Here is a 41179-nt window from a genome sequence, read left to right on the forward strand (position 1 = left end):
GCGTGGGCGTTCCAGGAGGCGATGACCTCGCTCGCCGGGGCGGCGGGCGGGACCGGTCCGGCCGGCTCCTCGCCGGGCCCGCCGAGCGGCACCGGAGCGAGGCCCAGGCCGTCGTCGAGGCCGTCGCCGTCGGCGATGGCGGTGAGCCGGGCCGAGGTGTCCATGAAGGACGGGTCGACGCGGTGCACGGCCCGGTACAGGGGGAGCGCGGCGGCGCTGCGGCCGGTGCCCTCGTGGGCGCGCGCGAGCCAGTAGCGCAGCTCCTTGCGCTGGGGCTGCTCGCTGCGACACCGCATCAGCGCCGCGGCCAGCAGCGGCTCGGCCTGGCCGAACATCTCCAGGCGCACCCGGGCCATGCCGCCGAACAGCCCGGCCTCGATGCCGAGCAGGGGATCGTCCAGCAGGGGCTCGGTGTGCCGGACGAGCTGCTCCCAGTCCTTGACGAGGTAGGCGCGGCAGGCGTGCAGGAAGCGGGCCTGGGGGTCGGTCTCGACGGGCGGGCAGCCGGCCAGCGCCCGGTCCAGCTCGGCGACGTGCCGGCCGTCGAGCCAGTGCGAGGCGTGCGCGAGCAGCAGGTCGCGGCCGGTCTCCAGGACAGGCTGGACCCACCAGCCCAGCCAGTACCAGGAGTTCAGGGTGCGCCGGTGGCGCGTGCGCTGCTCGCCGAAGCGGTCCCGGTGGCGGTACATGCGCAGCAGCGCGGTGGTGGTGTCCGCACGCAGCGCGTGCAGGCCCAGCCATGCGTCGGCCATGCCGGGGTCCACCCGGACCGCCGCCCGGAACTCCTCCTCGGCCTGTGCGTACGCGCCCATGGTGTAGGCGTCGACGGCGCGCAGCCAGGCGAGATCGGCCGGGGCGGGTGGGCCCTGCATGCCGAAATCCATCACGTCCCCCACAAACCGTGCCCCCGTAGCGTGCTGCCCGGCGAGTGCCAGGCGCGCCTTGCCGAACCGCTGTGCTGTGGACGGGAGTTGACCAGTGTGTGCCGGCACACCCGCCGATAGGTGCACCGAGTCGCATCGTACCTGCGCTGTTGGCCCCGGCCGAAGGGTGCCGCACTGCCCTTCGCGGCGGAAAAGCGATCCCCGGTCGCCACCGGCCCGCTCCGGGGGATGGTCACCCAGGGTGAGGGGGTCGGTGGGGTAAAGAGCCCAAAAGGAGAATAGCGGGTGGTACGAAGCCCCCGATCACGGGGGAACAACCGGGGGCTTCGCGTCCGCAGGCGGCCTCCATCGGCCGCACAATGAGAACGTAAGTCCTGTACGCCCCGTCGGTCAAGCGGAGTTGGCGCAGTCGGCGGGGATCGGACGGCGAGATCCGGCGGACCGCCGGGCGGCGATCACGGAGCGTGATGATCAGGTACGCCGGGGCGGGGTTGTGGTCGTTTTGTGCGGCCCCGGCAGCACCTCGTACCCCCCGCCGCACTGAAGAATCAGCAGTTCTGCGTACGGGCGCGTCGGATCGGCGGCGAAGTGCGCGCGCTCCGCCCGCATCCAGCCGTCCCAGAAATCGGACAGCTCCGTGCCGTCACGGAGTTGACCCCTTTCCCAGGAGTGCTCATGAGGCAACTCCATCCACAGCAGACACGCGAGATGGGGCCGCAGCGCGCGGCGACCCGCCCCGACGCCCTCCACCAGGACGACCGGCTCCGGCCCGATCTCCCGCTCGTCGGCGAACCGCCGGGCCACCCAGTCGTACGCCCGGAAGCGCGCCGTCCCGCCGCGGCCCAGGGGGGCGAGCACCTGCTCGCTCAGCCGCCCGGTCCACTCGAACAGCTCCTCGTGCGTCGCGAGGTCGTCCAGATGCAGTACGGGCGCTCCGCCGAGCGCCGCCGCGAGCCGTCCGCTGAAGGTGGTCTTCCCGGACCCCGCGTGCCCGTCGACGGCCACCAGGCGGACCGGGCCGAGGGACGGAGGCTGCGCCAGCAGCCAGGGGGCGAGGTCGTCGAAGGAGGCCGGGCCGTTGCGGAGCGGAGCATTCACCGGACCAGCGTAGGCGGGACGCGAACCGATCACCCCATGGTGGGAGGGGGTGGCCGCAGGTTGACACCCTTGCCCCCTCGCCCCCTGCCCCCTTCCCTGACTTTCCCCTGGCTTCCCCCGGCTTCCCCCGTCCTGCCGGTATCGGGAGCCGCAGGACGGGGAATCACTGGCACACCCCGGCGCGCGGCATCCCGCGTGCGCCCCATCCGCAACCCGCAGACGACTGGGGGACCAGCACCATGTCCAGCAGCATGCCCGGCAGACCCGCCACGCGCCGTACCGTGCTCGCCGCCGCCCTGGGCGCCGCGGCGGCCGCGTCCCTCCCGGCCTCGTCCGGGGCGGCTTCGTCAGGGACGTCCTTGTCCCGGGCGGCCTCGACCGGGGCGGCCTCGGGGCCGCCCGGATCCGTATCCTCCGGCTCCGTGGCCCTCTCTTCCTCCTCTTCCTCCTCCTCTTCCTCCTCTTCCTCGCCGTCCTCCCCTTCCTCGCCCGTTTCCTCCGTCTCCGGGAGCGCAGCCGTCGACTACTCCGCCTGGACCACGGCCGCCGACTGGCGGCAGGGCACCGCCGACGGCACCCGCATCCGCGCCGGGCGGCGCGACGGCCTGGTCCTCGACCGGCCGGCGGGCACGCTGGAGTACACCGACCCGCACACCGGCACCAAGGCCTCGTGGGAGTACGCCACCTGGACGGCACCGGTCCGTACCCCGCCCGCCCCGGCGAGCGAGGTCATCGCCTCCTGGAACGCCCACGCGCCCGCCGGCACCTGGATCCAGACGGAGGTGCGCGGCACGTACACCGACCGCACCCGGACCCCCTGGTACGTCATGGGCCGCTGGACGGCCGGCGACGGCCCGGGCGACATCCGCCGCACCTCCGTCGACGGCCAGGGCGACGGCCGCAGCAACGTCTCCACCGACACCCTCGCCGTCGACGACCCGGCCTCGGGCCTGCGCATCGCCTCGTACGAACTGCGCCTGACGCTCTGCCGCAGGGCCGGGAGCCGCCTCACGCCCACCGTGTGGCGGCTCGGCGTCATGGGCTCGGACGTCCCCGACCGCTTCACCGTGCCCGCCTCCGTCCCGGGGACCGGCGCGGGACACGAACTGCGCGTGCCGCGCTACTCGCAGGAGATCCACAAGGGGCAGTACCCGGAGTACGACAACGGCGGGGAGGCGTGGTGCAGCCCGACCTCCTCGCAGATGGTCCTCGAACACTGGGGCCGCGTGCCCACCGCCGAGGAGCTCGCGTGGGTCGACCCCGCCTACGCCGACCCCCAGGTCTGCCACGCCGCCCGCTTCACCTACGACTACCAGTACAAGGGGTGCGGCAACTGGCCCTTCAACGCGGCCTACGCGGCGACGTACCGCGACGTGCAGGCAGTGGTCACCCGGCTGCGCTCCCTCGGCGACGTCGAGAAGCTGATCCGCGCGCGGATCCCCGTCATCACCTCCCAGTCCTTCCTCGCCTCCGAGCTCGACGGGGCGGGGTACGGCACCGCCGGCCACCTGATGTGCGTCGTCGGCTTCACCCAGCGGGGGGACGTGATCGCCAACGACCCGGCGAGCCCGTCGAACGCGGCCGTCCGGCGGGTCTACAAGCGTCGTCAGTTCGAAACCATCTGGCTCCGGACCAAGCGTCACAACGCCCAGGGGCAGGTCAAGAGCGGTTCCGGCGGCGTCTGCTACCTCTACTTCCCCGTGCGGCCGGAGGAGCGGCAGCGGCGGGTGCTGCGGGAGCTGGGGATCCGCTGAGGGCGGAGGAAGGGGTGGAGGAGGTGCCTCCGTACGATCGGGCGCGGACAGACGTGAGCGTCGTACGCCGTACGGAAGGAACCATGACTGTGCATCGGAGAACCGCCACCGCCGCTTCCCCCTCGACCCCCACCGCCGTAGCGGAGATACGGCGGGCCCGGCCGGAGGAGCGGGACGCGATAAGCCTGCTGCTGGGGGAGTCCTTCATGGAGGACCCCGTCAGCGGCTGGGTCTTCCCTGACGAGGCGCACCGCCGCGTCGTCCACCCCGCGTTCTTCGGGGTGTTCCTGGACGCGGCGCTGCGCGACGGGTGGGTCGACGTGATGGACGACCTCTCGGCGGCGGCCCTGTGGATACCGATACAGGCGGACGGCGGTGACGAGGGTGACGACGAGCTCGGCGAGCTGCTGGCGACGGCGGATCCGGGGAACGACCGCGCCCGGATCGTCGCCGAGCTCACCGAGGCCGCCCACCCCGCGGACCGGGCGCACTACTATCTGCCGACCATCGTCGCCGCCCCCGGCCGGCGCGGCGAGGGCCGGGGCAGGGCGCTCCTGACGACCGTCCTCGACCGGTGCGACGAGGAGGGGATGCCCGCCTACCTGGAGGCGAGCAACGCCCGGAGCAGGGCGCTGTACGAGCGCCTCGGCTTCGTCCTCACCGGGACGCCCGTCGACCTGCCGGACGGCGGGCCGCGGATGTGGCCGATGTGGCGGGAGCCGCGGGAGCCGCAGGGGCCGCGGCAGCCGCAGGGCTGACGGGGCGCCGGCGCAGAGCCGACGCGGGGCCGGAGCGGCCGTCCCGGGAGCGATGCCCGGGACGGCATCCGGACATATTTCCCCTCTGGGTCATTTATTGGCATGATCGGCTCTCGGCACGATCGAAGCCGGTGCGGACGAGGATGAATGACAGCTGAATGCGGATCGCCGATTTCCGCTTGCCGCTTCCATTCGAACGAACGATCAGTAGCCTCTGCTCACATGTCCCCGAGGCGAGCTGGAGCAAGAGACTGATGGAGCGTCCCACCTGGGCACCCCAGGGCATCGACCTTTCCGTGCCGAGCGTGTCCCGGATCTACGACTACTACCTGGGCGGCTCGCACAACTTCGAGGTCGACCGGGAGGCCGCCCGCCGGGCCATGGAGGCCTTTCCCGGGCTGCCGAAGATCATGCAGTCGAACCGGGCCTTCATGCGGCGCGCCGTACGCCACGCCGTGGGGGAGGGCATCACCCAGTTCCTCGACATCGGTTCGGGCATTCCGACCTTCGGCAACGTCCACGAGATAGCGCAGGCCGCGGACCCGCGCTCGCACGTCGTCTACGTCGACCACGACCCGGTCGCCGTCGCCCACGGCCGGGCCGTCCTGGAGGGCGACCCGCGCTCCGCCGTCCTGCCCGCCGACCTCCGCAAGCCCCATGACATCCTGACCAGTGACGAGGTGGGCAGGCTCCTCGACCTGGACCGGCCGGTCGCACTGCTGCTCGTGGCCGTCCTCCACTTCGTGGAGGACCAGGACGACCCGTGGGCGGCGGTGGCCGAGCTGCGCGACGCGCTCGCGCCGGGGAGCCTGCTCGTCCTCACGCACGCGACGACCGACACCGGTCCGATCAAGCCCGAGGAGGGGCGTGGAGTGAGTGGCGTCTACCGCAACGTGGGCTCGCCGCTGCTGATGCGCTCGCGCCCGGACGTGGCGCGCTTCTTCGACGGCTTCGAGATGGTCGAGCCGGGGCTCGTGGCCATGCCCGACTGGCGGCCCGACCCGGTGGAGGGCACCGGCGGAGCGGACGACGACCCCGCCACGTACGTCGGCTTCGCGGGCGTGGGGCGCAAGCCATGACCCGAAAGCCGCGCGGCAGAAAGCCGAGCGGATCCGGAGACGGAACGGCGGGGCCGGTTACCGGTGGCCCTGCAGGGGCAGAAGTCACAAGGCCTTGCAGGGGGAGCGGGGCCGGGACCGAGGGCACAAGCGGAATCAGAAACGGAATCGAAAGCGGAAGCGGAACCGAGGTCGGGGTGGGTATCGGGAGCGGGGCGTTGTCGCCACTGGACACGGCTGCCGTGGGCCGGGTGGCGGGCCGTTGCGGGCGGGACGGCGACGCCGACGGTGACGTCGAGGGCGACGGGGACCGCGATCAGGACCGGGGCCGGGGCCAGGGCTGGGATCGAGGCCGGGTCCGAGGCCGGGACCGGAGCCCGGGCGTGCTTCCGGGCGGCCCCTCGGGGACGGACGGTCCGTCAGGGGCGGGCGGCCCGCGGGCACGCAACGCCCACGCCCAGATGGACCGCGACGTACGCGGACCGGGCGCGGGGGGAGAGGGCGTCCCGGCCGCTGCGGCAGGGGACTCCTCCGTCCCCTCCGCCGTCCCCTCCGCGCCCGGGCGGGCGCCCGCCGGGCCCCTGTCCGGGCAGGGTCCCGGCGGGCCCGTGCCGGCCGGTCAGGCGCCCGCCGGCCCCCCGCCCGGCGGGCACGACGCCCTCCGCCGCTTCGCCGCCGTCTGGAGCCGGTCCGTCTATCCCGCGACGGCCACCTCCATGACCCGCGCCGAGTTCGAGGACTACCTCGTCCCGCTCGCCGCCCTCCTCCGCACCGCGCTCCACTCGCAGCCCTTCGACCCCGAGCCCGCCGCCGAAGTCGGCGTCGCGCTCGTCCGGGCCCACTGCACCGACCCGGACGCCCTGTCGCTGATCCTGGGCGCGATCGACTCGTACCTCGTCCTGTACTGCCCGCCGGACCCGGGCCTGCCGGAGGAGGAGGGCCGCGCCCGCTGCTCACGCCTGCAGCACACCGTCGCCGCCGGCTTCGCGCGCGCCCTGCGCGAGCGGACCCTCGCCGAGCAGGAGGCCCTCTCCCGCGCCGCCCTCGCCGCACAGGCCGAGACCGAGCGGGCGCTGCACACCAGCGAGGAGCGGTTCCGCGCCGTGTTCGAGGGCGCCGCCATCGGCGTCGGCATAGCGGACGTCGAGGGCCGCATCATGGACGTCAACGACGCCCTCAGCCGCATGTTCGGCACCCACCCGGCGGAGGTCACCGGCCGGAACGTCGGCGAAATGGTGCACCCCGACGACTCGCCCGACGTCTGGGGCCTCTACAGCGAGCTCGTCCGCGGCGAGCGCGACTACTACCGCGTCGAGAAGGCGTACTACCGCGGCGACGGCAGCGTGCTGTGGACCGACCTGTCCGTCGCCCTGCTGCGCGACGCCCACGGCCGCCCCCAGTACCAGCTCGCGCTCATGGAGGACATCACCGAGCGCCGCCTGCTGCACGAGCAGCTGCGCTACGAGGCCACGCACGACGCCCTCACCGGCCTGCCCAACCGCACGCTCTTCTTCGAACGGCTCGACCGCGCCCTCGCCCCCGGCGGGGACCGCTTCGGCGTCTGCTACCTCGACCTCGACGGCTTCAAGGCCGTCAACGACAGCCTGGGCCACGCCGTGGGCGACCGGCTGCTCGTCGCCGTGGCCGAGCGGCTGCGCTCGTGCGCCGAGGAACCCGCGGAGCTCGTCGCCCGCCTCGGCGGCGACGAGTTCGTGGCCCTGCTGACCGGCCCCACCGCGCAGGAGGACGCCGCCGCCCTCGCCCGCCGCATGCTGGCCGCGCTCGCCGCACCCGTACGCCTCGACGGCCGGGACCTGTCCGTACGGGCCAGCATCGGCATCGTCGACGGCGCCTCCGGCGAGAGCGGCGCCGCGGAGGTGCTGCGCAGCGCCGACATCACCATGTACCGCGCGAAGGCCGCGGGCGGCAACCGCTACGAGCTCGCCGACGCGGACTCCGACGCGCGCGCCATCGCCCGGCACGACCTGACCAACTGCCTGCCGGCGGCGCTCGAGAACGGCGAGTTCTTCATCGAGTACCAGCCGCTCGTCCGGCTCACCGACGGCACCGTGCGGGGCGCGGAGGCGCTCGTGCGCTGGCTGCACCCCGTCCACGGCGTCCTCGGACCGGACCAGTTCATCCCGCTCGCCGAGAACACCGGCCTGATCGTGCCCCTGGGCCGCTGGGTGCTGCAGGAGGCCGCACGGCAGGCGCGCGCCTGGCGGGCCGAGGGCACGTGCGAGGGCCCCCTGCGGGTCAACGTCAACCTCTCGCCCTCGCAGCTGCGCCACCCCACCCTCGTCGCCGACACGGTGGCCGTCCTCGACAGCTCCGGCCTGGACCCCTCGGCCCTGTGCCTGGAGGTCACCGAGAACGCCCTCATCGGGGCCGACGAGGAGGAGCTCCGGCCGCTGCGCCAACTCGCCGACCTGGGCGTGGACATCGCCCTGGACGACTTCGGAACCGGCTACTCCAACCTGTCCTACCTGCGCAGGCTCCCCGTCAGCACGCTCAAGCTGGACCGCTCCTTCACCCGCGGCATGCAGTGCGCGCCCGCCGACCCCGTCGACGTGAAGATCGTCGAGGGGATCGTCTCGCTCGCCCACACCCTCGACCTGTCGGTGACGGTCGAAGGGGTGGAGACGGGCACGCAGGCGGAGCACCTGAGGGTGCTGGGGTGCGACACCGCCCAGGGCTGGTACTACGCGCGGCCCGGGCCGCCGGAGCGGCTGCACACGCTGTCGCTGGTGGACGCGGCGTCGTAGGGCTTGCTGCCCTCTGTGAGCTCCCGTGAGCTCCGTGAGCTCTGTGGGCCCGGTTGCGGCGGTCGTCGGCTCCGTCAGCCGAGTCGGCGCGCCTCGTCGTCCGTCAGGAGCCGCGACCGCAGCAGGAACCGCTGCCCTTCCGGGGCCTCGAGGGAGAAGCCGCTGCCGCGCCCGGGCACCACGTCCACCGTGAGGTGGGTGTGGCGCCAGCGCTCGAACTGGTCGGCGGACATCCAGAAGCCGACGGGTTCCGCGACGCCCTCCACCCTCAGCTCCGCGAGCAGGACGTCCGAGGCGCCCGTACGGAACTCGCCGTCCGGATAGCACATCGGCGAACTGCCGTCGCAGCAGCCGCCGGACTGATGGAACATCAGGGGACCGTGCCGCTCGCGCAGCAGCCGGAGGAGGCGCGCCGCGGCGGGGGTCAGGGCGACGCGCGAGAGGGGGGCTTCGGGACGGCCGGTCTGCTGCGGACTCGCTGGACTCACCGTTGATCTCCCTTTCCGCAGGATCGTCTCTGCCGGACTGCACAGCCTGCCGCGATCCGCGGCCGCGGGCCAGAGGTCTGCGCGGCCGCGCTCACGGGCGGCGGTCGTGGCCGGGGCGTCGCTCGGGGCATGGCGGGGGTCACGGGCAGGGCCACGAGCGGGGCCCGGGGAAACGGGGGATCTCCAGCATGACCGGATCCACCCACCGGCCCGCTCGCGCCCCACCGCGACGGCGTACTCGCGCCTCAACGCGCGCTCATGGCGCCCACGGCGAGGGAAGCGACGGGCCACCTCTCTGTTCCGGAAGGTGCCCGATGAACCTCCTGCTCCAGGCCTTACCGATCGCCGCCCCCACCCTCGGCTGGGCCGCCCACGCCCTGCTCCTCGTCCGTCGCCTGCGCACCGCCCGCACCGACCCGCTCACCGGCCTCATGCGTCGCGAGGAGTTCACCCACCGGGCGCAGCGGGCGGTCAAGCGGCCGCACGCCGCCGTCCTGCTGCTCGACCTCAACGGCTTCAAGCAGATCAACGACACGCACGGCCACGCCGTGGGCGACCAGGTCATCGCGGCGGTCGGCCGTCGCCTGTCCGTCTGGTGCCGGGAGCGGGGCGGATTCGCGGCGCGGCTGGGCGGCGACGAGTTCACCGCCGTGGTGCGCCTCGCGCCGGACGCCGACCTGGACTCCGAGCTGACGTACAGCCTCTCCGCGCGCCTCTCGGCGCCGCTGGAGACCGGCAGCGTCACCCTCTCCCCGCGCGCCTCCATAGGCATCTGCTGCACCGGTCACCGGCCGGGCGCCGGCCTGCCGGACCTGCTCCGGGGCGCTGACGAGGCGATGTACACCGCCAAGCGACTCGGCGAACACTGGCGCCCCGCCGGTCCGGTCGATGTCTACCGCACCACCAACGGCCGCCGCGACGGCCGTTCCGGAACGCGCGTGGGCGGCGTTCGTTCCGGCGCCCACCTGACGCTGCTCGCACCGATGCGCAGGAACGCGTCGTAGCCCGGCCCTTCCCTCCTCCCACCACCCGGCGCCCGCACCCCGCCCGGCGGGCCGCCGGGGAATCCGACTTGGTATGACTGGTCCCTTACGAGGGAGAGAAGGAGATTCGAGGCCCAATGGGCGAGTCCTTGAACGAGAACGGCGGGGACGACTACGTCATCGCGCCGCCGGAAGCGCCGCGACCGCCGACGCCGGCACCCGCGGGCGAACCGCCGCAGTACGGCGGGGCACCGGCGTACGGAGCAGCGCCCGGGTACGGGTCGGCACCGCCGTACGGCGCGGCACCGGCATACGGCGCGGCACCGGCGTACGGATCGGCGCCCCCCTACGGTGGGTTGCCGCCCTACGGCGCCTCGCCGCCCTACGGAGCGGCCCCGGTCCCTCCGCCCGTGTTCCCGGCACCCGCCCGCCCCCGGCGGAGGGGATTGATCGCCCTCGCGGTGGCCGTCGGCCTGGTCCTCGTCGCCGCACTCGGAGCGGGCGTCTGGATGCTGCTGCCCGGTGAGGGAAACGGAGCCAGGGGCAAATCGGGTGACGGCACGTCAGGCGGCAGCCGGGCGACCGTGTCGTGGAGCCTTCCGTACACCAGGTCCGGGCTCGACCACCCCACGATGATCCGTGGCGTGTGGTTCACCGGCAAGAGCGTGGTCAAGGCGCTGCCGGACCGTATCGTCGGACTCGACCCGAAGACCGGAAGGCAGCAGTGGGAGGCGCCCGCCCCCGGCTCGGGCAGCTTCCTGTGCCAGGCGTCGGCCGACTCCACGGCGAACGTCGCGATCCTCGCCCGCGGTTCCGGGCGGGAGTGCCACACCTTCTACGCCGTCGACCTGACGTCGGGCAAGACGCTGTGGGAGCACTCGACCGACTCCGACGAGTGGGCTCCCTCCGGCGGCCCCCGGATCGCCCGCAGCGGCGACGTGGTCGTCGTCTCCGCGGACAACCGCCTCACCACGGCGTTCCGGGTGAGCGACGGCAAGCAGCTGTGGAAGGACGGCGACAAGGGCCTGTACGAGGGCGCCGAGGCCAAGGACACCTGCCGGGGCGAGGGTTACACGGGTGGCAGGCAGCTGCTGCGCATCCAGCACTGCCTCTTCGGCAGCAGCGACCCGGGCACGTACCTCGCCGCGGTCGACCCGGCCACCGGCCACGAGAAGTGGAAGTACCGCCTCGGCGAGTACGGCAGGCACGGGCAGGTCCTCGCGACCTCTCCGATCGTCGTCGACGATCCCGACCAGCCCTACGAAGGCCGCATGCGCGTGAGCGTCCTCGGTGACGACGGCAAGCCCCGCGCCCGCCTCGAAGGCACCCCCAAGCGCCGCTTCGGCCTCGCGCGCGGCGACGGCAGCGCCCCGGCTCCGGACGTGCGGATCGCGGGCGACACGCTGGTCATGGCGGCGGACCGGGACGAGAAGGACTCCGACGACAACAACCAGCTGACGGCTTGGTCCCTGACCAGTGGGAAGCGTTTGTGGGAGCAGCGTGCGACCGGGTACCTGCAGACTTATCGCTTGGTGACGACTTCGAACGCCGGCACTGACACTGACACTGACACAGACACCGGCACCGCTTCCGCCGCCGTACTGGCCTACTCGGCGGGCAACATCCACGACCCGGCCACCCTCGTCCGCTTCGACCCGGCGACGGGGTCCCGGAAGGTCCTCCGCACCTACCGCCCGACCCCCACCAAGGCCTGGATCGGCTCGGACCCCTACCCCGTCGCCCACGGCAAGTCGCTCTACCTCTCGGCGGGTTACGTCTCCGAGGCCAAGGGCACGCCGGTGGAACGCCGCCAGAAGTCCCTGATCTCCCTGCCGGGCGCTGACGGCAACTGACCCCCGGAGACCCTTCCCTCGGCGCTGTACGCACCCGCGCGTTGTCCCTCCTCAGGAGGAACAACACATCGCTGCTGACCACACGTTCGCGGGAGCGCGACGCCACCAGGGGTACGCACATGCCCTGTTGGGGACGTTTCTTCCCGCACGCCCCCCAACCCACACCAACTCCCCATAGAGGCGGCAATCAACCATGATGTCACCGAAAGGCCGGGAAAGATCCCGTACCTACCGCAACACCCACCACTCGGAGGAGAACGTGACGTTCCTGAGGAACGCCGCAGCTGCCGCAGCGATCGCGGTCACCGCGCTCGCCGGCCTCGCCGCCCCTGCCGGTGCCGATCCGGTGCCCAACACCGCCGAAGCCCAGGCGACCAGCACCGACGGACAGAGCAAGACCAGCACCGCGGGTCTGGCGCCGATCTCGGCGAACACCCCGGTCCAGCGCGCGTCGAGCGCCACCGAGCGTGAACTGGCCGCGAACTGCTGGAACGGGCGCACGGACGGGGGCCGCAACTTCTTCATGACGTGCAACGGCACCTCGTACCACGTCTACGTGGACTGCACGGACGGCCGCCACTTCTTCCCGGAGACCTTCTCGGGACAGTGGGACTTCCGCCTGACCTGCCCGGTGGGAACGCGAGCCGTCTGGGGCGGCAGCTGGTAGCACGGAGCACGCACCGCATCGGCCGGGCGTCGCGCTCCGGCGCCCGGCCGATGGCATGACGCCCCCCTCCTGACGTCCAGGAGAGGGGCGCGAGTTCACTTCTTCCGGCGCTTGCGGGGCGCGGGCAGGAGCGGGGCCTCGGTTTCGCGGGCGGCGGCGAAGAAGGGCGCCATGACCTCCTCGTACTGCTTGAGGGACTCGGGCCCCAGGTCGACCTCCAGCCACTTGGGCACCTGGATTTCCTTGATTTCCGTGACCGGGGAACCGTCCTCGTCCACCTCCCCCGTCAGGTCCTCCATTTCCTCGGCCACCGTCACGGCGAACTTGACCGTGGTCAGATTATCGGTCACCTCGGGGGCGAGATCATCGAAGTCGATCCGCTGCACGTAAATCGTCGTCGTGATCGTCTGACCACCGACCTCGATCGTCTTTACCCCTTCTTCCACGCCGGGCTGACCCTTGTGGGATTCGTCTACCTCAATGAATTTGGTGCCCATGGACGGCGCCTCTCCTTTTCGTCGGTACGCACCCAAAGTCTAGTGCAGCGCGGGGTGTTGACGCCAATTCAGGGAAGCGCTCCTCGATGGTTTGTCCGAGGCCCTTTCCGACCGGAAAGCCGAATGGCCGCTAGAAGAAGCCGAGCTTCTTCGGGGAGTACGAGACGAGGAGGTTTTTGGTCTGCTGGTAGTGGGTCAGCATCATTTTGTGGGTTTCCCGGCCTATGCCCGATTGCTTGTAGCCGCCGAATGCCGCGTGGGCCGGGTAGGCGTGGTAGCAGTTCGTCCAGACCCGGCCGGCCTGGATGGCCCGGCCGGCTCGGTAGGCCGTGGTGCCGTTGCGGGTCCAGACGCCGGCGCCGAGGCCGTAGAGGGTGTCGTTGGCCAGGGTGATCGCTTCGTCGAAGTCCTTGAAGGGGGCCACTGCCACCACCGGGCCGAAGATTTCCTCCTGGAAGACGCGCATGTTGTTGCGGCCTTCGAGGATGGTGGGCCGGACGTAGTAGCCGCCCGCGAGTTCGCCGCCGAGGTCGGCCCGGGCGCCGCCGGTGAGGGTGCGGGCGCCTTCCTGGCGGCCGATGTCCAGGTAGGAGAGGATCTTTTCGAGCTGGTCGTTGGAGGCCTGGGCGCCGATCATCGTGGCCGTGTCGAGGGGGTGGCCGGGGAGGATCGCCTCGGTGCGGGCGACGGCGGCTTCCATGAAGGGCGCGTAGTGGCCCTGCTGGACCAGGGCCCGGGACGGGCAGGTGCAGACCTCGCCCTGGTTGAGGGCGAACATGGTGAAGCCTTCGAGGGCCTTGTCGAGGAAGTCGTCGTCCGCCGCCGAGACGTCGTCGAAGAAGATGTTCGGGCTCTTGCCACCGAGTTCGAGGGTGACGGGCTTCAGGTTCTCCGAGGCGTACTGCATGATCAGCCGGCCCGTGGTGGTCTCCCCGGTGAAGGAGATCTTGGCCACGCGCGGGCTGGCCGCCAGCGGTTTGCCCGCCTCCACGCCGAAGCCGTTGACGATGTTCACCACGCCCGGCGGAATGAGGTCGGCCACCAGATCCAGCCAGACGTGGATCGAGGCCGGGGTCTGCTCCGCCGGCTTCAGCACCACCGCGTTGCCCGCCGCCAGGGCCGGCGCCAGCTTCCACGCCGCCATCAGGATCGGGAAGTTCCACGGGATGATCTGGGCGACCACGCCCAGGGGCTCGTGGAAGTGGTACGCGACGGTGTCCTCGTCGATTTCCGAGAGGCTGCCCTCCTGGGCGCGGATCGCGCCCGCGAAGTAGCGGAAGTGGTCGATCGCGAGCGGGATGTCCGCGGCGAGGGTCTCGCGGACCGGCTTGCCGTTCTCCCAGGACTCGGCGACCGCCAGCGCCTCCAGGTGCTGCTCCATGCGGTCCGCTATGCGGTTCAGCACGCCCGCCCGCTCCGCGGGGGACGTGCGGCCCCACGCCGGGGCCGCCGCGTGGGCCGCGTCCAGCGCGCGCTCCACGTCCTCCGCCGTGCCCCGAGCGATCTCGGTGAAGGGCGTGCCGTCCACCGGCGTCGGGTTCTCGAAGTAACGCCCCTGCTTCGGCGGTACGTACTCGCCGCCGATCCAGTGGTCGTACCGCGGACGGTAGGAGACCAGCGCGTTCGGCGTGCCGGGGTTCGCGTAACGAGGCATGGGGGACAGCCTTCCCTTCCGGTTTCGGGACTTCCGGGTTGCGGCTCGGGGAGATTAGGGCCGTCGGCGTTGCGCGAACGTTGCCCCGTACGGGCGCGGGCCCGGCGCGTACGCCTCCCGTAGCCTCCTCGCCTCCTCCGCCACCCCCGCCCGCTGCGGCGCACTCGCCGGCAGGGCCGCCAGCAGCCTCTCCCACACCTCCAGGTCCTCCTCGCCCCACCGGCTGTCCGCCCACAGCTGCAGCGCCCACGCGTCCCCGCCGCTCAGCACCGCCCGCCGCAGCCGCCCCTCCACGAGCCGTCTCGTCCGGCACACCCCCGGCGCCTCCGACGAGGGCAGCAGCGGACCGCCGTACGCGCGCAGCGCGCCGCGCACGTCGCCCGCCTCCAGCGCGTGCTCCACCCGCGCGAAGTCCGTCTCGACGGGCGCGCACAGCCGGTACGGACGGGAGGCGAGCAGCGGTCCCACCAGCCGCCGCAGCCGCGACAGCTCGGCCCGCAGCGTCACCGGCGGCACGGGGCGGTCCCCGTACAGCGCCGTCGTCAGCTGGTCCCCCGTCAGCCCTTCGGGGCGTGCGGCCAGCAGGACCAGGATCTCGCTGTGCCGTCGTCCCAGGCGTATCCGGCGGCCGCCGGGCCTCGTCAGCAGTGCTTCCTCCCGGCCCAGGGCCGTCAGGGCGTGGCCGGAGCGGCTCCCTTCCGCCGTCGTCGTCCCCGCGAGCCGCGCCTCCGCCGCCAGCGCCGTCGCCCGCACCAGCGCCAGGCTGTGCGGCGCCGCCAGGTGGTCGCCGCCCGTCAGGTCCACCGCGCCCAGCAGCCGGCCGGTCCGCGGGTCGTGCACGGGCGCGGCCGCGCACGTCCAGGGCTGGACCGCGCGGTTGTAGTGCTCGGTGGAGAAGATCTGCACGGCGTGGTCCAGCGCGAGCGCCGTGCCGGGCGCGTTCGTGCCCGCGTGCCGTTCGTCCCAGCGGGCGCCGGCGACGAAATTCATGGCCTCGGCCCGGCTCCGCACCCCGCGGTGGCCCTCGACCCACAGCATCCGGCCCGACGCGTCACACACCGCCAGCAGATGCGCCCCGTCGTCCGCGATCGTGCCCAGCAGCTCCCTGAAGAGCGGCATCACCAAGGCCAGCGGATGCGCCTGGCGGTACTCCTCCAGCTCCGCGTCGGTCAGCTCGACCGGCGCGAGGAAGTCCGCCGTGGGCAGCGCCGCCGCCGACCGCCGCCACGAGTCGGCGACCACCGCCCTCACCCGCGGGTGCACCGTCCCTCCGGTCACGAACTCCTCGTGCGCCCCGCGGAGCGTACGACTCCGCTCGGCCGGGTCGTCGCCGCCCGCCATCGCCGGCCAGGGACTGACCGCATCGACCACGTGGATCCTCCGCCCTTCGGGTCCGTGCGAGTCCGTGCGAGTCCGTGCGGGTCGTGAGGGAGCTGCCGGAGCGTCCGGAGGCCTTCCGAGCCCTCCGGGCCTTGCGGTGCGGGCCGTACCGCCACGACGCTTCCCTTACCCATCGGACACGAACGGAAGAGACGAAGAAACAGTCATGCCCAAAGTTCTGCTCGATATCCTCGAGCGCACCGCCGCCGCCTACGTCACCACCTTCCTCGGTCTCCTCCTCGCCGACGGGTTCGACCTCACGGACGTCTCGGCACTCAAGGCCGCGGCCATCGCCTCCCTCCCCGCCGCCCTCTCCGTCATCAAGGGCGCGATAGGCACCCGCTTCGGCGAGAAGGGCAGCGCCGCCTGGCTGCCGGAGCGCGGAGGCAAGCGCACCCGCAAGCCGCGCGCCGGAGGCTGATCGTTCACACGGGGTGTGCGCCGCGCACACGCGATCGCCCCCGCACACACGCTCCCGCGCCCGGCCCCCGCGCGCTTGACTCGTTCCTGCGAGTCCCAATGGAGCGACGGGACCCGGGCCGCCGGTCCTTCCCCCGAGCCGGCGACCCACCGCCTCGTACCGCCGGGCGGACGGTACGGGGCGGGCCCGTGCGCCCGAGCGGATGGTCGTACGGGCGTCAGCGCGTACCCCGCCGTCGCGTCGCGCGGCGCGGGTGCAACGATGTGGTCGTCATGAGAGCAGGGCCGCAGCCGGAACAGGGACCGCGAGCGCTGCGAGCCGCAGTGTTCGCAGCGGTCTGTGTGCTGCTCGCTGCCCTGGGCCACGCGGTCATGTCCGGGACGACCGTCCCGTGGTGGGCCGTCGCCGTCGCGCTGTGCGGTACGGGCAGCGCGGCGTGGTTCCTGGCGGGCCGCGAACGCGGTCCGCTGCTGATCACGCTCGCCACGGTGGGTGCCCAGACCGGGCTGCACTTCTTCTTCGGGCTCGCGCAGAACGTCGCCGTGAACGCGGCCCGCGCCGCCCGCCTGGGGCTGGACCCCGACCTCCCCGCCTCCGTGGCCTCGACAGCCTCTGCAGCGTCTGCAGCAGCGTCTGCGGGTCACTCGATGTCCATGGGCCACTCCATGGGCATGTCCATGGGCCACTCCATGGACATGGGTTCCAGCGGCTCCGTGGACATGGGCTCCATGGGCGACATGGCCGGCCACTCCATGGCCATGCACGCCGGTCACGGCGCGCTCGGCATGTGGTCCGCGCACGTCCTCGTCGCCGTCGTCTGCGGCATGTGGCTCGCCGGCGGCGAACAGGCCGCCTTCCGGCTCGCCCGCACCCTCGGCAGCAGCCTCTTCACCCCGCTCCTCGTCCTCTTCCGCACGGGGGCGGCACCCTCCGGCCCGCCGCGCATCCGCGCCGACCGGAGCCGCGCCGCGCAGCGCCTGCGGCAGCTGCTGTACGCGCACGTCCTCGCCACACGTGGTCCACCGGCGCCCGTCGCCGTCGCCTTCGGCTGACGGCGACCTCCAGCGCCGAACCACGTCACCGGGCCCGCCCGCTCCTCGGGCCGCCCGGATTCCAGGAAGGACACAGGGCGATGACCCCTGCCCGTACGCGGACGCGCCGAGTGCCACGCCGGCCCGCCGTCCTCGCGATTCCAGCCGCTCGCCCGACCGTTTCCGGTTCCGTTTCGGTTTCCGCTTCCGGCTTCGGCTCCGGCTCCGGCTCCGGTTCCGATTTCTCTTCCGCTTCTCCTTCTGCCTCAGTCCATGCCGAGGCCCGCCGCGAGAACCCTCAGCCGGCGCGCCCGGTCGCCCCACGCGCGGCACTCGGCGCACCCGCGCAGGTGCGCGTCGAGGGCCGCTCCGGTCACGCCGGGCGGCAGGTCCTCGCCGTCGACGCCGGCGGATATGGCGGTACGGAATTCACTGCAGTGCTGCACCCCTCCATCGTCCCCGGTGCCGCTTTTGCCCGGTGCATCACCCCCCGCACCACCCGCACGGGAGGCCGCCGTGCGTGACGACGAAGCCGTGACCACCTGGGCGCTGGCCGCCCGCAGCGGTGACGCCGACGCCGTCGAGCGCTTCATCCGCGCGACCCAGAGCGACGTGCGCCGCTACGTCGCCCGCCTCAGCAACGACCCGCAAGGCGCGGACGACCTCGTCCAGGAGACGTACCTGCGGGCCCTGCGCTCGCTGGAGCGCTTCGAGGGCCGCTCCTCCGCCCGTACGTGGCTGCTGTCCATCGCCCGGCGCACCGTCGTCGACCGGCTGCGCTTCAACGCCGCCCGGCCCCGCCTGTCCGACACCGACGACTGGCAGTCGGCCGCCGAGCGGGCCCAGACCGCGCAGCTGCCCGGCTTCGACGAGGGCGTCGCGCTGTCGCAGCTGCTGGACCGCCTGCCCTACGAGCGCCGCGAGGCGTTCGTGCTGACCCAGATGCTGGGCCTGCCGTACGCGGAGGCGGCCGTCGTGGCGGGCTGCCCCGTCGGTACGGTGCGGTCGCGCGTGGCGCGGGCCCGCGAGGCGCTGATCTGCCAGCTGGAGACCGCCGAGCGGGACGCCGTGCGCATACCGGTCGCGGCCTAGGCACGCCGAAGGTCACCGGTAAGCACGAAGCAGGGGCCGGGAGCCGGGCATGTGCCCGTCCTCCCGGCCCCTCTCAGCATGCCGTCAGTTCCCCGGCCGGACGACCTCCGCCTCCACCCGCACCGTGCCCGCTCCGCGGAACCGCAGCACGAGGGGCAGCCGGTCGCCGAGGTTCAGCCGTGGCGGGGCCGAGACCATGACGTCCAGACCGTGCGGGGACATCTCCAGCGTGCCGCCCGCCGGCACCGTCGCCGACCGCACCGTCCGCATGGAGCCCGCGCCCTTCCTGACCACGGTGCGGCTGAGCATCGCGCCGCCTGCCGTCGGAGCGTCGACGCCGACGAGCTCGTCGTCCACGTCACCGGCGTTCCGTACCCGGAAGAACGCGGCCGTGTCGTCCCGGCCGAACGGCAGCAGCACCCGCGCGTCCTCGACCGTGACGGCCGGGGGCCGGCCCGCCGCGCCCGTGGCGGTCCAGGCGGTGAGCCCGCCCAGGGTCACGACGAACGCGAAGAGGGGGGCGAGCGCGGCGCGCCCGGCAGCGGCAAGAGCGGAGGAGTTCACGCGTCACCTCGCGGAGCCACGGCGCCGGAGCGCCGACCTGGGGAAACGGAAGGGGAGACGGATGGGGAGACGGATGGGGAGGCGGATGGGGAGACGGACGAGGCAGGTCCGCGCTTCGGGCGCCGGCCCGGGGACGTCCGCGACGGCACCGGCTGCCAGCCCCGCAGCCGCAGGCTGTTGGCGACGACCAGCACCGAGCTGACGGACATCGCCGCGGCCGCGACCATCGGGCTCAGCAGCCCCACCGCCGCCAGCGGCAGCGTGACGAGGTTGTAGCCGAACGCCCAGGCGAGGTTGGTGCGCACCGTCGCCGAGGTGCGCCGGGCCAGCCGGACGGCGTCCGCCAGGGCGCCCATGTCCTCGCGGACCAGCGTGACGTCCGCCGCGCCGATGGCCGCGTCCGTGCCGCCTCCCATCGCGATGCCGAGGTCTGCGCCGGCCAGCGCCGCCGTGTCGTTGACGCCGTCGCCGATGACCGCCACCCGGCGCCCCTGGGCCCGCAGCTCGCGGACGAGCTCCGCCTTGTCCTCGGGCGTGGCCCGCGCGTGGACTTCGGTGATGCCGAGCTCCGCGGCGACGGCGCGCGCCGCGCCCTCGCCGTCGCCCGTCGCGAGGACGGGCCGCAGGCCGAGCCGCTTGAGGTGGTCGACGGCGCGGTAGGACCCGGAGCGCACGGTGTCGCCGAGGACGATCACCGCCTCGGGCGTGCCGTCCACGCGCACGAGCACCGCCGTGCGCCCGTCCCGCTCGGCATCGCGCACGGCCGAGGCCAGCGCCTCCGGGAGCGGGGCGGTGGCCGCTGCGGTGGCCGCGGAAGCTGCCGCGGCCGCACGGCCCTTCGTACGCGGTCCGCGCGGCGGGCGCCCGGCCGCCGAGTCCGGGCGGACGACCTCCACCAGCCGCCCCTCGACCCGGCCGGAGACGCCCTTGCCCGGCGTCGCCGTGAACTCCGTGACCTCCGGCAGCCGCGCCCCGGCCCCGGCGGCTTCCGCCGCTCCCGCTCCCGCTCCCCCTCCCGCTTCTGCTTCTGCCTGCGCACGGGCGCAGACCGCCCGCCCCACCGGATGCTCGGACCCCTGCTCCGCGGCCGCGGCCAGCCGCAGCGCCGCGGCCTCGCCGATGCCGCCGGGGCGGGCCGTCACGCCCGTCACCGTCATCGAACCGGTCGTCAGCGTGCCCGTCTTGTCCAGGACGACCGTGTCCACGCGCCGCAGCCCCTCCAGCGCCTGCGGCCCGCTGACCAGGATGCCCAGGCCGGCGCCGCGGCCCGTGGCCGCCAGCAGGGCCGTGGGCGTGGCCAGGCCGAGCGCGCAGGGACAGGCGACGACCAGGACCGCCACCGCGGCGGTGACGGCCGCCTGCGAGGAGGCGCCCGCCCCGAGCCAGTAGCCGAGGACCGTCACGGCGACGGTCAGCACGGCCGGCACGAAGACCCCGGCGACGGCGTCGGCCAGGCGCTGCGCCTTCGCCTTGCCCGCCTGCGCCTCCTCCACCAGCTTGGCGATCCGCGCGAGCCGGGTGTCGGCGCCGACCGCCTCGGCCCGCACCTCCAGCAGCCCGCCGGAGTTGACCGCGCCACCCACGACGGACGAGCCCGGACCGGCTTCCACGGGCGCGCTCTCGCCCGTCACCAGGGACAGGTCCAGCGCCGAACTGCCCGCGACGACGACGCCGTCGGTCGCGACGCGCTCCCCGGGCCGTACGACGAAGCGGTCGCCGACCCGCAGCCGCTCGATGGGAACCCGGCGTTCCGTGCCGTCCGCCGCCCGGACGAGGACGTCCTTCGCGGCGAGGGAGGCGAGGGCCCGCAGCGCGGAGCCCGTGCTGTGCCGGGCCCGTGCCTCCAGCAGCCTGCCGATCAGCACGAACAGGGGTACGCCCACGACCGCTTCCAGGTAGACGTCCGCCGTACCGGCCGTCATGGAGGGCACCAGCGTGAACGGCATCCGCATGTCGGGCCGTCCGGCGCCGCCGAAGAACAGGGCGTACGCCGACCAGGAGTAGGAGGCGACGACGCCGAGCGAGACGAGGGTGTCCATCGTCGCGGCGGAGTGCCGCAGCCCGCGCAGCGCGCGCTCGTGGAAGGGCCAGGCGCCCCAGACGGCCACCGGCGTCGCGAGGACGAAGCACAGCCACTGCCAGTTGCGGAACTGCAGGCCCGGCGCCATGGACAGCACCAGGACGGGAACGGACAGCACGGCCGTGATCAGCAGCCGGGTCAGGGCGCCCGTGGCCTCCCCGTCCTTCCCGCCGCTCCCGCTCTCCTCGCCGTTCCCGGCACCCGGCGCGGGGGCGGGATCGGGCAGCGCCGCCGTGAAGCCGGCACCCTCGACTACCGCCATCAGCTCGGCCGGGGTGACGCCGGCGGGGTGGGCGACGCGGGCCCGGCCGGTGGCCAGGTTGACGGTCGCGCTCACACCGTCCAGCCTGCCGAGCTTCTTCTCCACGCGCGCCACGCAGGCGGCGCAGGTCATGCCGCCGACGAGCAGTTCGGTGGTCGCGGGCGCCGTCGCCGCCCCGGACGTGGTGTCGGTCGTCTCGGTGCTCATCGTCCACCCATGCCGTGCATCCCGTTCATGCCGTTCATGCCACCCATGCTTCCGCCCATGCCTCCGCCGGAGCCGGAGCCGGAGCCGGAGCCGGAGCCGGAACCCGATCCTGATCCTGATCCCGAGCCGGATCCGCCGGTGCCGTGTATGCCGGGAGCCACGGGACCGGATGCCGCGCCGGCGGCGTAGGCGATGCCGAAGAGTGCGGCCAGGAGCAGGACGAAACCGATCAGGGTCGCGTACGGACTTCCGGGCGAAATCGGCGAAGCGGGGGAAGCGGGTGAAGCGGGGGAGGGGCGAGCGGTCATCTGCGCATCGTGGCACGCGGCGAGGCCGCTCGGGCCGCCTTCCGCCCGCTCCCGGCGCGTGAGGATTGTCCCTTGCGTCCGCGGGAACCAGAGCCCTTCCGCGGCCGACTACCTGGAGATACGGAACCCGTCCGACGGGGACCGGGACCCGGGACCACCGCCGCAGCCGCCCGCAGATCCGTGCGAACAACCCCCTGACCGGCGGGAACTCACCCCGCCGCCCGTCCGACTTCTCAGGGGTCCACGACTTCGCGAGGAGCCCTCACCGTGTCCCAGCCCGAGCCGACCGAATTGTCCGAGCCGACCGAGCTGCCGCTGCCCGACCCCGTCCCCCTCTACGGGCCCGAGTACAAGCGGGACCCCTACCCGCTGTACGCCCGGATGCGGGAGGCGGGCCCGATCCACCGGGTCATCTTCCCCAGCGGGGTCACCGCCTGGCTGGTCACCGGGCACGAGGCCGCCCAGAAAACCCTTGCCGACCCCCGGCTCGGCAAGAACCACGACCGCGGCAACGACCGCTGGCGCGCCCGCGCCTCGATCATGCCCGAGCCGCAGCACTCGCAGCTGCAGGTCCACCTCCTCCACCAGGACCCGCCCAAACACACGGCGATGCGCCGCCTGGTGACCGACGCGTTCGCGCCGCGGCGCGTGGAGGGCATGCGGGCGCGCTTCCAGGAGATGGCCGCCGCGCTCGTGGACGCGATGCCGGCGGACGCGGACTCCGCCGACCTCGTGCAGTGCTTCGCCGCCCGCTTCCCCTTCCAGGTGCTCGCCGAGGTCATCGGCCTGCCGCCGCACCTGGCCCGGCGCTTTTGCCGTGAGTGGGGCAAGGTCGTCGCGCCCGTCGGGCCGGCGGACCCCGGACGGCCCGCCTACGAGGCGCTGCTGCGCGAACTCCAGGGCTACATCGCCGAGGTCGTCGCCGACCGGCGCCGAGCGCCCGGCGACGGGCTGCTCAGCCGGCTGGTCGGCGCGTGCGACGCGGGCGAACTGACCCCGGAAGAGCTCGACTCCATGATCTTCCAGCTGCTGGTCGCCGGTCAGGAGCCCGTCACCAACCAGATCACCACCGCCGTGGTGAACCTGCTCCGCCGGCCCGAGGCCCTGGCGCGGCTGCGGGACGAGCCGGAGCTCATGCCGGCCGCCGTCGAGGAACTCATGCGCCTCGACAGCGCCTTCGAGCTCACGACCTGGCGCTTCCTCGCCGAGGACGCCGACCTGCACGGCACGCGCGTGCCCGCCGGGGACTCCGTGATCGTCTCCCTGTGCGCCGCCAACCGCGACCCCGAGCGCTTCCCCGACCCCGACGCGCTCGACCTCGACCGGGCCCAGGGACCCCACCTGGCCTTCGGCCACGGCATCCACTTCTGCCCCGGCGCGGCCCTCGCCCGCATCGAACTCCAGGTGGCCCTCGGAACCCTGCTCGGCCGGCTGCCCGGCCTGCGGCTCACCGTGCCCGACGAGGAACTGCCGTGGATCCCGGCCGTCCTCGGCCGCGGAACCGCCGCGCTGCCGGTCGCCTTCGACCGGGCCGTGTGCCCCGTGGGCCGTGGGTGAGCGCGCGCATGTCCCACGCCACGATGACCTCTCCCGCGTCCGTCGCCCCGCCCTCCGGCCCGGCCGCTGCCCCGGCCGTCGCCCCGGCCGCTCCCGCGGATCCCGCCGCGTCCGTCGAGGCGCGCATCCTCCGCCTCCTCCTGCCGTACCACCGCACCGCCGGCCCCGGGTCCGCGGATCCCGCCGACTTCCCCGAGCAGCTGCGCCGGATACGGCAGTTCACGGACGCCGGCGAACCCGTCCTGTTCACCCTGCCCGGCTTCCCCTGCAAGTCGCCCAACCCGGCCAAGGTCCTCGGTCACCTCCCCGACGAGGGCGAGCGGCTCTCCCTCGCCTTCCTCGACCGGCTCTGCTCGCGCATCGGCGAGGTCTACGCGCCCGGCGCGCGCATCCTCATCTGCTCCGACGGACACATCTTCGGGGACCTCATCCACGTACCCGACGAGCACATCGACGCCTACGGCGACGCCCTGCGCGACCTGATCGCCGGGGAAGGGCTCGCCCACCTCGGCACGTTCGACCTGCGCGACGTCCACGGGGACCTCGGCCACGACACCAAGCGCCGGCTCGTGACCGAGGCCTACGCGCCCTCGGTGGAAGCGCTCCGGGCGCTCGTCCGCAGCGACGAGGAAGCCGCGCGGCTCTACCGCGGCATCACCCGCTTCCTCGTCGAGGACACCGCGGACTTCGACGGCACGCGGTCCGCGCTGCAGCGCGCGTGCCGGATCCGCGCGTACGGGGTCATCGCGCGCAGCCGCGCGTGGGGCGACCTCATCGCCGACTGCCACCCGAGGTCCGTACGGCTGTCCATCCACCCGCAGCGGCCGGGCGCGGAGAAGTTCGGCATCCGGCTCCTGGACGCGGCGGACGCGTGGGCCACGCCGTGGCACGCGGTGGTACTGCGGGGACGCGGGGGAGAGGCGCGGCTCGTGCACCGCGCGGAGGCCGAGTCGCGGGGGCGGCTCGTACTCCGTGCGGGGCGCCCGAGCCACTACGAGGAGCGGGGGTAGGCGGCCGCGGCGCGAGTCGGCTTGCCCGGCCACCCGGTCAACCGGCCGCCTGGCCGGGTACGACCTTGAGCAGGGCCGGGCGTTCGGCGGGGTCATCGCTACGGCTCGGTTCGGCACCGCCGGGTGCTCCGGTGGGGGTTCATCGCCGTTGCGGCGGAGGGTTTCCGCGTGCGGCAGGAAGGCCCGTGCGGGCCGGGGCGATCCGTAGCCCGGCCCGCACGGGCCTCCTCGCCGCCGCGGCGGCGATGGAGCGGCCTCCTGGCGGTTCGCGCCGACCGGCGCGTGGAACGGCCTACCGGGCTAGTGTCCTACCGGCGTACCGGCGTACCGGCGTACCGGCGTACCGGCGTACCGGCGTACCGGCGTACCGGCGTACCGCCCCAGCGTCCTACCGGTCCGCCGTCAATGGCGCCGTCGGCCGCGGCAACCCCGACGCCTCCGCCGGCGTCTGCGCCTCCGCCGGCGTCTGCGCCGCCGTCGACGCCCGCGCCGCCGCCGACGCCCGCGTCGCCGTCGCAGGCGACCGGTGGTCGAAGGCGATCAGCGGGTCCCCCGTCAGCGGGTGGTCGATGACGGCCGCGCGGACGCCGAAGACCTCGGCCAGGAGCTCCGGGGTCAGGATGTCGCGCGGGGCGCCCGAGGCGACCACGTGGCCCTCGTGGAGGACGTGGAGGCGGTCGCACAGGGACGCCGCGGCGTTCAGGTCGTGCAGGGACAGCAGCGTCGTGCGGCGCTGTGCCCGCAGCAGGGCCAGGAGTTCGACCTGGTGCAGGACGTCCAGGTGGTTCGTCGGCTCGTCCAGGACGAGGACCTGCGGGTCCTGGGCCAGCGCCCGGGCCAGCAGCACCCGCTGCCGCTCGCCGCCCGACAGGGCGGAGAAGCGCCGCTTCTCCGCCCCGGCGAGCCCCACGCCCGCGAGCGCCGCGGCCACGATGTCCCGGTCCGCGGGGTCGTCGCCCGCGAACGCCCGCTTGTACGGGGTGCGGCCCATGGCCACGACGGCCCGTACCGACAGTTCGAAGTCGCTGCCGCGCTCCTGGGGGAGCGCCGCGACCCGCCGTGCCGCCTCGGGGGCGGTCAGCGCCCTGATGTCCGCACCGCCGACCAGCACCCGGCCGGCGTGCGGCCGGAGGTAGCGGTAGACGGTGCGCAGGACCGTCGACTTGCCGCTGCCGTTGGGCCCGACGAGCCCGGCGATCTCCCCGTCCTCCGCGACCAGGTGCACCCCGGACACGACCGTCCGGCCCGACAGCGCCACGTCGAGGTCCTCGATGGCGATCCGCATCTTCTCCTAGCCCCTCTCCAGCCGGCGGTCGAGCAGGTACAGCAGCGTCGGGGCACCGATCAGCGCCGTGACGACGCCGACCGGCAGCTCCTGGTCCGGCAGCGCCGTCCGGGCCACCAGGTCGACCACGACGAGCAGGACGGCGCCGAACAGCGCCGCCACCGGCAGCAGCACGCGGTGCGCGCCGCCCACGACCATCCGGCACACGTGCGGCACCATCAGCCCCACGAAGCCGATCGCCCCGGAGACCGACACCAGCACGCCGGTGAGGACGCTCGTCACCACGAACAGCTCGCGCCGCAGCCGTGCGACGTCCACGCCCAGCCCGGCCGCGGTCTCGTCGCCCATCAGCACGGCGTCGAGCGCGCGGGCGCGGGCGAGCAGCACGGCGAGGCCCAGGGCCACGGCGGCCGCCGGCACGCCGAGCGCCGACCACTGGGCGCCGCCGAGGGAGCCCATCAGCCAGAACAGCACGCCGTGCGTCTGCTGGTCGTCACCGGCCTGCAGCACCAGGTAGTGGGTGAAGCCGGACAGGAACTGCCCGATGCCCACCCCCGCCAGCACCAGCCGCAGCGGCGAGAATCCGCCCCCGCGCCGGGCCATCGCCCACACCAGCGCGAACGACGCGAGCGCGCCGGCGAACGCGGCCGCCGACAGGCCCAGCCCGAGCAGCCCGCCCGCGCCCGCACCCAGCACGATCGCCGCGACCGCGCCCAGCGAGGCCCCGCTGGAGATGCCCAGCAGGTACGGGTCCGCGAGCGGATTGCGGACGAGGGCCTGGACGGCGGTGCCGACCAGGCCCAGGCCCGCGCCCACCACAGCCGCGAGCAGGGCCCGCGGCACCCGCAGCTGCCACACGATCAGGTCCCGCGTGCCCGGCACCGGCTCCTGACCGCTGATGCCGCGCGTCACCGAGGACCACACGTCGCCGAGCGGCACGTCGGAGGAGCCCAGGCAGACCGAGGCGGTCAGCGCGATCAGCAGGGTGGCGGCGAGCACTGCCGCCACCCACGGTGCCCGCGCCCCGGGCTCGCGCTCCTGCGCCGCCCCCTCCCCGGCGGCCGTGGTGAGCGCCGCCATCTACTTGACCCGGTCCGGGTGGAGCGTGTGCGCGATCTCGCGCACGGTGTCCGCGCTGCGCACGCCCCCGATCGTGGTCCGCTCCGAGCCGATGCGCAGGAAGCGGCCTTCCTTGACGGCGGTGAGGTCCTTCGTCGCGGGGAAGTTCTTCAGGAACTCGGCGGCCTCGTCGAACGCCTTGGCGTTCGCCTCCTCGCTGCCGCGGTTGCGGACGCCCAGCTGGATCCAGTCCGGGTTCTTGGCGACGACGTCCTCCCAGCCCACGGGCTTGAAGTCGCCGTCGCAGCCGGCGAAGACGTTGCGGCCGCCGCCCATGCCGATCACGGCGTTGGCGACCTGCCGGTTGCACACGGCCATCGGCTGCTTGGTGCCCGCGTCGTAGTCGAAGAAGAAGTACGAGGGACGCTTGTCCTCGGGGACGTCCTTGAGCGCGTCCTTGACGGCCCCCGTCTTCTTCCGCATCTCCTGGACGAGCTCGGCGGCGCGCGCGGACGTGCCGGTGACCTTGCCCAGCTCTTCGATGTCCGCCTCGACGCCGGACAGGTCCGTGCGCGGCGTCTTGCTCATCGCGGCGCAGGCCGTCGACTTCAGGAAGATGTGCTTGATCCCCGCCGTCTCGAACTCCTTGGCGGTCGGCGCGTCACCCATCTTGCCCATGTTCTTCATGGACGAGAAGGCGTCCACGTACAGGTCCGCGCCCGAGCCCAGCAGCTTCTCCTTGGGGATCACCGTCTTCCCCAGGACCGGCACCTTCGCGGCGCGGTCCGCGTACTGCTCGGGCATGGCGCCCTTGCCGGGCGCGAAGCCCGTGCCGGCGACCTTGTCGCCCGCGCCCAGCCACATCAGCAGCTCCAGGCTCGCGGCGTTGCTGGTGACGATCCGCTGCGGGGCCGACGCGAAGGTGGTCTTCGCCCCCATGCAGTCCGTGACGCTCACCGGAAAGCCCGACCGGCCGGCCGCGGCCGACGCCCCCGCGTCATCGGACTTCTTCGCGTCACCGCCACCGCTGCCGCCGCCGCAGGCCGTCGCCGACAGGGCCACAGCGGCCAGTACACCGCACCACGCACGAGGGCGCATCAGACAACTCCAGGAATTCGACTCGCCGGGGGCCCGCCGGTGCGGGCCCGGAAACAGGTAGTCGGACCGCGGGGCCGCCCGGTTCCCGCGCATCGCGAAGAAGTGCGACGTAGGCTGCATCGAACGCCCCGCCGACGGCACGTGGCGCGGGCCGGGGAGCGGATCCGGCAGGGTGAAGGAGACCGTGATGGCGGATGCGACGAACGCGGCGAACGCGATGAACGCGGCGGACGCGGTGAATGCGGCGGACGCGACGGATGCGGCGGACGCAACGACGCGTGTGACGACGGACGGGACGGGTGTGATGGACGCGACGGACCTGACCGACGCGGCGACGGCCGGACGACGGCCCGAGGGACAGCCCGGCCGGCAGCTCAAGGAAATGCCCACCGACTGGCGGCGCGCCCTCGCGATCGTCGCCCACCCCGACGACCTCGAATACGGCGCCTCCGCCGCCGTCGCCACATGGCTGGACGACGGGCGCGAGTGCGTCTACCTGCTGGCCAGCGTCGGCGAGGCCGGCATCGACACCCTCGCCCCCGCCGAGGCCGGGCCGCTGCGCGAGCGCGAGCAGCGGGCCAGCGCGGCCGCCGTGGGCGTGGAGACCGTCGAGTTCCTCGGCCACCCGGACGGCGTCATCGAATACGGCACGGCCCTGCGCCGCGACTTCGCCGCCGCCATCCGCCGCCACCGCCCCGAACTCGTCCTGACGCTCAACCACCACGACACCTGGTCCTGGGGCGACTCCCTCTTCTGGAACACCCCCGACCACCGCAACGTCGGCCGGGCCGTCCTCGACGCCGTCGCCGACGCCGGCAACCGCTGGATCTTCCCCGACCTCGCCGAAGAGGGACTCCTGCCCTGGGACGGCGTGCGCTACGTGGCCGTGGCCGGCTCCCCGCGGGCCACCCACGCCGTCGACGCGAGCAGCGGCCTCGAGCGGGCCGTCGCCTCCCTCCTGTGCCACCGCACGTACATCGAGGCGCTGACGAAGGACGACCCGGAGACGTACTGCCGCACGTTCCTGGAGGGCGCCATGCAGAGCGTCGCGGCGCGGTTCGGGGGGCGTCCGGGCGTCTCCTTCGAGCTCTTCAACCACTGACGGACCGCGGGGTCCGGATCCCGTCCCCCTACAGAGCGGACCCCGCCCTCGAAGCCGCGGCCCCGTCCACCGCCCCCTCCGGGCAAGCCGTCCCGTGGTACTCCGAGGCCCGTTCCATCACCAGCACCGCCACGTCGTCCTGCAGCCGTCCGCCGGTGTGCGCGTCGAGGTCGGCGCGCAGCCGGCCCAGGAGTTCGGGTGTGGGCAGCGACGCCCAGGCGTCCAGCCGTTCCGCCAGGGGGTAGAAGCCGCCGTCGGGCGAGCGGGCCTCGGTGACCCCGTCGGTGCAGGCCAGTACCCGGCAGCCGGGCGGCAGGGCGATGCGCCGGACCGTACGGGGCGAGGCGGCCAGGTCGCCCAGGCCCAGCGGCAGGCCCGCGTCGGCCGGTTCCAGCTCGCGGGCGCCGCCCCGCGCGTCGATCAGGAACGGCGCCACGTGCCCGCAGTCCACGAGCGCCACGGGCACCGCACCGTTCGCACCGGGCCGCTCGGCACCCTCCTCGGTGGCGAGGACCAGCGCCGTCACGAACTCCTCCGCGGCCCGCATCCGCGCGTCCTCCGGCCGTCCGGCGCCGCCGCCGTGGCGGCCGGCCCGCAGCCGGGCCTGGTACTCGGCGGACCGGTGGTAGCGGTACAGCCCCTGCTCCATCGCGGGCACCGCGCTGTCCAGGTCGCGCCGGTGGTAGGCGGCCTCACGGAAGGCCGTCAGCACCGCCGCGCCCGCGCCCAGCGTGCCCAGGCCCTTGCCGCGCACGTCACCGATCAGCACGCGTGTCCCGTACGGCGTGTCGACCACCTCGTACAGGTCGCCGCCGACCAGGGCCTCCCGCTGCGAGGAGACGTAGAAGCCGTCCACGACCACACTGCGCGTGCGCAGCGGAAGCGGCCGCAGCAGCGCCCGCTGCGCGGCCTCCCCGGTGGCCCGTACGCGCTCCAGCAGGGCGTCCCCGTCGCGCCGAAGCCGGGCGACCGCGATGCTCGCGCCCACCATCAGCGCGTTGCCGACGAACGAGCCGACCCGGTTGACCGCCACCTCGCTGTCGGCGAGGCCGTGGTGCGCCACCATCAGGCAGAAGTCGAGGACGCCGACGAACACCGTCTGCCGGTACGTGCACAGCGCCGCGGCCGTCATCGGGGCCAGGGCCGCGAAGACGTCGAGGCGCAGGTTCGACGGCGTCATCAGGTCGACGCACACGATGCCCGCCAGGTAGGCCAGGACGAGCGCGAAGGGCAGTCTGCGCGACGACGACACCGTGGCGGGACCTCCACGCCGGAACGGGGCCCATGAGGGCATGTGGGCATTTGTGCCGTTACACCCTGGCACGGGTGATGCCCCCGGCCCGCGATTCGATCTTGGTGCCGCCGCCTCTTGACTCAGAGTTTGCGGTATGTGCGGGCGTCGTCCGCCGCGGCGAGGACCGCGGCGAGGTCCCCGCCGGCCGACGCCGTCACCAGGCCGGTGACCGCGCCCTCCACGAACGGGGCGTCGGCGATGCGCACCTCGGAGCCGCCGAAGCCCTCCGCGAGCAGCGCCTTCACCGTGAGGACCGCGCTGCCCATGTCGCAGAAGACCGCCACGCCCGCGCCGCGGTCCGCCGCCGCGACCGCGCGGCGCACCAGCTCGGCGCTCGTGCCCACCGAGCCGTCGGGCAGGCCGCCGGCCGGCGCGACCGGAGCCGGGTCGCCCGTGCCGACCAGGGCCTTCGCCAGCTCGGCCGTCGAGGCGGCCACGTCGCGGCTGTGCGAGACGAGCACGATGCCCACCGGGCCCACCGGCGGGGCCTCTTCCAAAGCGGCCTCCGCCGCCGTCTCCTCCTCGGCCTCCCGCACGGGCGGCGCCGCGCACAGCTCCGGGTCGGTGGCCTCGTACAGCGCGGTCACCAGCAGGGCCGACGACGTGGCCCCCGGGTCCTGGTGGCCGATGCTCCGCTCGCCCAGGTAGCTCGCCCGTCCGCGGCGGGCCTGCAGCGGGACCGTCGCCTCGGCGCCCTCGCGCGCCGCCCGCGCGGCGGCCTCCAGTGCGGCGACGACGCCCTGCGGCACGGCGGCCGTGTACGCGTCGGCGGCTGGCTGCAGCGCGTCGACCATCGTCTTGTCGCCCGGCGCCGCGTCCCCGAGCCGCCGCACGCTCGCCACGGCCGCCCCCAGCGCGCGCCCCAGCGCTTCCGGCTCGACCACGGGCTCCTCGCCCAGGACCTTCCCCATTCGCCGCAGCACGGTCCCGTACAGCGGCCCGGACGCCCCGCCCACGGTGTTCGTCAGGTGCACCCCGACGGCCGTCAGCAGCGCACCCGGCGTCGCCGGCGGCTCCGCCGCCACCGCCTCAGCGGCGGAGGTGAAGCCGCGCTTGAGGTTCGCACCGTGGTCGGCGTCGCCGATGGCGGCGTCGAGTTCGGTCAGGCGCGCGGACTCCGCGACGATCACGCGCGTGGCGCGGTCGAGGAAGCGGCGGAAGAAGTCCAGGTCGAGCGGGACGGTCATGTGTGGTGACTCCCTCGGAGAACAGCAGGGTTCGGCCCGGCTCAGCGTAGTGTGCGACCGTCGCCCACGTGATCGCCCGCCACCGCGACCTTTGTTGAACCCGTAACAGACGCTTGCCGGGCGCGTAACGGACCGCAGTCTCGCGAGCGCCGGGTCCTAGGGAGGGACGCGTGCGCGCGGTCCGCCCTCACGGGAGGAGGGAGGGCGGACCGCGGGATCGTGGGGGACCGGTGTCAGTGGACGGTTCGGGCGGACGGGCTCAGCGGATGGCCTTGATCAGCTCGCCGTCGGCCGTATCGCCGCTCAGCTCCCAGAAGAAGGTGCCGCCCAGCCCCTGCCGGTTCTTGTACGCCGACTTCCCGGCGATGGTCGACGGGGTGTCGTAGCTCCACCAGTCGCTGCCGCACTTGGCGTACGCCGTGCCGCCCACCGTGCCGTTGGCCGGGCACTTGGTCTTGAGGACCCTGTAGTCCTCGAAGCCCGCCTCGTAGGTGCCCTTGGCCGGGCCGGTCGCCGTGCCGCCGGGGGCCGACTGCGTCACGCCCGTCCAGCCGCGGCCGTAGAAGCCGAGGCCGAGCAGGAGCTTGGAGGAGGGGACGCCGAGCGACTTGAGCTTGGTGATGGTGGCGTCGGTGTTGAAGCCGGCCTTGGGGATGCCGCTGTAGGAGGTCAGCGGGGAGTGCGGGGCCGTCGGTCCCTTGGCTTCCCAGGCGCCGAAGTAGTCGTAGGTCATGGGGTTGTACCAGTCGACGTAGCGGGCGGCGCCCGCGTAGTCCACGGCGTCGATCTTCCCGCCGTTCGAGGCGTCGGCCGTGATGGCGGCAGTGACCAGATTGCGCGTGCCGAACTTCGCGCGCAGCGCGGCCATCAGCTTCACGAACCCCTCGCGGCCGCTCGTGTCGCAGGTCAGGCCGCAGGCGTTGGGGTACTCCCAGTCGATGTCGATGCCGTCGAAGACGTCGGCCCAGCGCGGGTCCTTGACGAGGCCGTAACAGGACTCGGCGAATGCGGCCGGGTTCTTGGCGGCCTCGCCGAAGCCGCCCGACCACGTCCAGCCGCCGAAGGACCAGACCACTTTGAGGCCCGGGTGCATCTTCTTGAGCTTGCGCAGCTGGTTGAAGTTGCCGCGCAGGGCGCCGTCGTCCCAGGTGTCGGCTTTGCCGTCGACGCTGCCGGCCGCGTCGTAGGCCTTGTCGTAGTCGGCGTAGGCGTCGCCGATGGTGCACTTGCCGCCCGCGACGTTGCCGAAGGCGTAGTTGATGTGGGTGAGTTTGGCGGCCGAGCCGGATGTCTCGATGTTCTTGACGTGGTAATTGCGCTCGTAGACGCCCCAGTTGGTGAAGTAGCCGACCACCTTGCCGCCGGCGGCGGTGTCGTCGGGCCCGGCGGCGGGCGACGCGGACGCCGGGCCGCCGAGGAGCGTGGTGGTGATCAGGGCCCCGGCGGCGGCGAAGGCGCCCAGGAGCGTACGGGTGGAGCCCGGGAAGGCGCGGGATCTGCGGGAGGTGCGGGGTCGTGCGGGCATCGGTTCTCCTCGGTGGGGTGGGGAGAGCTCTCGGGGGGTGACCTGCACTCGGCCGGTGTGCGCACCGCAGCAGCGGTTGGCATGCACGCGCTGAGCGGTGGCAGGACCATAGAAGGACTAGACCAGTGCGGTCAATGGTTTGGACCAACCCCGTTCACGACTGCGTCAGGAGCCCGTCGGCGACCCGTCGCCGGCACGTTGTCCCTGGTGCACGACTTGTCAACCCGTGACGTCCGCCCGCCGATCGGGCATACTCCAAGCCGCCACAGCCGCAGGTCATCCCGTGTCGCGACCCGGCGCGGAATCATCGGCTGGGGGATCACCGACGGCGGCGCCACACCCTTGCGCGCCCGTCGTCGCAGCGCCCTGACAGGGAGGAGAGCGCCGCCATGACCGACCACGGCCCCCAGCCGGTGGAGCGACAGCTGCCCACCGAGGAGTCCCGCGACCTGCTCGCGCTCGTACGCGACCTGGTGCAGCGGGAGATCGAGCCCGTCGCGGCCGAGGAGGAGGAAGCCGGACGCTTCCCCCGCGAGGTCTTCACGCTGCTGTCCGCCTCGGGCCTGCTCGCCCTTCCCTACGCCGAGGAGTTCGGCGGCGGTGACCAGCCCTACGAGGTCTACCTGCAGGTCCTGGAGGAGCTCGCCGCGGCCCGCCTCACCGTGGGCCTGGGCGTCAGCGTGCACACCCTCGCCTGCCACGCCCTCGCCGGCTTCGGCACCAAGGAGCAGCAGGCCGAGCACCTGCCCGGCATGCTCGGCGGCGGCCTCCTCGGGGCGTACTGCCTCTCCGAGCCCTCCTCCGGCTCCGACGCCGCCTCCCTGCGCACCCGCGCCACCCGCGACGGCGACACCTGGACCCTCGAGGGCACCAAGGCGTGGATCACCCACGGCGGCGTCGCGGACTTCTACACCGTCCTGGCCCGCACGGGAGGCGAGGGCGCCCACGGCATCACCGCCTTCCTCGTGCCCGGCGACACCCCCGGCCTGTCGGCCGCGGCACCCGAGCGCAAGATGGGCATGAAGGGTTCGCCGACCTCGCAGCTGCACTTCGACGGGGTGCGCGTGCCGGACGCCCACCGCATCGGCGAGGAGGGGCAGGGCTTCACGATCGCCCTGTCCGCGCTGGACTCCGGGCGCCTCGGCATCGCCGCCTGCGCGATCGGCGTCGCCCAGGCCGCGCTGGACGAGGCGCTCGCCTTCACCGCCGAACGGCGGCAGTTCGGCCGGCCGATCGCCGACTTCCAGGGCCTGCGCTTCATGCTCGCCGACATGGCCACCCAGATCGAGGCGGGCCGCGCCCTCTACCTCGCGGCGGCGCGGCTGCGCGACGCGGGCCTGCCGTTCTCCCGGCAGGCCGCGATGGCCAAGCTATTCTGCACGGACGCGGCGATGCGGGTGACCGTCGACGCCGTCCAGCTCCTCGGCGGCTACGGCTACACCGCGGACTTCCCCGCCGAGCGCTACATGCGCGAGGCCAAGGTCCTGCAGATCGTCGAGGGCACCAACCAGATCCAGCGGATGGTGATCGCCCGTCATCTGGCGGGCCCCGAGAGCCGCTGAGCACCCGTACGGCGGGAGCCGCCGTGGCGACGGGCTCCGGCACGGCGGGCGGGCGTCACGCGTCCCGCCCGCCGGAGGGACCCGGCGGTCGGGTCAGGGCCGCTCAGGTCCGGTCGGGTCAAGGCCCGGTCGGATCAGGTCCGGTCGGGTCGGGCCCGGTCGGATCAGGTCGGGTCGGGCCCGGTCAGGACGGCCGGCGCATCTCCGGGACGCGGACCGGGCGGGATCCGGGGCCCCCGATGTGGGAGAACGGCTGCGTCCGCCAGTCCAGGCTCTCCGGCAGCGTGAGCAGCAGCGCCGTGTCGAACTCCTGGCCGTCCAGCGACTCGTCCGCCGCGGGGGCCTCCTCCATCGCGCGGCCGGAGCCGGGGCACACGGTGAGGCCGAACGGATTCCACGGCGAAGGGCACAGCGCGTGCTCGGGGAGCACGTCCTCGTCGGGCAGCAGGGCGATCGGGCGGGCGCAGTCCGGGCAGGTCACCCGGAACATCGTGCTGGTGTCGAGCTCGTAGGGCTCGTATGTGCTGCCGTCGCCGTCGTTCAGGCGTTCCAGGCTGGGCATAGTCTTTCTCCCCCTCGGATGGGCCGGCCAGGCGTCGCGGCCTCGGCCACAGCAAGCACTTCCCGCGCCGCGAGCCGGGTAATCGCCGCATCACGGAGGACACGGGTGCATATCTGTGTTGTTCGTCACATGTCTTTGTGCGTGGCCATGCGCCCCCATAGGGCCGTCGACTGTGCCGCTCCGGCCGGAACCCAGTAGGTTGATCCGCGTGGAGGAGCTGGACAGAGAAATCGTGGAACTGCTCGTCAAGGACGGGCGGATGAGCTACACCGACCTGGGGAAGGCCACGGGCCTGTCGACCTCGGCGGTGCACCAGCGCGTGCGCCGGCTCGAACAGCGCGGTGTCATCCGCGGATACGCGGCGGTGGTCGACCCCGAGGCGGTCGGGCTGCCGCTCACCGCTTTCATCTCGGTGAAGCCGTTCGACCCCAGCGCTCCCGACGACATCGCGGACCGGCTCGCCGAGATCCCCGAGATCGAGGCGTGCCACAGCGTGGCCGGCGACGAGAACTACATCCTCAAGGTCCGCGTCGCCACGCCGCTGGAGCTGGAGCACCTGCTGGCGCGGATCCGCTCGCTGGCGGGCGTCTCGACGCGCACGACGATCGTGCTGTCGACGCCGTACGAGGCGAGGCCGCCGCGGGTGGGGTGACCCCCGAGCGCACCGGCACCCGGGGCGAGCCCCGGTGACGGGAAGGGGAGGGTCAGGGGAGAAACTGATCCCATGACCGAGCCTCACGCACCCCAGGACACCCCGCGCACCGTTCTGCTGCGCAACGGCGACGTGCACAGCCCCGCCGACCCGTTCGCCACGGCCATGGTCGTCGAGCGCGGCGCCGTCGCCTGGGTCGGCTCCGAAGGCGCCGCCGACTCCTTCGCCGAAGGCGTCGACGAGGTGGTCGACCTGCAGGGCGCGCTCGTCACCCCCGCGTTCACGGACGCACACGTGCACACGACGGCCACCGGCCTCGCGCTCACCGGCCTGGACCTCACCGGCACCGGCTCCCTGACCGAGGCCCTGGAGCGGATCCGGTCCCACGCCGCCGCCCGCCCGGCCGACCGCGTCCTCCTCGGCCACGGCTGGGACGCCAGCGCCTGGCCCGAGCAGCGGCCCCCGGCCCGCCACGAGCTGGACGAGGCCACCGGCGGCCGGCCGCTGTACCTCACGCGCTCCGACGTCCACTCCGCCGTCGTCAGCACGGCCCTGCTCGACCTCGTGCCGGGCGTCCCCGGCCTCGGCGGATACCACCCCGACGGGCCGCTGACGGGCGACGCCCACCATGCGGTGCGCGCCGCCGCGCACGACGCGGTCACCCCGGCGCAGCGCGCCGAGGCGCAGGCCGCCGCGCTCGACCGCGCGGTCTCCCTGGGCATCGGGTCCCTGCACGAGTGCGCCGGGCCGCAGATCTCCAGTGCCGACGACCTCACCGGGTTGCTCGCCCTGGCCGCCGGCCGGCCGGGCCCCCGCGTCGTCGGCTACTGGGCGGAGGCCATCACGTCCGCGAACGAAGCGGACCGTATCCGTGAGCTCGGTGCGCTGGGCGCCGCCGGCGACCTCTTCGTGGACGGCTCCCTCGGCTCGCACACCGCGTGCCTGCACGAGCCGTACGCCGACCTGCCCGGCGCCACCGGTACGGCCCACCTCGACGCCGCGGCCGTCGCCGCCCACGTCGCCGCGTGCACCGAGGCGGGCATCCAGGCCGGCTTCCACGCCATCGGCGACGCCGCGCTGACCACCGTCGTGGACGGCGTCCGCGCCGCGGCGGAGAAGCTTGGCCTGGCCCGCGTCCGTGCGGCCCGGCACCGCGTCGAGCACGCGGAGATGCTCACCCCCGAGCACATCGCGGCCTTCGCCGAATTCGCCCTCACGGCCTCCGTGCAGCCGGCCTTCGACGCCACGTGGGGCGGCGACACGGCCATGTACGCCCAGCGCCTGGGCATCGAGCGGGCCCGCACCCTCAACCCGTACGCGGCCCTGATGCGCACCGGCGTCCCGCTCGCCCTCGGCTCCGACAGCCCGGTGACCCCGCTGGACCCGTGGGGCACCGTCCGCGCCGCCGCCTTCCACCGCACCCCCGGGCACCGCATCTCGGTGCGGGCGGCGTTCACCGCGCACACGCGCGGCGGCTGGCGGGCGATCGGCCGCGACGACGCGGGCGTCCTCGTGCCCGGCGCCCCCGCCGACTACGCGGTCTGGCGGGCCGGCGACCTCGTGGTGCAGGTGCCGGACGAGCGCGTGGCGAGCTGGTCCACGGACCCGCGCTCGGGCACCCCGGGCCTGCCCGACCTCACCCCCGGCGGCCCGCTCCCCGTCTGCCTGCGCACCGTCGTCGGCGGGCACACCGTCTACGAGCGTCCGAACGAGTGACTCCGGCCCGGTGCGTACCGCCGAACGATGAGAGGTCGGCCTGTCGCCCGCGGTGATCACTCGCCGTACTGACCTGCTGATTTGGTGCATACCTCCAGGTCACGGAGGTGTTGACAGGGTGCGGTCGACGGCCGGTAGGTTCTGCGGAGTCCACCACAGGACGTCCGGCCGGTGCACTTCCACACAGTCGTCGAACGCAGCTGGGCCATGGGGCGGTGCGCCGGGGAGCGGCCACCGCCACTGGCAGCCAGGTTCCAGCGCACGGGGGCGAGGGAGGTGCCGCGGGCCGGCAGGTGGGACCCGGGTGGGGCCCGGACGTTCAGTAGACAACGGCTCTAGGTCGACCCGCAGCCAGCGGGTCCCGGGTCGGCCCGAAGGACGCCGGGCCCCCATTCGCCCCACCCTCCCACCTCCCCCTCTCCGGCCGTTTCCGGCCTTCTGCGCGCTGCCGGGGCCGCCTCCTGTGCGCACCCAGGGCGGGCCCGGCGCCCCGAGCGAGGTACCGTCGGGCTCACCACCGCAAGTCAGCAGGAAGGCTCGCCCGTGCCCCCGGGTCCCGAAACCACCGCCGGAGCCGCCGCGGCGTCCGCCCCCACCGGCGAGGAGCACGCCCCGGACACCCCGGAGCAGGACGCGCCCGCCCCGGGGCAGGACGTGCCCGCCCCGCAGGAGGACGCGCCCGCCCCGCAGGAGCGCCCCGGCCGTGCCGTGCGCTTCGCCCGGCTCGCGCGCCGCGAGGCCCCCCGCACCGGTGCCGCCGCGCTCGCCGGGGTCGCGCTCGCGCTGTCCTTCCCGCCGTACGACGTGTGGCCGCTGTCGGTCGCGGCCGTCGCCGCGCTGGCCCTGCTGACCCGCGGGCGGACCGCCCGCCAGGCGGCGTGGACCGGTTTCGCCTTCGCGCTGCCCTTCTTCTTCGTGCTGCTGCGCTGGCTGCACGTGGTCGGCTACGACGCCGTGTTCGGCCTGTCGCTGATCGAGGCCCTGTTCATCGCCGTGCTCGGTGCGGGCCTCGCCCTCGTCTCGCGGCTGCCCGCCTGGCCGCTGTGGGGCGCCTGCCTGTGGGTCGGCCAGGAGCTGGCGCGCGACCGGCTGCCGTTCGGCGGCTTCCCCTGGGGCCGGCTGGCCTTCGCCAACACCGGCTCGCCCTTCACCCCCCTCGCCGCGCTCGGCGGCGCCCCGCTGGTGAGCTTCGCCGTCGCCCTGTCCGGCGGCCTCCTCGCGTACGCCGTGGCCGCCCTGTGGCGCCTGCGCTCGGCGGAGGGCCGCACGGTCCGCGCCGCCCTCCCGGGCGTGGAAGCGCTCGCGCTGGGCGTCGCCCTGCTGCTCGCGGGCTACGCCGTGCCCGTGCCCACGAAGGCCGACGACGAGGTCAAGGTGGCGCTCGTCCAGGGCAACGTCCAGCACGCCGGCATGGACTTCCTCGGCCGCCCGATGATGATCCTCGACAACCACGCCGAGGCCACCCTCCAGCTGGCCCGCGACGTCAAGGCCGGCAAGGTGCCGAGGCCCGACCTCGTGATCTGGCCGGAGAACTCCTCCGACCTCGACCCGTTCCAGTACCCGCAGGCCTACCACCGCATCGACCAGGCGGTGAAGGCGATCGGCGTGCCGGTCCTCGTCGGCGCCCTGGTGGACCACCCCGGCCGCAGCGGCTACATCGACAACAAGGGCATCGTCTGGGACCCGAAGACCGGGCCCGGCGCCTCGTACGCCAAACAGCACCCCGTGCCGTTCGGCGAGTACGTGCCCTTCCGGAGCGCGCTGAGCAAGGTCGTCACCCGCCTCCAGCGCGTCCAGCGCGACTTCTACCCCGGCGACCACACCGGCGTCATGCAGGTCGGCCCGGCCCGCCTCGGCGACGTCATCTGCTTCGAGGTCGCCTACGACGAGATCGTGCGCGACACCGTCAAGGACGGTGCCCGCGCCCTCGTCGTCCAGACCAACAACGCCACCTACGGCCGCACCGGCCAGCCGGAGCAGCAGCTGGCCATGTCGCGGCTGCGGGCCGTCGAGCACGGCCGGGCCGTGGTCACCGCCGCCACGAGCGGCATCAGCGCCGTCGTCGCCCCGGACGGCACGGTGCGGCAGCGGAGCGAGGAATTCACCCGGGACGTCATCAGCGCGACCATCCCCCTGCGGGACGGGACGACCGTCGCCGACCGCGCGGGTGCGGGACCCGAATGGGCGCTCGCTATGGTGGGCCTTCTGTCCTGTGCGGCCGCACTCCTGATCGGCCGTCGGGCACGTAGTACGGACGAGCGGAACAAGAGGGGCCAGCAGTGAACGACGACGGGCAGCGCAGATACGGTCCGCTCGGCACGACCTTGGTGATCATCCCGACCTACAACGAGGCGGAGAACATCAAGAACATCGTCGGCCGGGTGCGGTCGGCCGTGCCGGAGGCGCACGTCCTCGTCGCCGACGACAACAGCCCCGACGGCACCGGCAAGCTCGCCGACGAGCTCGCGGCCGACGACGACCACATCAAGGTGCTGCACCGCAAGGGCAAGGAGGGGCTCGGCGCCGCCTACCTGGCGGGCTTCCGCTGGGGCCTCGACAACGACTACGGCGTCCTGGTCGAGATGGACGCCGACGGCTCCCACCAGCCGGAGGAGCTGCCCCGCCTGCTCACCGCCCTCAAGGGCGCCGACCTCGTGCTCGGCTCGCGCTGGGTGCCCGGCGGCCGGGTGGTGAACTGGCCGAAGTCGCGCGAGTTCCTCTCCCGCGGCGGCTCCACCTACTCCCGGCTGCTCCTCGACGTGCCGATCCGCGACGTCACCGGCGGCTTCCGGGCCTTCCGGCGGGAGACGCTGGAGGGCCTCGGCATGGAGGACGTGGCCTCCCAGGGCTACTGCTTCCAGGTCGACCTGGCCTGGCGCGCGGTCAAGGCCGGCTTCCACGTCGTGGAGGTCCCCATCACCTTCGTCGAGCGCGAGCTCGGCGACAGCAAGATGAGCCGCGACATCGTCGCCGAGGCCCTGTGGCGGGTCACCTCCTGGGGCGTCGGCTCCCGGGTCGGCAAGGCGCTCGGCCGCAAGTGACGGCGCGGGGCCGCGTAAGCGGCCCATAAGCCCCGCCCCGCGTTCCGCCGCAGGCCAGGCACACTTGAGGCATGACGTTCGGAGCACAGCAGACGATGAACGGCCGCCCGCCGCAGCGGCGGCGCGCCCGCAGGCTCATCCCCCTCGGAGTGGCCCTGTGGGCCGTCCTGGAGATCTGGCTGCTCACGCTGGTCGCCGGTGCCGCGGGCGGGCTCACCGTCTTCGCCCTCCTGGCCGGCGGCGTCGTCCTCGGCTCCTACGTGATCAAGCGCGCGGGGCGGCGGGCCTGGAAGCGGCTCACGGTCTCCCTGCAGCCGGGCGGCGCGAGCGCCGAGCCGGGCGCCCAGGAGGCCGGCGGCAACGCCCTCACGATGCTCGGCGGCCTGCTGATCATCCTGCCGGGGCTGCTCTCCGACGTGGCCGGCCTGCTGTGCCTCTTCCCGCCCACGCGCGGCCTGCTGCGCAAGGCGGGGGAGCGGTGGCTCGACCGCCCGGCGGCCCCCGGCACCCTCGGGGACGCCTTCCGGCAGGCCCGCAGTGCCGCTCCGGGCGGAATGGGCGCTCCGGGCGGAATGGGCGGCACGAACGGCATGGGCGGGCCCGGCGGCAAGGTCGTCCAGGGCGAGGTCATCCGCGACGACGAGCCGCCGGCGCCGCACCCCGGCGGCCCCCAGCTGCCCCGCTGAGCATCACCTCGGCGCATGACAAGGGCCCGGGGGCCCGGG

At 73.8% G+C, this 41179-nt stretch carries 35 protein-coding genes and 1 pseudogene; 19 read left to right on the top strand and 17 right to left on the bottom strand.

Annotated elements, in window-relative coordinates; all coding sequences use genetic code 11:
* Together ACSNOG_RS13685 and ACSNOG_RS13690 are read right to left on the bottom strand one after the other, a co-directional pair.
* On the bottom strand, positions 1-884 hold an 884-nt coding region (locus ACSNOG_RS13685), incomplete at its 3' end, for a tetratricopeptide repeat protein (protein ID WP_436752897.1).
* A 471-nt stretch (positions 885-1355) separates the two neighbouring features.
* Positions 1356-1982 carry a uridine kinase family protein gene (locus ACSNOG_RS13690; protein ID WP_436752898.1) on the bottom strand — a complete coding sequence of 209 codons (627 nt, stop codon included), beginning with the start codon at positions 1980-1982 and terminating at the stop codon, positions 1356-1358.
* Between the two features lie 239 nt (positions 1983-2221).
* On the opposite strand from ACSNOG_RS13690, the gene ACSNOG_RS13695 reads away from it, so the two are divergent.
* The 4 genes from ACSNOG_RS13695 (at position 2222) to ACSNOG_RS13710 (ending at position 8317) form a co-directional block, all read left to right on the top strand.
* Positions 2222-3736, top strand: coding sequence for a peptidase C39 family protein (locus ACSNOG_RS13695; RefSeq protein ID WP_436752899.1), 1515 nt, complete (start codon positions 2222-2224; stop codon positions 3734-3736).
* An 89-nt stretch (positions 3737-3825) separates the two neighbouring features.
* Positions 3826-4494 (top strand): GNAT family N-acetyltransferase, encoded by a 669-nt coding sequence (locus ACSNOG_RS13700; RefSeq protein ID WP_436752900.1) that lies wholly within the window; start codon positions 3826-3828, stop codon positions 4492-4494.
* Between the two features lie 254 nt (positions 4495-4748).
* The gene (locus ACSNOG_RS13705) at positions 4749-5573 is read left to right on the top strand and encodes an SAM-dependent methyltransferase (protein WP_436752901.1); all 825 of its coding nucleotides are present in this window, start codon (positions 4749-4751) and stop codon (positions 5571-5573) included.
* A gap of 197 nt (positions 5574-5770) precedes the next feature.
* Positions 5771-8317 carry an EAL domain-containing protein gene (locus ACSNOG_RS13710; protein WP_436752902.1) on the top strand — a complete coding sequence of 849 codons (2547 nt, stop codon included), beginning with the start codon at positions 5771-5773 and terminating at the stop codon, positions 8315-8317.
* A gap of 74 nt (positions 8318-8391) precedes the next feature.
* Here ACSNOG_RS13710 and ACSNOG_RS13715 read toward each other — a convergent pair whose 3' ends face one another.
* Positions 8392-8805, bottom strand: coding sequence for a DUF779 domain-containing protein (locus ACSNOG_RS13715; protein ID WP_436752903.1), 414 nt, complete (start codon positions 8803-8805; stop codon positions 8392-8394).
* Between the two features lie 314 nt (positions 8806-9119).
* Here ACSNOG_RS13715 and ACSNOG_RS13720 point away from each other — a divergent pair, with 314 nt between their 5' ends.
* The 3 genes from ACSNOG_RS13720 to ACSNOG_RS13730 all read left to right on the top strand — a co-directional run bounded on the left by ACSNOG_RS13720 (position 9120) and on the right by ACSNOG_RS13730 (position 12308).
* Positions 9120-9809, top strand: coding sequence for a GGDEF domain-containing protein (locus tag ACSNOG_RS13720; RefSeq protein WP_436752904.1), 690 nt, complete (start codon positions 9120-9122; stop codon positions 9807-9809).
* A gap of 116 nt (positions 9810-9925) precedes the next feature.
* Entirely contained in the window at positions 9926-11641 is a 1716-nt protein-coding gene (locus tag ACSNOG_RS13725; RefSeq protein WP_436752905.1) for an outer membrane protein assembly factor BamB family protein, read from the top strand.
* Positions 11642-11834: 193 nt separating this feature from the next.
* On the top strand, positions 11835-12308 hold the full coding sequence (locus tag ACSNOG_RS13730) for a hypothetical protein (RefSeq protein ID WP_436752906.1): 474 nt from the start codon (positions 11835-11837) through the stop codon (positions 12306-12308).
* A 95-nt stretch (positions 12309-12403) separates the two neighbouring features.
* On the opposite strand, the gene ACSNOG_RS13735 is transcribed toward ACSNOG_RS13730, so the two are convergent.
* From ACSNOG_RS13735 to ACSNOG_RS13745, 3 genes are all read right to left on the bottom strand, one after another.
* Positions 12404-12805, bottom strand: coding sequence for a hypothetical protein (locus tag ACSNOG_RS13735; RefSeq protein ID WP_436752907.1), 402 nt, complete (start codon positions 12803-12805; stop codon positions 12404-12406).
* Between the two features lie 130 nt (positions 12806-12935).
* The gene (gene exaC, locus ACSNOG_RS13740) at positions 12936-14459 is read right to left on the bottom strand and encodes an acetaldehyde dehydrogenase ExaC (RefSeq protein WP_436752908.1); all 1524 of its coding nucleotides are present in this window, start codon (positions 14457-14459) and stop codon (positions 12936-12938) included.
* Between the two features lie 54 nt (positions 14460-14513).
* Entirely contained in the window at positions 14514-15800 is a 1287-nt protein-coding gene (locus ACSNOG_RS13745; protein WP_436752928.1) for a GAF domain-containing protein, read from the bottom strand.
* A gap of 205 nt (positions 15801-16005) precedes the next feature.
* Between ACSNOG_RS13745 and ACSNOG_RS13750 the strand changes: the two genes are divergently transcribed.
* Both ACSNOG_RS13750 and ACSNOG_RS13755 read left to right on the top strand, forming a co-directional pair.
* Positions 16006-16260, top strand: coding sequence for a holin (locus ACSNOG_RS13750; RefSeq protein ID WP_436752909.1), 255 nt, complete (start codon positions 16006-16008; stop codon positions 16258-16260).
* A 323-nt stretch (positions 16261-16583) separates the two neighbouring features.
* Positions 16584-17312 carry a hypothetical protein gene (locus tag ACSNOG_RS13755; protein WP_436752910.1) on the top strand — a complete coding sequence of 243 codons (729 nt, stop codon included), beginning with the start codon at positions 16584-16586 and terminating at the stop codon, positions 17310-17312.
* A gap of 245 nt (positions 17313-17557) precedes the next feature.
* Here ACSNOG_RS13755 and ACSNOG_RS13760 read toward each other — a convergent pair whose 3' ends face one another.
* The gene (locus tag ACSNOG_RS13760) at positions 17558-17737 is read right to left on the bottom strand and encodes a zf-HC2 domain-containing protein (protein ID WP_436752911.1); all 180 of its coding nucleotides are present in this window, start codon (positions 17735-17737) and stop codon (positions 17558-17560) included.
* Between the two features lie 70 nt (positions 17738-17807).
* Here ACSNOG_RS13760 and ACSNOG_RS13765 point away from each other — a divergent pair, with 70 nt between their 5' ends.
* Positions 17808-18383: a sigma-70 family RNA polymerase sigma factor gene (locus ACSNOG_RS13765; protein WP_436752912.1), complete on the top strand. Its 576-nt coding sequence runs from the start codon at positions 17808-17810 to the stop codon at positions 18381-18383.
* An 84-nt stretch (positions 18384-18467) separates the two neighbouring features.
* Here ACSNOG_RS13765 and ACSNOG_RS13770 read toward each other — a convergent pair whose 3' ends face one another.
* Positions 18468-18947, bottom strand: coding sequence for a copper chaperone PCu(A)C (locus tag ACSNOG_RS13770; RefSeq protein WP_436752913.1), 480 nt, complete (start codon positions 18945-18947; stop codon positions 18468-18470).
* Positions 18944-21496, bottom strand: coding sequence for a heavy metal translocating P-type ATPase (locus ACSNOG_RS13775; protein ID WP_436752914.1), 2553 nt, complete (start codon positions 21494-21496; stop codon positions 18944-18946). Before ACSNOG_RS13775 ends, ACSNOG_RS13770 begins: the two co-directional genes overlap by 4 nt.
* A gap of 575 nt (positions 21497-22071) precedes the next feature.
* On the opposite strand from ACSNOG_RS13775, the gene ACSNOG_RS13780 reads away from it, so the two are divergent.
* Together ACSNOG_RS13780 and ACSNOG_RS13785 are read left to right on the top strand one after the other, a co-directional pair.
* Positions 22072-23361, top strand: coding sequence for a cytochrome P450 family protein (locus ACSNOG_RS13780; protein WP_436752915.1), 1290 nt, complete (start codon positions 22072-22074; stop codon positions 23359-23361).
* 8 nt (positions 23362-23369) lie between these two features.
* A complete protein-coding gene (locus ACSNOG_RS13785) occupies positions 23370-24371 on the top strand; it encodes an L-tyrosine/L-tryptophan isonitrile synthase family protein (protein WP_436752916.1) in 1002 nt (333 codons plus the stop codon).
* Between the two features lie 388 nt (positions 24372-24759).
* Here the strand turns inward: ACSNOG_RS13785 and ACSNOG_RS13790 are convergent, their stop codons facing one another.
* The 3 genes from ACSNOG_RS13790 to ACSNOG_RS13800 are packed head-to-tail and all read right to left on the bottom strand — an operon-like array spanning position 24760 to position 27813.
* Positions 24760-25656, bottom strand: coding sequence for an ABC transporter ATP-binding protein (locus ACSNOG_RS13790; protein ID WP_436752917.1), 897 nt, complete (start codon positions 25654-25656; stop codon positions 24760-24762).
* Between the two features lie 6 nt (positions 25657-25662).
* Positions 25663-26736 carry a FecCD family ABC transporter permease gene (locus tag ACSNOG_RS13795; protein WP_436752918.1) on the bottom strand — a complete coding sequence of 358 codons (1074 nt, stop codon included), beginning with the start codon at positions 26734-26736 and terminating at the stop codon, positions 25663-25665.
* Complete coding sequence (locus ACSNOG_RS13800; RefSeq protein ID WP_436752919.1) at positions 26737-27813, bottom strand: ABC transporter substrate-binding protein; 1077 nt, start codon at positions 27811-27813, stop codon at positions 26737-26739.
* A 382-nt stretch (positions 27814-28195) separates the two neighbouring features.
* Between ACSNOG_RS13800 and ACSNOG_RS13805 the strand changes: the two genes are divergently transcribed.
* A complete protein-coding gene (locus ACSNOG_RS13805) occupies positions 28196-28915 on the top strand; it encodes a PIG-L deacetylase family protein (RefSeq protein ID WP_436752929.1) in 720 nt (239 codons plus the stop codon).
* A gap of 28 nt (positions 28916-28943) precedes the next feature.
* Here ACSNOG_RS13805 and ACSNOG_RS13810 read toward each other — a convergent pair whose 3' ends face one another.
* From ACSNOG_RS13810 to ACSNOG_RS13825, 4 genes and pseudogenes are all read right to left on the bottom strand, one after another.
* On the bottom strand, positions 28944-30167 hold the full coding sequence (locus ACSNOG_RS13810) for a PP2C family protein-serine/threonine phosphatase (RefSeq protein WP_436752920.1): 1224 nt from the start codon (positions 30165-30167) through the stop codon (positions 28944-28946).
* 122 nt (positions 30168-30289) lie between these two features.
* Positions 30290-30796 (bottom strand): PTS-dependent dihydroxyacetone kinase phosphotransferase subunit DhaM, encoded by a 507-nt coding sequence (locus ACSNOG_RS13815; RefSeq protein WP_436752930.1) that lies wholly within the window; start codon positions 30794-30796, stop codon positions 30290-30292.
* Positions 30779-31396 (bottom strand): annotated as a pseudogene (gene dhaL / locus ACSNOG_RS13820) (dihydroxyacetone kinase subunit DhaL); the annotation flags it as partial. The gene ACSNOG_RS13815 and the pseudogene dhaL, both read right to left, overlap by 18 nt.
* Positions 31397-31655: 259 nt before the next feature.
* Complete coding sequence (locus tag ACSNOG_RS13825) at positions 31656-32921, bottom strand: glycoside hydrolase family 18 protein (protein ID WP_436752921.1); 1266 nt, start codon at positions 32919-32921, stop codon at positions 31656-31658.
* Between the two features lie 389 nt (positions 32922-33310).
* Here ACSNOG_RS13825 and ACSNOG_RS13830 point away from each other — a divergent pair, with 389 nt between their 5' ends.
* Positions 33311-34483 (top strand): acyl-CoA dehydrogenase family protein, encoded by a 1173-nt coding sequence (locus tag ACSNOG_RS13830; RefSeq protein ID WP_436752922.1) that lies wholly within the window; start codon positions 33311-33313, stop codon positions 34481-34483.
* Positions 34484-34667: 184 nt separating this feature from the next.
* Here ACSNOG_RS13830 and ACSNOG_RS13835 read toward each other — a convergent pair whose 3' ends face one another.
* A complete protein-coding gene (locus ACSNOG_RS13835; protein WP_436752923.1) occupies positions 34668-35045 on the bottom strand; it encodes a hypothetical protein in 378 nt (125 codons plus the stop codon).
* 208 nt (positions 35046-35253) lie between these two features.
* On the opposite strand from ACSNOG_RS13835, the gene ACSNOG_RS13840 reads away from it, so the two are divergent.
* The 5 genes from ACSNOG_RS13840 to fxsA all read left to right on the top strand — a co-directional run bounded on the left by ACSNOG_RS13840 (position 35254) and on the right by fxsA (position 41140).
* The gene (locus tag ACSNOG_RS13840; protein WP_030365423.1) at positions 35254-35697 is read left to right on the top strand and encodes an Lrp/AsnC family transcriptional regulator; all 444 of its coding nucleotides are present in this window, start codon (positions 35254-35256) and stop codon (positions 35695-35697) included.
* Between the two features lie 72 nt (positions 35698-35769).
* A complete protein-coding gene (locus tag ACSNOG_RS13845) occupies positions 35770-37413 on the top strand; it encodes an amidohydrolase (RefSeq protein ID WP_436752924.1) in 1644 nt (547 codons plus the stop codon).
* A 543-nt stretch (positions 37414-37956) separates the two neighbouring features.
* Positions 37957-39696, top strand: a complete 1740-nt coding sequence (gene lnt / locus ACSNOG_RS13850; protein ID WP_436752925.1) for an apolipoprotein N-acyltransferase — start codon at positions 37957-37959, stop codon at positions 39694-39696.
* Positions 39693-40454, top strand: coding sequence for a polyprenol monophosphomannose synthase (locus ACSNOG_RS13855; RefSeq protein ID WP_436752926.1), 762 nt, complete (start codon positions 39693-39695; stop codon positions 40452-40454). The genes lnt and ACSNOG_RS13855 overlap by 4 nt, the downstream gene beginning before the upstream one ends.
* A gap of 71 nt (positions 40455-40525) precedes the next feature.
* Complete coding sequence (fxsA, locus tag ACSNOG_RS13860; RefSeq protein WP_436752927.1) at positions 40526-41140, top strand: FxsA family membrane protein; 615 nt, start codon at positions 40526-40528, stop codon at positions 41138-41140.
* Positions 41141-41179 lie beyond the last annotated feature (39 nt).

The organism is Streptomyces sp. URMC 124, from assembly GCF_051386455.1.
In the GTDB taxonomy this organism is placed as follows: Bacteria; Actinomycetota; Actinomycetes; order Streptomycetales; family Streptomycetaceae; genus Streptomyces.

Bases quoted from the DNA above. Each gene is read 5' to 3' on its own strand.
- exaC (WP_436752908.1), bottom strand. From the start codon at position 14,459: ATGCCTCGTTACGCGAACCCCGGCACGCCGAACGCGCTGGTCTCCTAC.
- ACSNOG_RS13750 (WP_436752909.1), top strand. From the start codon at position 16,006: ATGCCCAAAGTTCTGCTCGATATCCTCGAGCGCACCGCCGCCGCCTAC.
- ACSNOG_RS13745 (WP_436752928.1), bottom strand. From the start codon at position 15,800: ATGGCGGGCGGCGACGACCCGGCCGAGCGGAGTCGTACGCTCCGCGGG.
- ACSNOG_RS13705 (WP_436752901.1), top strand. From the start codon at position 4,749: ATGGAGCGTCCCACCTGGGCACCCCAGGGCATCGACCTTTCCGTGCCG.
- ACSNOG_RS13730 (WP_436752906.1), top strand. From the start codon at position 11,835: ATGATGTCACCGAAAGGCCGGGAAAGATCCCGTACCTACCGCAACACC.
- ACSNOG_RS13795 (WP_436752918.1), bottom strand. From the start codon at position 26,736: ATGGCGGCGCTCACCACGGCCGCCGGGGAGGGGGCGGCGCAGGAGCGC.
- ACSNOG_RS13800 (WP_436752919.1), bottom strand. From the start codon at position 27,813: ATGCGCCCTCGTGCGTGGTGCGGTGTACTGGCCGCTGTGGCCCTGTCG.
- ACSNOG_RS13720 (WP_436752904.1), top strand. From the start codon at position 9,120: ATGAACCTCCTGCTCCAGGCCTTACCGATCGCCGCCCCCACCCTCGGC.
- ACSNOG_RS13830 (WP_436752922.1), top strand. From the start codon at position 33,311: ATGACCGACCACGGCCCCCAGCCGGTGGAGCGACAGCTGCCCACCGAG.
- ACSNOG_RS13735 (WP_436752907.1), bottom strand. From the start codon at position 12,805: ATGGGCACCAAATTCATTGAGGTAGACGAATCCCACAAGGGTCAGCCC.
- fxsA (WP_436752927.1), top strand. From the start codon at position 40,526: ATGACGTTCGGAGCACAGCAGACGATGAACGGCCGCCCGCCGCAGCGG.
- ACSNOG_RS13695 (WP_436752899.1), top strand. From the start codon at position 2,222: ATGTCCAGCAGCATGCCCGGCAGACCCGCCACGCGCCGTACCGTGCTC.
- ACSNOG_RS13790 (WP_436752917.1), bottom strand. From the start codon at position 25,656: ATGCGGATCGCCATCGAGGACCTCGACGTGGCGCTGTCGGGCCGGACG.
- ACSNOG_RS13805 (WP_436752929.1), top strand. From the start codon at position 28,196: ATGCCCACCGACTGGCGGCGCGCCCTCGCGATCGTCGCCCACCCCGAC.
- ACSNOG_RS13825 (WP_436752921.1), bottom strand. From the start codon at position 32,921: ATGCCCGCACGACCCCGCACCTCCCGCAGATCCCGCGCCTTCCCGGGC.
- ACSNOG_RS13725 (WP_436752905.1), top strand. From the start codon at position 9,926: ATGGGCGAGTCCTTGAACGAGAACGGCGGGGACGACTACGTCATCGCG.
- ACSNOG_RS13835 (WP_436752923.1), bottom strand. From the start codon at position 35,045: ATGCCCAGCCTGGAACGCCTGAACGACGGCGACGGCAGCACATACGAG.
- ACSNOG_RS13775 (WP_436752914.1), bottom strand. From the start codon at position 21,496: ATGAGCACCGAGACGACCGACACCACGTCCGGGGCGGCGACGGCGCCC.
- ACSNOG_RS13845 (WP_436752924.1), top strand. From the start codon at position 35,770: ATGACCGAGCCTCACGCACCCCAGGACACCCCGCGCACCGTTCTGCTG.
- ACSNOG_RS13785 (WP_436752916.1), top strand. From the start codon at position 23,370: ATGTCCCACGCCACGATGACCTCTCCCGCGTCCGTCGCCCCGCCCTCC.